Annotated in this window: 53 protein-coding genes and 1 riboswitch (1 of these 54 running past the window's edge); of the genes, 14 read left to right on the forward strand and 39 right to left on the reverse strand. The window is 37.8% G+C overall.

The genetic code is table 11. From position 1 onward, the window contains the following. Positions 1–19 precede the first annotated feature (19 nt). The 3 genes from ACTHN6_RS16900 to ACTHN6_RS16910 all read right to left on the reverse strand — a co-directional run bounded on the left by ACTHN6_RS16900 (position 20) and on the right by ACTHN6_RS16910 (position 2,081). A complete protein-coding gene (locus ACTHN6_RS16900; protein WP_440436956.1) occupies positions 20–364 on the reverse strand; it encodes a heavy-metal-associated domain-containing protein in 345 nt (114 codons plus the stop codon). Between the two features lie 73 nt (positions 365–437). Next, on the reverse strand, positions 438–953 hold the full coding sequence (locus tag ACTHN6_RS16905; RefSeq protein WP_440436957.1) for a DinB family protein: 516 nt from the start codon (positions 951–953) through the stop codon (positions 438–440). A gap of 135 nt (positions 954–1,088) precedes the next feature. Further along, positions 1,089–2,081, reverse strand: a complete 993-nt coding sequence (locus ACTHN6_RS16910; protein WP_440436958.1) for a PDZ domain-containing protein — start codon at positions 2,079–2,081, stop codon at positions 1,089–1,091. Positions 2,082–2,264: 183 nt separating this feature from the next. Between ACTHN6_RS16910 and ACTHN6_RS16915 the strand changes: the two genes are divergently transcribed. Beyond that, on the forward strand, positions 2,265–3,008 hold the full coding sequence (locus ACTHN6_RS16915) for an outer membrane beta-barrel protein (protein WP_440436959.1): 744 nt from the start codon (positions 2,265–2,267) through the stop codon (positions 3,006–3,008). Between the two features lie 113 nt (positions 3,009–3,121). On the opposite strand, the gene ACTHN6_RS16920 is transcribed toward ACTHN6_RS16915, so the two are convergent. From ACTHN6_RS16920 to radA, 3 genes are all read right to left on the reverse strand, one after another. Continuing rightward, on the reverse strand, positions 3,122–3,655 hold the full coding sequence (locus tag ACTHN6_RS16920) for a glutathione peroxidase (protein WP_440436960.1): 534 nt from the start codon (positions 3,653–3,655) through the stop codon (positions 3,122–3,124). A gap of 111 nt (positions 3,656–3,766) precedes the next feature. Beyond that, a complete protein-coding gene (locus tag ACTHN6_RS16925; RefSeq protein WP_440436961.1) occupies positions 3,767–4,465 on the reverse strand; it encodes a ComF family protein in 699 nt (232 codons plus the stop codon). Between the two features lie 9 nt (positions 4,466–4,474). Next, positions 4,475–5,845 (reverse strand): DNA repair protein RadA, encoded by a 1,371-nt coding sequence (gene radA / locus ACTHN6_RS16930; protein ID WP_440436962.1) that lies wholly within the window; start codon positions 5,843–5,845, stop codon positions 4,475–4,477. Between the two features lie 336 nt (positions 5,846–6,181). Between radA and ACTHN6_RS16935 the strand changes: the two genes are divergently transcribed. Next, complete coding sequence (locus ACTHN6_RS16935) at positions 6,182–6,868, forward strand: zinc metallopeptidase (protein ID WP_440436963.1); 687 nt, start codon at positions 6,182–6,184, stop codon at positions 6,866–6,868. On the opposite strand, the gene ACTHN6_RS16940 is transcribed toward ACTHN6_RS16935, so the two are convergent. Continuing rightward, a complete protein-coding gene (locus tag ACTHN6_RS16940) occupies positions 6,869–7,240 on the reverse strand; it encodes a co-chaperone GroES (protein ID WP_440436964.1) in 372 nt (123 codons plus the stop codon). It abuts the gene before it with no gap. Between the two features lie 146 nt (positions 7,241–7,386). Between ACTHN6_RS16940 and ACTHN6_RS16945 the strand changes: the two genes are divergently transcribed. Continuing rightward, positions 7,387–8,082: a response regulator transcription factor gene (locus tag ACTHN6_RS16945; protein WP_090663236.1), complete on the forward strand. Its 696-nt coding sequence runs from the start codon at positions 7,387–7,389 to the stop codon at positions 8,080–8,082. 82 nt (positions 8,083–8,164) lie between these two features. Here the strand turns inward: ACTHN6_RS16945 and rfbA are convergent, their stop codons facing one another. The 19 genes from rfbA to lpxD form a co-directional block, all read right to left on the reverse strand. Continuing rightward, positions 8,165–9,022 (reverse strand): glucose-1-phosphate thymidylyltransferase RfbA, encoded by an 858-nt coding sequence (gene rfbA, locus ACTHN6_RS16950; protein WP_440436965.1) that lies wholly within the window; start codon positions 9,020–9,022, stop codon positions 8,165–8,167. A 92-nt stretch (positions 9,023–9,114) separates the two neighbouring features. Continuing rightward, positions 9,115–9,666: a dTDP-4-dehydrorhamnose 3,5-epimerase gene (gene rfbC, locus ACTHN6_RS16955; RefSeq protein WP_440436966.1), complete on the reverse strand. Its 552-nt coding sequence runs from the start codon at positions 9,664–9,666 to the stop codon at positions 9,115–9,117. 3 nt (positions 9,667–9,669) lie between these two features. Beyond that, positions 9,670–10,725: a dTDP-glucose 4,6-dehydratase gene (rfbB, locus tag ACTHN6_RS16960; RefSeq protein ID WP_440436967.1), complete on the reverse strand. Its 1,056-nt coding sequence runs from the start codon at positions 10,723–10,725 to the stop codon at positions 9,670–9,672. A gap of 81 nt (positions 10,726–10,806) precedes the next feature. Further along, positions 10,807–11,640, reverse strand: a complete 834-nt coding sequence (locus tag ACTHN6_RS16965) for a glycosyltransferase family 2 protein (protein ID WP_440436968.1) — start codon at positions 11,638–11,640, stop codon at positions 10,807–10,809. A 45-nt stretch (positions 11,641–11,685) separates the two neighbouring features. Beyond that, complete coding sequence (locus ACTHN6_RS16970; protein ID WP_440436969.1) at positions 11,686–13,482, reverse strand: DUF5722 domain-containing protein; 1,797 nt, start codon at positions 13,480–13,482, stop codon at positions 11,686–11,688. Between the two features lie 224 nt (positions 13,483–13,706). Further along, complete coding sequence (locus ACTHN6_RS16975; protein WP_440436970.1) at positions 13,707–14,522, reverse strand: hypothetical protein; 816 nt, start codon at positions 14,520–14,522, stop codon at positions 13,707–13,709. A gap of 7 nt (positions 14,523–14,529) precedes the next feature. Next, positions 14,530–15,273: a glycosyltransferase family 2 protein gene (locus tag ACTHN6_RS16980; RefSeq protein WP_440436971.1), complete on the reverse strand. Its 744-nt coding sequence runs from the start codon at positions 15,271–15,273 to the stop codon at positions 14,530–14,532. A 40-nt stretch (positions 15,274–15,313) separates the two neighbouring features. Then, complete coding sequence (locus ACTHN6_RS16985) at positions 15,314–16,027, reverse strand: glycosyltransferase family 2 protein (protein ID WP_440436972.1); 714 nt, start codon at positions 16,025–16,027, stop codon at positions 15,314–15,316. Then, the gene (locus ACTHN6_RS16990; protein WP_440436973.1) at positions 16,027–17,217 is read right to left on the reverse strand and encodes an oligosaccharide repeat unit polymerase; all 1,191 of its coding nucleotides are present in this window, start codon (positions 17,215–17,217) and stop codon (positions 16,027–16,029) included. The genes ACTHN6_RS16985 and ACTHN6_RS16990 overlap by 1 nt, the downstream gene beginning before the upstream one ends. 9 nt (positions 17,218–17,226) lie before the next feature. Then, on the reverse strand, positions 17,227–18,411 hold the full coding sequence (locus ACTHN6_RS16995; RefSeq protein ID WP_440436974.1) for a glycosyltransferase family 4 protein: 1,185 nt from the start codon (positions 18,409–18,411) through the stop codon (positions 17,227–17,229). 56 nt (positions 18,412–18,467) lie between these two features. Then, positions 18,468–19,586: a glycosyltransferase family 4 protein gene (locus ACTHN6_RS17000; RefSeq protein WP_440436975.1), complete on the reverse strand. Its 1,119-nt coding sequence runs from the start codon at positions 19,584–19,586 to the stop codon at positions 18,468–18,470. 132 nt (positions 19,587–19,718) lie between these two features. After that, the gene (locus ACTHN6_RS17005) at positions 19,719–21,155 is read right to left on the reverse strand and encodes an oligosaccharide flippase family protein (protein WP_440436976.1); all 1,437 of its coding nucleotides are present in this window, start codon (positions 21,153–21,155) and stop codon (positions 19,719–19,721) included. A 115-nt stretch (positions 21,156–21,270) separates the two neighbouring features. Beyond that, entirely contained in the window at positions 21,271–22,314 is a 1,044-nt protein-coding gene (locus ACTHN6_RS17010; RefSeq protein ID WP_440436977.1) for a Wzz/FepE/Etk N-terminal domain-containing protein, read from the reverse strand. A gap of 38 nt (positions 22,315–22,352) precedes the next feature. After that, the gene (locus ACTHN6_RS17015) at positions 22,353–24,806 is read right to left on the reverse strand and encodes an SLBB domain-containing protein (protein ID WP_440436978.1); all 2,454 of its coding nucleotides are present in this window, start codon (positions 24,804–24,806) and stop codon (positions 22,353–22,355) included. A gap of 196 nt (positions 24,807–25,002) precedes the next feature. After that, positions 25,003–25,719, reverse strand: coding sequence for a nucleotidyltransferase family protein (locus ACTHN6_RS17020; RefSeq protein WP_440436979.1), 717 nt, complete (start codon positions 25,717–25,719; stop codon positions 25,003–25,005). Continuing rightward, positions 25,716–27,185, reverse strand: coding sequence for a RapZ C-terminal domain-containing protein (locus ACTHN6_RS17025; protein WP_440436980.1), 1,470 nt, complete (start codon positions 27,183–27,185; stop codon positions 25,716–25,718). The genes ACTHN6_RS17020 and ACTHN6_RS17025 overlap by 4 nt, the downstream gene beginning before the upstream one ends. 253 nt (positions 27,186–27,438) lie before the next feature. Then, a complete protein-coding gene (locus tag ACTHN6_RS17030) occupies positions 27,439–29,835 on the reverse strand; it encodes a TonB-dependent receptor (RefSeq protein WP_440436981.1) in 2,397 nt (798 codons plus the stop codon). A gap of 68 nt (positions 29,836–29,903) precedes the next feature. Next, positions 29,904–30,239 carry a hypothetical protein gene (locus ACTHN6_RS17035; RefSeq protein ID WP_440436982.1) on the reverse strand — a complete coding sequence of 112 codons (336 nt, stop codon included), beginning with the start codon at positions 30,237–30,239 and terminating at the stop codon, positions 29,904–29,906. A gap of 101 nt (positions 30,240–30,340) precedes the next feature. Then, a complete protein-coding gene (lpxD, locus tag ACTHN6_RS17040) occupies positions 30,341–31,300 on the reverse strand; it encodes a UDP-3-O-(3-hydroxymyristoyl)glucosamine N-acyltransferase (RefSeq protein WP_440436983.1) in 960 nt (319 codons plus the stop codon). Between the two features lie 292 nt (positions 31,301–31,592). On the opposite strand from lpxD, the gene ACTHN6_RS17045 reads away from it, so the two are divergent. Both ACTHN6_RS17045 and ACTHN6_RS17050 read left to right on the forward strand, forming a co-directional pair. Further along, positions 31,593–32,189, forward strand: a complete 597-nt coding sequence (locus ACTHN6_RS17045; RefSeq protein WP_440436984.1) for a pseudouridine synthase — start codon at positions 31,593–31,595, stop codon at positions 32,187–32,189. After that, positions 32,176–32,640 carry a GNAT family N-acetyltransferase gene (locus tag ACTHN6_RS17050; protein ID WP_440436985.1) on the forward strand — a complete coding sequence of 155 codons (465 nt, stop codon included), beginning with the start codon at positions 32,176–32,178 and terminating at the stop codon, positions 32,638–32,640. Before ACTHN6_RS17045 ends, ACTHN6_RS17050 begins: the two co-directional genes overlap by 14 nt. A 76-nt stretch (positions 32,641–32,716) precedes the next feature. Here ACTHN6_RS17050 and dnaA read toward each other — a convergent pair whose 3' ends face one another. Continuing rightward, entirely contained in the window at positions 32,717–34,147 is a 1,431-nt protein-coding gene (gene dnaA / locus ACTHN6_RS17055; protein WP_440436986.1) for a chromosomal replication initiator protein DnaA, read from the reverse strand. A gap of 471 nt (positions 34,148–34,618) precedes the next feature. On the opposite strand from dnaA, the gene ACTHN6_RS17060 reads away from it, so the two are divergent. Further along, positions 34,619–36,244, forward strand: a complete 1,626-nt coding sequence (locus tag ACTHN6_RS17060; RefSeq protein ID WP_440436987.1) for an energy transducer TonB — start codon at positions 34,619–34,621, stop codon at positions 36,242–36,244. 5 nt (positions 36,245–36,249) lie between these two features. On the opposite strand, the gene ACTHN6_RS17065 is transcribed toward ACTHN6_RS17060, so the two are convergent. The 5 genes from ACTHN6_RS17065 to ACTHN6_RS17085 form a co-directional block, all read right to left on the reverse strand. Further along, positions 36,250–37,527 carry a homoserine dehydrogenase gene (locus ACTHN6_RS17065; protein ID WP_440436988.1) on the reverse strand — a complete coding sequence of 426 codons (1,278 nt, stop codon included), beginning with the start codon at positions 37,525–37,527 and terminating at the stop codon, positions 36,250–36,252. Positions 37,528–37,566: 39 nt separating this feature from the next. Next, positions 37,567–38,613, reverse strand: a complete 1,047-nt coding sequence (locus ACTHN6_RS17070) for a homoserine O-acetyltransferase family protein (RefSeq protein ID WP_440436989.1) — start codon at positions 38,611–38,613, stop codon at positions 37,567–37,569. 123 nt (positions 38,614–38,736) lie between these two features. Next, a complete protein-coding gene (locus ACTHN6_RS17075; protein WP_440436990.1) occupies positions 38,737–40,044 on the reverse strand; it encodes an O-acetylhomoserine aminocarboxypropyltransferase/cysteine synthase family protein in 1,308 nt (435 codons plus the stop codon). A gap of 427 nt (positions 40,045–40,471) precedes the next feature. Then, a riboswitch (SAM riboswitch) is annotated at positions 40,472–40,585 on the reverse strand. 239 nt (positions 40,586–40,824) lie between these two features. Continuing rightward, the gene (gene ku, locus ACTHN6_RS17080; RefSeq protein WP_440436991.1) at positions 40,825–41,598 is read right to left on the reverse strand and encodes a non-homologous end joining protein Ku; all 774 of its coding nucleotides are present in this window, start codon (positions 41,596–41,598) and stop codon (positions 40,825–40,827) included. A 72-nt stretch (positions 41,599–41,670) separates the two neighbouring features. Beyond that, positions 41,671–42,135 (reverse strand): hypothetical protein, encoded by a 465-nt coding sequence (locus ACTHN6_RS17085; RefSeq protein WP_440436992.1) that lies wholly within the window; start codon positions 42,133–42,135, stop codon positions 41,671–41,673. A 140-nt stretch (positions 42,136–42,275) separates the two neighbouring features. Between ACTHN6_RS17085 and ACTHN6_RS17090 the strand changes: the two genes are divergently transcribed. The 6 genes from ACTHN6_RS17090 to ACTHN6_RS17115 all read left to right on the forward strand — a co-directional run bounded on the left by ACTHN6_RS17090 (position 42,276) and on the right by ACTHN6_RS17115 (position 47,870). Continuing rightward, positions 42,276–43,757 carry an alpha-amylase gene (locus ACTHN6_RS17090; protein ID WP_440436993.1) on the forward strand — a complete coding sequence of 494 codons (1,482 nt, stop codon included), beginning with the start codon at positions 42,276–42,278 and terminating at the stop codon, positions 43,755–43,757. A gap of 21 nt (positions 43,758–43,778) precedes the next feature. After that, positions 43,779–44,756 carry a Gfo/Idh/MocA family protein gene (locus ACTHN6_RS17095; protein WP_440436994.1) on the forward strand — a complete coding sequence of 326 codons (978 nt, stop codon included), beginning with the start codon at positions 43,779–43,781 and terminating at the stop codon, positions 44,754–44,756. A 158-nt stretch (positions 44,757–44,914) separates the two neighbouring features. Further along, on the forward strand, positions 44,915–45,178 hold the full coding sequence (locus tag ACTHN6_RS17100; protein WP_440436995.1) for an autorepressor SdpR family transcription factor: 264 nt from the start codon (positions 44,915–44,917) through the stop codon (positions 45,176–45,178). A gap of 4 nt (positions 45,179–45,182) precedes the next feature. Continuing rightward, positions 45,183–45,842 (forward strand): SdpI family protein, encoded by a 660-nt coding sequence (locus tag ACTHN6_RS17105; protein ID WP_440436996.1) that lies wholly within the window; start codon positions 45,183–45,185, stop codon positions 45,840–45,842. Between the two features lie 2 nt (positions 45,843–45,844). Next, the gene (locus ACTHN6_RS17110; protein ID WP_440436997.1) at positions 45,845–47,278 is read left to right on the forward strand and encodes an alpha/beta hydrolase family protein; all 1,434 of its coding nucleotides are present in this window, start codon (positions 45,845–45,847) and stop codon (positions 47,276–47,278) included. Position 47,279: 1 nt separating this feature from the next. Continuing rightward, positions 47,280–47,870 (forward strand): ACP phosphodiesterase, encoded by a 591-nt coding sequence (locus ACTHN6_RS17115; protein ID WP_440436998.1) that lies wholly within the window; start codon positions 47,280–47,282, stop codon positions 47,868–47,870. A 73-nt stretch (positions 47,871–47,943) separates the two neighbouring features. Here ACTHN6_RS17115 and ACTHN6_RS17120 read toward each other — a convergent pair whose 3' ends face one another. Beyond that, a complete protein-coding gene (locus ACTHN6_RS17120; RefSeq protein WP_440436999.1) occupies positions 47,944–48,408 on the reverse strand; it encodes a hypothetical protein in 465 nt (154 codons plus the stop codon). Between the two features lie 361 nt (positions 48,409–48,769). On the opposite strand from ACTHN6_RS17120, the gene ACTHN6_RS17125 reads away from it, so the two are divergent. Then, positions 48,770–49,933: a cystathionine gamma-synthase gene (locus ACTHN6_RS17125; protein WP_440437000.1), complete on the forward strand. Its 1,164-nt coding sequence runs from the start codon at positions 48,770–48,772 to the stop codon at positions 49,931–49,933. Between the two features lie 103 nt (positions 49,934–50,036). Continuing rightward, positions 50,037–50,966: an NAD-dependent epimerase/dehydratase family protein gene (locus ACTHN6_RS17130; protein WP_440437001.1), complete on the forward strand. Its 930-nt coding sequence runs from the start codon at positions 50,037–50,039 to the stop codon at positions 50,964–50,966. On the opposite strand, the gene proC is transcribed toward ACTHN6_RS17130, so the two are convergent. From proC to ACTHN6_RS17160, 6 genes are all read right to left on the reverse strand, one after another. After that, a complete protein-coding gene (proC, locus tag ACTHN6_RS17135) occupies positions 50,967–51,767 on the reverse strand; it encodes a pyrroline-5-carboxylate reductase (RefSeq protein WP_440437002.1) in 801 nt (266 codons plus the stop codon). It lies immediately after the preceding gene. A gap of 173 nt (positions 51,768–51,940) precedes the next feature. Then, positions 51,941–54,133 (reverse strand): glutamine synthetase III family protein, encoded by a 2,193-nt coding sequence (locus ACTHN6_RS17140; RefSeq protein ID WP_440437003.1) that lies wholly within the window; start codon positions 54,131–54,133, stop codon positions 51,941–51,943. Positions 54,134–54,282: 149 nt separating this feature from the next. Beyond that, on the reverse strand, positions 54,283–55,302 hold the full coding sequence (locus tag ACTHN6_RS17145; RefSeq protein WP_440437004.1) for a glutamine synthetase beta-grasp domain-containing protein: 1,020 nt from the start codon (positions 55,300–55,302) through the stop codon (positions 54,283–54,285). Positions 55,303–55,438: 136 nt separating this feature from the next. Then, positions 55,439–56,749: an aspartate kinase gene (locus tag ACTHN6_RS17150; protein WP_440437005.1), complete on the reverse strand. Its 1,311-nt coding sequence runs from the start codon at positions 56,747–56,749 to the stop codon at positions 55,439–55,441. Positions 56,750–56,836: 87 nt separating this feature from the next. Beyond that, positions 56,837–57,316: a ribonuclease HI gene (gene rnhA, locus ACTHN6_RS17155; protein WP_440437006.1), complete on the reverse strand. Its 480-nt coding sequence runs from the start codon at positions 57,314–57,316 to the stop codon at positions 56,837–56,839. A gap of 4 nt (positions 57,317–57,320) precedes the next feature. Beyond that, positions 57,321–57,671: the 3' end of a PhzF family phenazine biosynthesis protein gene (locus ACTHN6_RS17160; RefSeq protein WP_440437007.1), read on the reverse strand. 438 nt of this gene lie beyond the right edge of the window; the window shows 351 of its 789 coding nt (coding positions 439–789); its start codon lies off the right edge, out of view; it ends in the stop codon at positions 57,321–57,323.

Below are 57,671 nucleotides of genomic sequence, written 5' to 3' on the forward strand. Positions count from 1 at the left end.
AAAAATAAAATATTATTAATTAATCCGCTTTAGTTGCAGGTTTACGGTCGTATTGACAACATTTCGGCAGTTTTTTATAAGCGGCATCATCAGCTTTTACATCCTGTGTATCGTAACCAACGGCAGCAATAGCTTTTTCAATATCTAAAACTGATGTTTTTGTCTCATCGTAGTTTACGGCAAGTAAATAAGTTTCATCACTCCAGCTTGCAGTGGAAGCGCCCGCTTTTGCTGCCGCTTTTTCAATTTTGCTTTTACATTCATCACAATTGCCCCAAACCTTTACGGTATCTGTTTTTGTTTGGGCAAATAAGCTCGCTGAGCAAAAGCTCATCACACCCAAGAGAAAATATTTAAGTTTCATAATCGTATTTTTTTGCTTCGCAAATATAAAGTTTATTTCCCGTGTTATGGGATAGTACATTGCGGCGGGCATGTTATTGTCCTGGACCGCTGAAATTTTTATCGTCTGCCGAAGGGCCGTAAATACTCGGCACGGCAATATTATTCAGCCGCATATAAACTGTAAGCTGTCCGCGATGATGCACCCAATGATTCATGGTAGAACTTACATTATCTTTTTTAGGTGAGCTAAAAATAACCTGCCCGTTTGTTTTTAAGGAAAAAGTTTCATCCAATTGTTCGTTCGTTACATTTTGCAAAGATTCTTTTGCCATTTTAATATTTTCATCAAACTGTGCAAGCAAATCTTCAGTTGTTTTTGGAGTTGAATGTTTAAATGTTGCCAAATCAATTGCATCATCTTTCACCATAGTTGCAATCCAGCGCGGCATTTCAGCTACAAGCAAAGCCAGGTAACCAAGCTCCATTGATTTTTCATGCGGCTTCCAGCTAAACAATTTGCCGGGAATACGCTCCAGGCATTTGCGGCTTGCTTTAATTTCCGCTTCAAGTTCTTCCAGGTAAAGTTTACCAAGTGAAAATTCATTCATAAAAAGTATTTAGAAGTTAGCAATGCTGCAGATAAACAAGAATAACACCAATCTTTAAAAGCATAATCGTATTAACGTGCAATAAAAAACCGCTGTTAGAAAACAACGGTTTATTGCACATGAGAAAAATGAAAATTATAAGTCTATTGTTTTTAAATCTTTTGGAATTTTAACGTCAACGGTTTGCGTTTGATTGTTGCGTTTATAGGTTAATTTAACCGTATCACCCTTCTTAAGCTCTTTTATGCTTTCTCTTAAATCATCTGTAGAATTTACGGCTTTGCCGTTTACCTGGGTAATTATATCATCTTCCTTTAAGCCTGCTTTAGCTGCGGGAGAATCTTCATCATCCACATCAAGCACTTTTACACCATTGCCTTCTTCGGTATCCTGAACAGAAAGGCCGAGGCGGGGCTTATCATTCCAGGAAAAAGCGAAGCTGCGCGGGCCGCCAAAGTTTCTGAAAACATCCATATCTGTTTCGGGGGAATTCCATGAAAAAACGCGCATTTGATCAGACTTGCCAAGCGTTGTATTTGCAGTGGCCTGCTTGCTATCCCTCAAATAAGTAATGGTAACTTTTTCATCGGGCTTATGTTTGCCAACTGCTTTATACAGGTCATCCGGGCTGGTAATTTTATCGTCGCCAACTTTGGTTATAATGTCGTTTTCTTTCAGGCCGGCTTTTTCTGCAGCGCTGCCCTCGGTTACGTCTGTAATTTTTGCACCCTGATCATTTTTTTCCGTCATCACACCAAGAAAAGCGCTGTTTGATTTTACGTTGCGCATCATTTCTTTTTTCAGCTCAAGCATTTGCGGCGCAGGTGGGGCTAAAGCTGCAGCGCCGTAATGGCCATCTCCATACACGAAGAAATTACCATCTTTTATTTTTTGTTGAATAACATTTACATCATCGCTTTTAAAATCCTCAACGGGCTTGCCGTTTACAGTAACAGTATTGCCATCAATGACTACGGTAATTTTTTCTTTAGCTGAATCTTTTTTCTGAATGATGATATTTTGCCTGCCGGTATTAGCCATTCTATCTTTTGATGGGGGCTGGCCCTGGGCGGAAACAAAAAATGAAGTTGCGGCAAACAACATTATTAATCTTAATGTCTTAATCATAACCTGTAATTTTAATCTACGAAAATTTTAGTAGTTCAAATATATAGAGATTTGCCAATTACGAAAACCTTCGGAAATGTTAAAGCTATTATTTTACATTTTGCAAGCGCATATTATTATTAAAATGAAGAATTGATGCCTGTCAGCAAGTTCAAATGTCTTTTATTTGCACAAAATATGCTTATGAAGTATTGGCTATTAGCATTTGGAATTTTAATTTCCTCTGCTATTCAGGCACAATTTGGATTCTATGCGCAAGCAGGCGGTAATGCAACAAATCTTCATGTATCAAGAAACCCGGGTGGAACAGTTGATGGTACTTTCGGTTATGGCTGGCAGGCATCTGTAGGCACAGAATATCATACCCAGTTTGGCTTTCTTGTATTTATTGAAGCGGGTATTTCCCAACAGCGATATGGCCGCGATTCTTCAGGTGCCACGGCATCAAGGGCCATTGTATCAGAATATGCTTATAAACCAATGTTTCTTAATTTTCCTTTTGGAATAGGATACCAGTTCCCGCTTTCAAAACAACTGGCGTTAAGGGTTTATGGCGGTGCTACTACACAAATAGGCATTGGCGGCAAGGTTCGCCGGAAATCAACAATTTACGGAAAAGATTCAAGCGGCGCCCAGATAGTAGTAGGCACTGAAGATGACAGCCATAAAATTAATTTTGGAAGAAGCATTAACCTGCAAAGCGAATTCAGATCGGATATTGCCAATGCTGTTTGGGGCTTAAATGCGGGCGTAGGTTTAAGTGTATCGCAAAAGTTTGAAGTAACGGCTATATTTCAAAGTACGCTTACGAATATGCTGCCCGGAGGCGATGGCATACCTGAAATTGACAAGCTGCAATCTATAAACATTGGTCTTAAATACTTCTTCAGCCGCAGTTATTATCACGCCAAACCTTTATATCATTAATATTATTGAATAATATGGAATGTTCCCTCTCTTAAGAACACTCAATATTCTATAAATAATAATCCCCGCCTTACCAGACAAGGCGGGGATTATTATTTAAACAACAAGATTGATTATTGATTAATGTATTTCAAAAGCTCCGGACTGTCTGGTGTAACCTTGCTATCAAAATGCTGTAATAAATTTCCATTTTCGTCAATAATAAATTTATTGAAGTTCCAGGAAATAGTTGCGTCCAGCACACCATTTTCATCTTTGTGGCAGAGGTATTTAAAAACAGGCGTTGTGTTATCACCTTTTACATCAACCCTTGTGGTAAGCGGGAAAGTAACGCCGAAATTCTTTTTGCAAAAGCTGCTGATGGAATCGTCATTCTGAAATTCCTGTCCGCCAAAATTATCGGATGGAAAGCCTACAATAACCAGCTTGTCTTTATTTTCCTTATATAATTTTTCAAGTCCTTCGTACTGAGGTGTAAAACCACAATGAGAAGCGGTATTCACTACAAGTATTTTTTTGCCTTTAAACTTTGAAAAATCGATTGTGCTGCCATCAAGTGCTTTAATCTTAAAACTGTAAATAGATTTTACAGGTGTGTTGAATGAAGACATAACAAGTAAGGTTAACGATAGAAGAAGTATTTTCATGGTAACTAAATTTTTTGCTGACCAAAGGTATCGCTATTTGATAATAAAATTTCTGTTAAACCAGCGTATAAACATGATAATGGCTCTAATGGTTGCCTTCTGTTAGCAGCACTAAATAGTGCAGGCAACTGATGCGAGGCTTAGTGAAGTGCCGGGCATTTTTAATATGGCCTGCCCGCAGGCTTCAAAGGTGGCGCCGGTTGTCACTATATCATCCACAAGCAAAATATGTTTGCCTGCCAGCATTTCCGGCTGCGATACTTCAAAAACATTTTCCATGGTTTGCCACCGGTCAATGCGTGTTTTATGTGTTTGTGTTTCGGTAAATAAAATTCTTTCAACAGCATTTGTAATTACGGGTTTACTCCAAACCGAAACAATACCATCGGCAATAACTGCTGACTGATTATAACCACGTTTGAATAATTTTTTTTCATTCAAAGGCATTGGTATAATTATATCAATATCATCAAACCTGTTGCAGGCTGCTAATTGCCGGCCAAGCAGCTTTCCTAAAAATTTACCTGCAGCAATATTGTTTTTATATTTAAGCTGAATAATTATGTTTTGGATTACCGAATCTTTTGTAAAATAAAAAGCGCTGCCTGCTTTTTCTATTTTCATCCTTCCATAAAACATATTCTCAATGGGATTATTGCCATGCAGAAAAAATCCTGTTTCAGGTAAAGAGCTTAAACATTCAGCACATAAAATATCACCGGTATTAATTATATCAGTGCTGCATGCCGCGCAGTTATGCGGAAAGAAAAGATGCAGAAAGTCATCAATATAATTTTTTATTGAACTCATATTTATGCATTAAAACAGCAGCCGGTATAATTCATCTACTTTGCTTACGGCGATCACTTCAATTTTATAATGCGATTTATCAAGCCCTTTTTTATTAAAGGGTGAAATAAATATTTTTTCAAAGCCCAGCTTTTCGGCTTCGGCAATGCGCTGGTCAACACGGTTTACAGCTCTTATTTCTCCATTTAAACCTACTTCACCTGCAAAGCAAATATTGGGAGAAAGCGGGGCATCTTCATACGAAGAAAGCAGGGCGCAGATAATAGCAAGGTCTGTTGACGGATCTTCTATGCGTAAACCTCCGGCAATGTTTACAAACACATCTTTCACACCAAAATGAAAACCGCCGCGTTTCTCCAGCACAGCTAATAATAATTGTAAGCGTCTTGCATCCAGCCCACTCGATGTGCGTTGCGGCGTTCCATAAACGCTTTGCGTAACCAATGCCTGTGTTTCAATTAGTAAAGGTCTTAGGCCTTCCATGCCTGCAGCAATTGCACTGCCACTTAGTACTTCCTCCTTTTGATTAATAAGAATTTCCGAAGGGTTATTTACGGTGCGCATGCCATTGCCTGTCATTTCATAAATACCCAATTCTGATGTGCTGCCGAACCGGTTTTTCAATGTGCGCAAAATGCGATAGGCATAATGCTGATCACCTTCAAACTGCAGCACGGTATCAACCATGTGCTCAAGAATTTTCGGGCCTGCAATACTGCCGTCTTTTGTAATGTGCCCGATAATAAAAACAGGCGTGTGTGTTTCTTTTGCAAAGCGTTGTAGCGATGCTGCACATTCCCTCACCTGGGCTATACTGCCGGGCGTTGCATCTATATTATCAGATTGAAGCGTTTGAATGGAATCTACAATAACTAAAGAAGGTTGCAGCTTTTTTATTTCGGTGAAAATTACAGAAAGCGATGTTTCAGTTAGTATATAAAAATTTTCATTGCGTATGTTTAACCTGTTTGCACGCATTTTTATTTGCTGTTCGCTTTCTTCTCCGCTTACATATAAAATAACTGCGCTGTTAAGCTGCAATGCATCCTGTAATAATAGTGTGCTTTTGCCGATACCGGGTTCACCGGCCAATAACGTAATGCTGCCGGTAACAATACCACCGCCTAGTGCACGGTTCAATTCAGCATCATCCGTAATAATTCTTTCTTCTTTTAAACTTTCAACAGCATCCAGCAATTTTGCTTTGGATGTTTGCCGTTCGCCTGTTACATCTTTCCAGAAATTTTTTTCTTTTTGATTTCGTTCAATTACTTCTTCAATAAATGTATTCCATTGACTGCATGCAGGACATTTACCTAACCATTTTGTGCTTTCATATCCGCAGTTAGAACAAAAAAAAGCAGTTTTTACCTTCGCCATTGTATAAAGATAGTATGGCTTTTAGTTTCATAAGCATGAAAGTAGTGTGAAGACAGGCAACAAAAAGGGCCGGTAGATAACCGACCCTTTTTTACTTACTAACCCATTAAATTCAGGCACTAAATTACAATAATGGGTTACATAACAAAATAAATTTTTTGTGTTGTTGAAAACTTTTTGAATTTACTTCCGGCTTCTCAGGCAGGCATTTTGGCACATTTTTTCTACTGAAGAAATAAAATCGGCCGATTTGGCACCAGTTAGGTTGCCGGGCTGCAATTGCAACACTGATTTTGAAGTGGTTATAAATTTGCAGGTTTAGCTGTAAAAAAATTAATGAATTCGATTTTCTTGGTTTCCCTAATCTTTTTAGGCATCAGTTTCCTGGTTTCTTCCACATTAAAAGGAAAATTCTTAAAATACGGGCAAATGCCCCTGGCTAAAGGATTGAGTGGCAAAGAGATAGCAGAAAAAATGCTGCGGGATAATGGTATATATGATGTACAGGTAACATCTGTAAATGGCTTTTTATCAGACCATTACGATCCTTTTAAGAAAACGGTAAACTTAAGCCCGGAAGTTTATAATGGTCAAAGCATTGCTTCGGCGGCTGTGGCTGCCCACGAATGCGGACATGCGGTGCAGCATGCAACAGCTTACTCCTGGCTTATGCTTAGAAGCAGGCTGGTACCTTTTGTACAATTCAGTAGTAATATTGTTCAATGGGTTTTATTGGCAGGCATCATACTAATCAATATTTTTCCCGGCTTATTATTGGCAGGTATTATTTTATTTGCGCTCACCACAATCTTTTCGCTCGTAACGCTTCCTGTTGAATATGATGCGAGCAACCGTGCACTTGCCTGGCTTGAAAGAAGCAACGTAACACTGCCGCAGGAACATGGAAAGGCAAAAGATGCATTGCATTGGGCAGCACTTACTTATGTGGTTGCAGCCCTGGCTTCAGTTGCCACTTTATTGCAGTATATTCTTATTTTTTCTAATAGCAGGGACAGGCGGTAATTAAAGCTCTTCGTCGCGCTCAAGCATTAAGATAGCGCTTTGGGGCACAATAAAATATTTCTCGCCTTCATACATAACTTCTGTTGCCCCGCTCAGTAAAAATATGGCAAGGTCTCCTTCCTTCGCCTGCAACGGAATGTATTTTACCTGTTCTTCCTCGCTTTGCCAGGGTTCGTTTTCCACCGGTAAAGGAATGGCATAACCCGGACCGGTTTTTATAATATAACCTTGTTGCACTTTTTCTTTTTCTTGCACACCCGGAGGAAGGTATAAGCCGCTTGAAGTGCGTTCGTTTGGTTTGGAAAGCCTTATTAAAATCCTGTCGCCGATAATAATTAGTTTCTTAAGTTTATTATCCTGACCTAATAGCATAAACACATTTTTTCAGGTTGTAAAAATATAAACATCCGTTAAACTCAATTCACATATTAAATTTCTTTTAATCATCCTTATCTTTAAACAACAAATATTATTTAAGGCATTTTAATTGATATATTTATTCTTTAAAACAAAAATCTATGGAAGGGAAAAAATATAAAATTTTACTGTGTGAAGATGATACGAATCTTGGAATGGTGCTGAAGAATTACCTCGAATTAAATGATTATGATGTTACGCTTGAAAGAGATGGCAGGCTGGGGCTTGCTGCATTTCAACGTGAGAAATTTGATATTTGCCTGCTTGATGTGATGATGCCGAATATGGATGGATTTACATTGGCAGAGGAAATCCGCGATATTGATCCTGAAATACCGCTTTTTTTCTTAAGCGCTAAAACAATGAAGGAAGATATTATCCAGGGATATAAGCTTGGCGCCGATGATTATATTACCAAGCCTTTTGACAGTGAAGTATTGTTGCTTAAAATAAAAGCTATTCTCAAACGAAATGAAGAACTGAATAAAGAAAGTGAAAACATTGAGTTTGATTTAGGCCGTTATCATTTTAACCCCAAACTGCGTGAACTGGCGCATGATGGAAAAACGCAAACGCTTTCTCCAAAAGAAAATGAATTATTGAAAATGCTGGCAGAACATAAAAATGATTTGCTGCCACGTGAAAGAGCGTTGAAAAAAATATGGGGCAGCGATACTTATTTCAATGGCCGCAGTATGGATGTTTATATTGCCAAACTGCGCAAATATTTAAAAGACGACGAAAACATTGAGATCGTAAATATTCATGGCAACGGCTTCAGGCTGGTAGCGCCATAATAGTTGAATACTACAACATTAATAACAACATTCAACTTCCTATAATTATTTATAAGCTTCTGAATTTTCAGGAGCTTTTTATTTATTTCAGCCTTTTCAAATATTCCCCATAGCCGCTTTTGGAGTAATAGTCAGCGAGCTTTAGGAGTTGGGTGCGGTTGATAAAGCCCATGCGGTAAGCCACCTCTTCAATACAACCTACTTTGCGGCTCTGGCGTTTCTCAATCACCCTTACAAATTCGCAGGCATCGCTTAAAGAATCAAAAGTGCCGGTATCCAGCCAGGCCACACCGCGGTCCATCACGCCCACATTCAGTTTGCCCTGTTCGAGATAGACTTTGTTCACATCGGTGATTTCATATTCCCCACGCGGGGAAGGCTGTATATGTTTTGCAATGTTGACAACACTGTTATCATAAAAATATAAACCCGGCACTGCATAGTTTGATTTTGGCTTCGCCGGTTTCTCTTCAATGGATAAGGCTTTAAAGTTTTCATCAAACTCCACCACACCATAGCGTTCAGGGTCATTCACTTCATAGGCAAAGATAGCAGCGCCTTCCACATCATTAAATGATTGCACCAGCCTGCTGAAGCCTGAGCCATAAAAAATATTATCGCCCAATATCAAAGCCACTTTATCATCGCCGATAAATTCTTCACCAATCACAAAAGCCTGCGCCAGGCCATTGGGTTTTTCCTGCACCGCATAAGAAAAACTGCAGCCGAGCTCTTCACCTGTGCCCAGTAACCGCTGAAACTGTACCGAGTCATCCGGCGTTGTGATAATCAAAACTTCTTTTATACCTGCCAGCATTAAAACAGAGAGCGGGTAATAGATCATGGGTTTATCATACACCGGCATTATCTGTTTGCTGATACCTTTTGTGATAGGATAGAGCCTTGTGCCGGAACCACCGGCGAGTATAATTCCTTTCATCTGTGTAAAATCTGTTTTTTAATTGTCAGAGGAATGCCTGCAGCACATTTTTGCTATAAATATACGCTGGCATTTCACCAGTTTTTTATTGATTATAAACGATGGATAATATCTGCCAGGTAAGCATTCTGCATATCCTTATCTGAGAGTATTAATTCTGCTTTAGGCAGTTGCCAGTCAATATTCAGGTCGGGGTCATCATACATAATACCCATTTCTGAGGCCTTGTTATAAAAGTTATCACATTTATAAAAGAAAACGGCTGTATCGCTTAACACCACAAAGCCATGTGCAAAGCCACGGGGAATATATAATTGCTTATGGTTGTCACCGGTAAGCTCAATGGAAAATGCCTTACCAAAAGAGAGAGAATATTTTCTAAGATCAACCGCCACATCCAATACTTTACCGGCGAGCACCCGTACCAGTTTAGATTGTGCATGCTCGCCTGTTTGCGCATGCAAACCGCGCAATACACCACGTGTGGAAGATGATTGGTTATCCTGCACAAACGGTGTGGTTACACCCGTTAATTCCTCAAACTTTTTAGCATTGAAGCTTTCAAAAAAATAGCCACGGCTATCTGCAAAGACCGTGTCGTGAATAATGTAGCAGTCCTGCAGCGGGGTTTTTTCAATCTTCATTTATTACCTGTTACTGTATTGTTCTGTATAATAGTTTTGATAAGCGCCGCTGGTAACATGTTTCAACCATTCTTCGTTTTGCAAATACCAGTCAATGGTTTTGCTTAAGCCTTCTTCAAAAGTTACGGAAGGCTTCCAGCCTAATTCTTTGTTGATTTTTGAGGCATCAATGGCATAGCGCAGGTCATGGCCCGGCCTGTCTTTTACATACGTAATGAGTTTTTCACTTTCACCAGCCTTACGGCCCAGCTTCTCATCCATCAACTTACAAAGCAGTTTTACCAGGTCAATATTCTTCCATTCATTAAATCCGCCCACATTATAATGCTCACCGGTTTTTCCTTCATGGAAAACAAGATCAATGGCCCTTGCATGATCAATGACATATAACCAGTCCCTTGTATTCTCACCCTTGCCATAAACCGGCAATGGTTTTTTATTGATGATATTATTAATGAATAAAGGGATTAATTTTTCAGGAAAATGATTAGGCCCATAATTGTTGGAGCAGTTGGTTACCACAAACGGTATGTGGAATGTTTCGCCATAAGCCCGCACAAAATGATCGGAAGAAGCTTTGCTGGCCGAATAAGGTGAGTTGGGCGCATAAGCTGTCTCTTCTGTAAAGAAGCCCGTTTCCCCTAAAGTGCCATACACTTCATCGGTGGATACATGATGAAAGCGGTGCTTGCTTAAATCTTCTTTCCAGTAATTTTTAGCAGCCGTTAAAAGATTAACCGTGCCCACAATATTGGTATAAATAAAATCCATCGGCGACAAAATAGAACGGTCAACGTGACTTTCTGCCGCCAGGTGAATGACATCGGTAATATCGTGTTGTTCAAAAATTCTTTGCAGTGTTTCCGGCTCTAATATATTGGCATGTTCAAAAACATAATTGGGTGCATGCTCTATATCTTTCAGATTTTCGAGGTTACCTGCATACGTAAGTGCATCGAGGTTTACAATTTTGTAATCCGGATACTTATTGACAAATAACCGTACTACATGCGAGCCGATGAACCCGGCTCCGCCGGTGATGAGAATGTGTTTAGACATAAGCAAACGTATAGTTTTTATGGGATTGAATAATCCGGAATAAAAAAAAATGGCTTTTGGACAAAAATGATATTTATCCGTTTAATTGTAAAGATCTTGAGCATTAGCCAAATCATCAAAAAGCTGCTTATTGAATTCATCCCTTTCCTTATCGAATATCCATCCCCATTTATTAAAGTATTTAATTGCTGATTTGATATGATGCTTCAAAAGCGTTTTATTTGAATAAGATTCTTTTTCGAAACCATGAATAATGCTCGCTTCCGGATAATACATTGTTTTAGAAACCGCATGTATCCTTCTGCAAAGGTCAACATCTTCCATATACATAAAATAGCGCTCATCAAAGAAACCAATTCGTTTCAATGTATCACAACGCAAAAACATAAAGCACCCGGACAGGTTCGGTACGTTTAAGCAATGATCGTAATTAAACCCTTTCAACTCATAATCATCGTTAATTCTTCTTGCCCAATTAGTATTTAAAAAAAAACGACGACTGATTGGGTTAATTGGTTTGGGTAACGGGTTGCAAAGCTTTTGTAATTCGCCGTTTTTGTAAAACACTTTTGGCATTAATAGCCCAACGTCAGGATGGGTTTGCATATAAGCAATAATACTTTCAAGTGTGCCGGGCGCAAATTTAATGTCAGGATTTAAAACAAGGTGATATGAAGAAAGGTTGATTGATTGATTTAAAGCAATGTTATGTGCTTTACCATAACCAATATTTTGATTATTGAAAATGTATTCAACATTAGGATTATATGCTAAATATTTAAGGCTATCTGTTTCAGAATTATCAATTAAAAACAGTTTAGTCTTAAGATTGGTTTGTAACGCACTATTAATCGCATTCTGTATAACTAATGGGTCATTATTATATATAACTATTGAGCTAACTAGCTGATACATAAACGATTTAATTCTCTTGTGATTAACTTCGATTCATTGAAAGGTTTATTGGATATTAACAGTTATAACCTGATTTTTCATTATTGAAATGTTATTGCTTGAGAAAACAATTTTATCATTAATTTTTATTAAATAATTCCTCTTTACACCTATTGCAGCCACATCATAAAATATAGCAATCCCATTTATAGTTTTATGCATTTCTTCATTAAAGTAGATTGAAGCATTATTTATCAAATTTCCATTTTTTATTACCTTAAATGTTACAATGCACGGCATGGCATCATTAGACAGTTTGTTAAAAGCCTGCTGCCAATTATTTATGCCAATAACCGGAAAGGCAAATGCAAAAGTGCTGTCTTCTTCCTTCGTTCCTGCTTTTTGATAAACATACCAAGCTGGTTTTTTTTCATCTGGAGTATCATTTGTACCAGATTTAACCGTCCATAAACCTACCTTTAGACCATTTTCGTGAATATTATCTACCAAGCCATGATAATCAAAAGCTTCAAGAGATGGTAGCCTGTTAATTTTCTTCCACATATATGCAACACCAGCTGCCTGAATAATAAGATCATCCTTGTTGTATGAATTTGAGTGAATACCTTGTTCGGTAAACATTAATGTTCTTAACTTAAGACCATTATACAAATGAGAAGCCGTTCGTACCCATGTGTCAATTAATTCGATATTTTTTGGTGTAATGAAGCTTGTGTTATGAATATTAAGCCCTGCATCTTTATCAAGCCATGTTTTAGGCCCTCGTAAACTTTGCGGATAAGGGTGATAAGCAATTCCCCATTCATAATCACCTTGTTCTTTACTTAGCAGGTTGATCATGTCAAGCATATCTTTTGGTGCATAACTTTTTGCATCGGCTGGTTTAGCCCAAAAATGTGTAAAGCATATAAGTACTTTACCTGCGGGATTGTATTGGCGTATAGTGTAATAAGCAGTGCGCATTGATCGATCATACAATTCGGTATAAGCTGGCATTTCAGCCTGTCCTGCATTTGTCCAATAATAACCATTATCTACTTCATTATGAATAACCCAGTTTGTTATTCTGCCATATTTCTTATCAGGCCTGCTATATCGTTCAGCCAGAAACCCAACTATAGCAGCATAAAAATTCATTCCAGTAACTGATGTGATATTAGCCATGCTATGAACGCCTTCATTTGAATTGGGGTAAACAAAATAAGGTTTTATTTTCTCAGGTAAATTGCGTGGTATAAGCACAAGTGCAGTTACAAAAATATTATTGTCGGTACAAAATTTTATTGTAGCGTCAAAGTTATTTACATAAGTGGGGTTAAAATAATATGTATGGCCGTTGAAGCTATAAGCATATCCTGCAGATTTAAATGTTAAGAAATTAGGTAGAATAGCGTTTACTGTAACCTGGCCGATGTTGAGATCCAATATATCTTGCTTATTATTTGGCGCTAAAGCATATCCGGCCAGCCCCTTTTTATTACTGGATTTTTCTTCAGGTAAATATTGTTTAGCTATTTCATTAATATCATTTGCATAATGGGCAAATGATTGCAGCTGGTAATTACTCCCCTTCTTTGATACTATTACCCATCTTGAATATAACCTGTCGTATCCAGTATCGTTTACGGTTGTAAAACGTTTAACCTGAATTGAAAAGGTTTTGTGTTTTGAATTTAACGGTGTAATAAAAGTGAAAGTATTTTCGACTAATTTTGTTTCATCAAACATTCTCCACTCTCCGAGGTAAAAATTTTCAGAGTTGTCTGTTATTTTTCCTTCTATGTTAATGGTGTTTTTGTTTACAGTTACATTAGTAATTTTATTTGAGAAATTACTATGCATATATTGAATAATGTTGCTGTTTATCTTACCCGTAAGGCTCTGTGCGTATGATATGTTGTAACATAAAATAGAGAGAAAAAAGGTTATAGAAAGTTCAGTAATGCAACGAGTAGCGCGTACAATAATCTTAGTTTTTATTATTAATGCAAACCGTACCATAAGTTTTCTATTGCATTATCATAAATGATATGCCAAACTTTAAATCGTGAGTCTAACTGGGTATATCAGGAGAAAAATTTTAATGACCTATATTTTAAAGCGTTTTTTACAGAAGACATAAAATTGTACACGCTAATCAAACACACTTGTTTAAAAGTAAGTGAGAATACAATTTTATTAGCTTTTTTTATTTTACTAAAAACTTCTACTTTCTTTTTTAAATCGCTATTATCATAGAAGCTGTATCCATGTTCAAAAACAGTTTTCATTATAAAAAAAATTGCATGTTTGCTATTCGCCAAATTCATAATGTAATTATCAGTGCCATAGCTCAGCAGCCTTGAATCGTACCTGAAATTATTTTTACTAATAAAAGCTTTTGATATTGCCATTCCGCTATTAACTGCTAATAGTTTGCCTTTATAAATGCCGTTTTTTATCGTTTTAAAATAAATTCCTTTTACAAAAAAAAGTTTTGCAGGGCTTATCACCATGCCATTATTTTTTGCTACAGGTAGAATTATATCAGGGTTATTATCCGAATTGGTTATATTTTGAAGTTCGTAAAAATATTCAGGCGATATTTTTGAATCGTCATCTAATATAACAAAATATTTATACTCTTCTGAAGCCATAAATTGTTCAATGGCTTCATTATAAACAAATGAAAGTGGTTTGTTAGCAGGACAATGATGATATTGAAAAAGAAATTTTTGGTTTAATAAATTTTTGTCATGGTCACTTAATGCAACAGGGCTATTATCCCATAGAAATATCAGAGCGCCCATATTTTTAAGTAAAGAAGATGCTTCAGCCAATCCTCTTAAGGTATCTGCATTTTGTAACGGCTTATTATATAATACTATTAAAATATACAACATTTACTTATTATTTCTGTTCTAGAGTACTAAGTTTCCCCGGGAAATATTTTCGTTTTAATAGTAACGGTAGGTATTTTAACACCTGGAATCTGAATGTAAGTTTTTGATAAAAATTATATTCAGATTTATTAGTGCTTGTAGATGCATTTGTATGATGCCGCCTGTGTAATAAAAGTTTTTCGGGAATAAAGCAAGTTGAAAAAAACAATTCTGCCACAAAACCTATCCATATATCATGCATGGGAATATTGTTAGGAAAGGGTAATGACAAGTTTAATACTTCTTTTTTAAAAGCCATGCTGCAGCCTTGGTATGTATTGCTGATAACATTTTTAAGAAACCCATTCCCGGCATTTTTGATGACGTAAAAAGATTCATGTAACACATTCAAATTTTCATCAACTATCCTACTGTCAGCCATAATAAGATCGTACTTTCTTAAATACTCTTTTACTATTTGTACTTTATTATCAAGCCATACATCATCCTGGTCTGCAAGAAATATTATATCACCGCTTACTCGGTTCAATGCATTTTCAAAATTATGAACGGAGCCTTTTTGTAAGCAATGCAAAATGGTTATTCTTCTATCATTAAAACTGTTTATTATTTCTATTGTTCTATCTGTAGAGCCATTATCGGAAATAATTACTTCGCTATCCTCATCAAGTTGTTTAATGATAGAACTCAGCTGATCATTTATAAATTTTTCGCCGTTGTAAGTTGCTATCACAACTGAAAGCCTACTCATTTAAATTACTTTAATTTGCATAAGTTGTACCTTGTAAAAACTAATGATGTTTGTATCTAATCGGATAATATATCTTTTGAAAGAAGTAATAAAGTTTTGCAATTGCGACCCAAAAACTTCCATAATTTTTTTTTACAATTTGAAGAGCTTCCGTTCGCCTGAAATCTTTACTTATACCATCTTTCATGGCAAACGATAGAAAACCTTTATCTTTAATAAACTTCCTTCCTTCTTTAAGCAACCTTTGGTTAAAATCAAAGTCGGCATAAATCGGATAGTCAAGTGAGAACGGCGGTTGGGGGTAAATGCTTTTTTTTATCAAAAGGGCTTGGTGATGAATAGTGTTTCCAAGGCGAAGACGAATATCTGCAGATGCTGGAAATATTCTTTCATCATCAACTTGCACATTTCCATATATAATATCAGGATTAGAATTGCTGATTATGCCCGGTAATTTTATTATTTTATCGCCGGCACCAAGAAATAATATATAGCTGTTGCTAGATGCTTTGTTCCATCCTTTATTCATCGCATCGTAAATACCTTTGTCGGGCCCGCTAGTCCAATAAGCAATCCTGGTTTCATATTTTTTTATTATATCAACCGTTCCATCTGTAGAGCCCCCGTCAACAATAATATATTCTATGTTTTTGTATGGCAAGTTAATTACAGACATTATTGTGCTTTCAATAGCCGAAACGGCATTATATACTACTGTTATTATAGAAATTGCAGGAAGGTTATTAGTTTGCATTAACTAATAGATTTTTTTGAAGAGAATCGCACTTTAGAAAAAAGCCCAAAAACTACAGGGTAAAATAATTGTAATGAAAGGCCACTAAATACAAACATGTTATCAAAAATGCTAAAGAGCATTATGCAATTAAGAATTGCAATACCTGTTACAAAAAAAGCAGAACTTTTATTCAGGCAGATAATTATTAAAAAATTAAAAACCATTATAAAAAAGAACATACTGATTACCCCCCACCATCGCAAATATGCGAACCCTCTTCCATAAACCGTTCCTACTGTAAATGATGCTGAAATTTGATGTACATGCTCATACGGAGTGGTAAAATATGTATTCCTTTTTGAGATAAAATCCGGTATAAATTCGCGGTTTATAAATGTTCCTAATCTATGTCCAGTAAAATATACCGTCTGGGTTTCATTAATTGTTTGTTGAAAATTAGCTAACGGTGAAGTTATATAGAGAAATGCCCAAAAGAATTCTTTTGGAATAGCAGACGCACGAAACTCATCAGTAGCCTGTCCTAATGAAAGAATTACATTGTTGGCTGTTTGTCCCCGCGTTGACCTTATATTCCCGGCAACTCCAAATAAAAACAACAGTGCAATAACAATAACAGCAACTTTGATTAATAATTTTTTTAAATTCTTTGAAGACATAAATAAAATAAAAAAGCTACTACCTAAATTGGTTAAAAACATTGCTCTGTTAAAAATTAAAATTGCCGGAAAGAGGCAAAGAAGAAAGCAAAAAAATAAACCCATTTTCTTTTGAGCGATAAAGTTATGAAACACGAAAACTGTCCAAAATGAGCCGAAGGTTACAAGTACAACATGAAATGTAGGGATGCCGAAACTTGTATAATCGTAATAGATAGAACTATTGAACATGGCCAATAAAGGAATCACTCCAATGTAAGCACATTCAAATAAGTAACCTATAAAAACCAATATGCTTACCGTCCAAAGTATAAATGAATTATAACTTACATCTTTGTACGAAAGATAATTAATGGAATGAAAGAAAATTCCCGCAATGAAACTTAGGATAATAGTGCCAATAATAAAAAAGAAAAGCTGTGTCGATAAAGTTGGATATAAGCCGGACCAATGAAGAAAATATAAAACTGTTGTAAACAGAAAGGCGAGTGAATAAACAATATAAGGGTTTGCTATAAGTTTTGCTTTCATCAAAACCAGTTATTTGTTCTTTATTATCTGGCTATAAATATTATTAATTTCAGTAGCATATTTATCAATGGTAAATACATCTTCGACAGTTTTAAATGCATTTTTGGAGAGCTTATTTACCAGGATTTTATCGTTTGTCAATTTTTCCATCATAAAGCTCAATTCCTCTGCACCATTTTTATAAAGCAATCCATTATAGTTATGCACTATAATTTCCTGGGTGCCGCCAGCGTTATATCCAATAACCGGAATTCCCAAACTCATTGCTTCAATTGTTACCCTTCCTAGGCCTTCATTTTTTGAGCACATTAACAGGCAATTAATTTGTTTATAAAACTCAAACGGTTTTTCAACATAGCCAGAAAATTGTAAACTTTCCTGCAATCCATATTCACTGCTCTTTTTAGAAAGAAACTGTAAATAATTTTCCTTGCCTTTACCTGCAATAAACAAAATTGTATTTCTATGTTTTTTATGAAGTAAATTAAAGGCTTTAATTGCTTCGAACTGGCCTTTCTCTTCGTTTATTAAACCAATTATTCCAAAAGCATATTTTTTATCTGTTTCAATGCTTTCACGAATTTCAAAATGCAACTTCTTCTTATTTACCTCATTTAAAAAAATCACTCCATTATAAATCACTTTTTTTATAGGAACAGAGCAGTTTTTCAGGCGTGTTTCATAAATAGCATTGCTAATGGCAACCGCCGCAGAAGCCTTACTTAACCAATAATTAAAATATCGCTTACCAAAGTTGTATTTAAACTTATAATCCTCCCATCCAAACTCTCTTAAATGCCATACATGCGGTAAACGCAACCAATACGAAAAGTATGCCCCTATAAAAGTTGCTGAAGAATTTGTATGAATAATTGTCTTCTTATTACTTTTTAAACTCTTTTTATGACGAAGAACTAAACCCCAGTTGTATAAAAACTTTGCAGCACTTTTAAACAAATTGTTTTTTTCTGCGGGATATTGAATTTCTGTTTTGAATGGAATAATGTGAAATGGTATACTTCTTTGTTTAAGTGCTTCAATTATTTTGCCATAAAAAGGTACTATTACAACCATGTCATTTATTCCACTGGCACAAAGCCCATCTATAAGATCAAGAAGCGACCTGTTAGCACCATACAATTCAACATAGTGTGTAACAAAAATGATTTTAAATTTTTCTGAAATTTTATACATGGATACGCCTATGAACTTATGAATTAAGTTTATGGATTATCTGAAAAAAGTAGAAATCATAGCTGATGTTGGCTGCATGTGTTATTAATTATTTGCTCAAGTTTTGATATGTGTTTTTTGAGGGAAAAATTTTGCTTAATGTTTTCCCTACCGGCTTTACCCATTTCTTTTGCAAGCATTTTATCTTTAAGAATTCTTATCATATTATTGGCCATGCCATCGACATCATGTTCTTGTACGAGCAAGCCAGTTTTTTCTTGTATAATTACATCAGTAATGCCGGTATGCTTTGTTGCAATAACAGGTAAAGCAGCAGCACTTGCTTCTAATATTGCAACGGGGGTACCTTCAGAATCGCCATCACTTGCTGTAACAGAATGTTGTACAAATGCAAGGGATTCTGAAAGCAAAATTCTAATCTTTTCAGGGTTCAACACACCAATTAATTCAATACTATTTGAAAGATTCAGTTTGTGAATAAGTTTCTCACAGGTTGTAAATAAAGGCCCATCACCTACCATTTTTAAATGAGCATCAGGAAAAATTGCCTTCACCTTTTTAAAGGCCTCAATTGTTTTTTGCGGGGCTTTCTTTTCTACAAATCTTCCCACAGCCAAAAAGGTATTTGACTGGTAATTGTTTTTTATATAAAAGAAGTCGTCAGCAGGTCCATAGGGGTTAAGTTCTATTTTTTCAGCAGGGCATCCCAATAAAATCAATTGTTGCACCATGTGGTTAGATACGGCAATCACTTTAAAAGCTTGCTTAAACATTAGGATATACAAGTCCTTATATTGTTCCAATAGTTTGATGTGATATGCATCAAGACCATGAAAATGAATAATTAAAGGTATATGTAAATGTTTGCAAATGTTCATCATTTCAGCGCCAGTCATTCCATATTCTGCCAAAACAACCTGTACCCCTTCCTGCTTAAAATATTGTATAAGCTTACGTTCATGAAAACTTAAATTATTTTTAAATAGCCTGTGTAATTTTCTTCTTACCCTGTTTATAAACGAATACTTTAAAAAAAATTTGCCATCTTCAGATTGTGTTGGTATCGTGCCACCAAACAGAAATTTAATATTGGCGTTGATTTTATTTTTGTGATTTTGAATAAATGTTTCTGAATAAACATTTTTGTTAGGAGATATAAGTGCTACTGTTATCATTATTTTAATGCTATAACTTTAATGCTGGTTGATTCCCAGGGGTTAATAAGGTTAGCAGGGAAGGTAATAGATGTTTTCAAAGGCTTCTAAGGCCTATCAGTATAAAAAAAATAATTCGTATAGGATATTGCTTTAAGTTCCAGTTTTAAATTTCCTATTTAAGTAAAGTACTTTTAAGTGCTGCATTAACTTAGTTAATTCGGGACGCGTTTCTATTATAATGATTAAAAGCCAAAATATTAATCCACCAAAAAGCATGTAGGCAAGAGAATTGTAAATGCCAATCCATATTACAATTGATAATATTAATTTAGATAACCAAAAAATTAAAAAACCTGATTTGAATTTCATTTTATATTTAAAAACATATAAAATATATAAAGGTAATGTTAAGCAAATGAAGGCTAATGCATAAAACGCAGCAATAGCGGTTAAAGATATAGTAGCCCCATATATTATGCCTGCTATAATAAATCCTGAACTTAGCCAACCTGCAAACATTAAAAGTCTTTCCATTTTTTCCATTACCATGATACTCCCTACAGTAGATAATAATGTTTGGGTTAATATGAGTAGCCCGAAATAGGGGAGCAACTGTGAAACTTCATTCCAATTATTTCCCCATAAAATTGAAACAAACCCTTTGGGAAATAGTATTAATATCAATGCAATAGGAAAGGCTATGATGGAAATCACTTTTAAAATAATATAATACTCTTGTTGTACGTCTCCGCCTTCCTTTTTAAATTTTACAAGGCTTGGAAATAAAACCGAATTAAAGAGACCCGTTACCAAATTAAGCGGTAATTGTAGCATTAGGTATGCTCTGTTATAAACACCAAGTTCATTTGTTCCATAAAACTTTCCAACAATAAGATTGTCGGTATTTCTCGCCCAATAATTAACAGCATTAAAACCCATCAAACTACCAATTAGTTTTCGTGCCAGATAAAAGGATTTAAAGAGAACAGGCTTTTTAATCAATGAAATTTTAATATTAGTTTTATGGTAAACCAAACCAATTACAATAAAGATGTTTACATATTGGGACCATATTAAAGACCAATATGTAAATCCTACATAGGCTAAACAAATGGTGCTGAGCGTAGCAACAACTGTACTATAGAACACGGTTTTTCCAATAAAGGCAAATTGCAGTTGTTTCTGAAGCACCGCTAGCGGCACTATACTTAGAGATCGAAAAATGAATAAAAACGCAATAGCTATGCCAGGCAATATTAATTGCGAAGAGTTATAAAATAATGAAATAGGATAAATTAATAAAAGTGTAATTATGCACAATAGTAATCCTGTGGCGATAGATACAGCATTCAAACCTCTATAAAATGTATCTCTATAGTCAGAACGTATTATCGCCATTGAAATACCGCTATCAGAAAATACTGTTATAAAACCGGAGAATACTGTAATCAATCCTACTAAACCGAAGTCTGACGGAAGTAATAAACGGGAAGTAATAAAACTCGCAAAAAAACTAATTATTTGACTTAAGTAACTATATCCCCCCGTTATAAGGATATTTTTAAAAAAGAGTTTTCTAAAGGACATTAATATTGTAGCAGGATAAGTATTGTTTTAATTAAACTGTTAAGCAGTTTTTAGCATCCTGCTTGTTCCTATTGAAACCATTTGTTCAAAAATTTTTACAACAATAGAGATAAATTTAATGCTGTAAGTAATTAAATGTTTTTTTCAAAATAAGAAAAACAACCGTAAAAAATGCGCCGATAAGCCCACCAATTATAATTGAGGATAGTCGTCCGGGTTTATTTGCTTCTAAAGGTAAAGTAGGCTCATCAATTACCTGGTAAAGAGGAGTTTCTTTTTGCAGTGTAATTTTTGCCAGTTCAAGGTTCTGCAGCACCTGCCCATAAGCTTGCCCCAAAGCGGCAGCTTTTGCTTGATTTTGTTGAGCGCCTGCCCTTCGCACCTGATAAGCCGGATTTAAATTAAAGGCTTGGTCAGTTTCTGCTCCAACAGCTGTAATTGCACTACCTAAAACATCCCTTAAACTATCTGCTTCTTTTTTTAGCATGTTTAAATTTTCTTTGGCTATGCTGGTTTTGGTATCAATATAAAAAGCTGAAGTTACTGCTACAAGATATTTAGTAAGGTAAAAAGAGAATTCCGGGTTTTTCGAGGTGGTTGTAACTGCATAAATGCTTTGGGCTTTATCAGGTTTTGAGACGTCAAGCATTTCATTTTGTACAATGTTATAAATAGTCCTGAATAAACTATCTTGTATTAAAGTCATTCGTAAAGGATCATCTGGAAACGGATACGCTTTTCTTAATTTTTCATCTTTTTGCCAGGCTTCATTCAGTTTATTATTCCTGATTAAAATGTTTAAAAGGATTTCATTACTCTCAATTGGTTTTGAGAATAAAGCCTGCTGCACCATTCGTCTTGACTTCATCAATGTAATAATATTGTCGCCTGAGAAAACATCATTATTGTCATTTCCAAAGCTAATTCCAAACTGGTTAGCAAGCCCCATCAAATTTCCCCCAGATGACGAATTTGTTGAAAGAACAAAATTAATTCTTGCTTTATATTCTGATTCTGCAATTGATGCGTATATCAATCCGATCAGCCCACTTAAAACTCCAACTATTGCAATAATTAGCCATTTCGAAAAAAGAAATCGAACAATTTTTTTTATTTGTTTAAAAATATCTTTTACAGTAACCTCTTCGTTATTTTCCATTACTATTGCTCAATTAAGCGCTATTCGTTTATTAATTATCAATTCCTCAATATCGCTATCACCACTCCCGCCAATGAAGCCAAAGCACTTGCAATGCCTATAAACTCACCCGGTGATAATCTTCGTTTTTCTTCCTTCATCGGCACAATTACCTCCGCCCCTGGCCTAACTTCCGGTGTACTTTTAAAAAACAAGAACCCTCTCTTTGCAGCAGCTTTGCCATTGGCATATACCACATAAGTCCTGCTCTTTTTGCCGTTTTCAGAAACACCACCGGCAGCAGCTACATAATCATTTACGTTGTACCTTTTATTATACGGTATTTGTGTGGGGAATAATACACTGCCGCTTATCCTTACCTGTGCATTATATTTAGGAATAATTAATTCATCCCCGGCCATTAGCACCACATCTTCCGGAGAACCGGGATGAGACAATATTTCTTTTATATCCAGGGGCAATTGGTCCGATTGTTTTTGGGCAACTTGCTGCTGTTGTAAAATCGTTGAATCATCCAGCTGTTGCTGAATGTTGGAAATGACTTGTTGTTTAGCTTGTGCCGTTTGATCACTAAAGTTATACCGCTTTATATAAGCGCCGTCAAGATAAGCCTCTGGTGTAAAGCCGCCAGCGCGTTTTATAAGATCGCTCACACGCTCTTCCCGTTTTTCCAAAACATAAGGTCCCGGATATTGCAACTGACCGGAAACCTTAACCGATTGAAATGCAATAAAACCTGGCTTACGCTTGATGGTTACAATATCGGATGGCTGCAGAAACACATTATTATTGGCTGCAGAAATATCATCTATATTATTTACTTCTATAATAGTGCTCGCCCTCACATCCTGCGCCGTTAGTGAATCCCTTCTTATCAACCGTGCCACTTCTATACGTTGCGGGAAAGCAGCATCGGTGAAACCGCCGGCCTGAAGGATAACATCTTTTAAAGAAAGGCTGTCGCGAAAATCATAATAACCAGGATTTCTTACTTCACCCAAAACAGATACAAAATACTGGTCCCTTAAATCGAAGATGGAATTGATAACAACCGAGTCTTCACGCTTTAATAAGATAGCCTTTTCAGCCAGCGTATCAGATGGATTGAAGGAAAGCAGCTCTTTTGTAAAATCCGGCTTTAAACGGAATATCTGGGCACGCTGTGTAAATGCATCTTCACGTAATCCATCCGCTTTATTAATTAAATCCCTTAATGTCATCCCATCTGTCAGCTCATAAATTCCTTCCCGGAAAACAGCGCCTGTGAGCGAAATCCGGTTACCATACCTGTTTAATATTCTGCTTACAATTACGCTGTCGCCGCCCTGCATCTGGTAGGAATTAAAGTTGGCTGCGCTCACATCTTTTACGCCGAGTTCCCTTCCGGTAAACTGAACAATTTTTACAGATGCCTTATAAGCACTGTCCGTAAAACCGGAAGCATAGGTAAGCAGATCGCTCATTGTTTCGCCAGGCAGCATTTCAAAAATACCGGGACGTTTTACATAGCCATCAATAATCACCCTTGTTTTATAAGTTGGGATTCTTATTACATCATTATTTTGCAGCGTTATATTATCGCTTGCATCGCCATTAACAAGAAATCGATAGAGGTCTATCGTTCTATACAACTTATTACTCCTGATCAATTCAATACTCCTGAAACTGCCAAATTCTGCCGGGCCACCTGCCACGAACAATGCATTAAAAGCTGTGGCCAATGAAGGCACTGTATAATTACCTGGCTTATTGCTGCCAATTACCGTTATGCTTATACTTTTTATCTGGCCTACAGTTATACTAAGTTTTGAGCCTCCGGAGCGCAACGTTGAGTAAGCCGTACGGCCCATTAAGCTGCTTATTTTTTGTGTGGCATTTTCTATGCTTAAACCTGCTACCTGCACCTGGCCAACATTTGGAATGAGAATATTCCCTTCAGGAGAAACATTTAATTGCATGCTTGCTTCCTGAACGCCGTACACATTAACATTAAGCTGATCGTTAGGCCCAATAATATAATTAACCGGGGTTGCAACAGGTATATTAGGTTGAAAGTTTAATGTTGGATTATTAAAAAGCTCTGCGCCAAAAATGCGTGGGTCAATTAATGGCTTATGTTCAGTTGTATCGTAATATTGATTTATGGTTGTATCCTGAAGGTTTTGCGTAAGCTGGGTGTCAGGCTGATTTCTTTGAATATTATTATTCTGACTTGGATTTGTTGTATTTAGCTGCAACAGGCGTGACCGCAATTTCTGAACTTCACTTACCGGCATTCCCTTGGAAATGGCCAGTTGTTCCGCCTGCTGTTGCGTTAAGCCTGAGGTTTCTAGCTGCTTTTTCAGTTTTAAAATGTCAGCATCAGACAGCTTATCTACTTTAACCGTACTTAAGTCCGTGCCCCGTAATAAATCCTGGCTTTGTGCTGTAAATGTGAGACATAAAAAAAATAAAGCCAGGCTTAACAGCCGGAGTATTGATTTTTTATACATTATACTATAATGTTCTGATGTAAATATATGGCTTCGCCCCCTGAGTCACACTAAAATAAAAAAACCTTCAAGCTTAAGAAGGTTCTATTTTAAAAATTGAGGGCTCATTAATAATTCAAAAAATATGGCGGCAAATATAACAATTTTAGAGCTGTTTGTTGCCCAGTTAAAATCTTTAACTAATTTGAAATTATACTTAGAAGAGAACCTGGGCTTTCTGCAGGCTTTCGGGCCTGCCCACATCTATAAATTTTGAGCCGGAATGGTTATAGGAAAGGATTGAATGGCTGGCGCATAATGATAAATACACATCAACCATGGAAAACTTTATTTCAGGTGGTTGCATTAACGGAAATATTTTTGTGCTGATGATATGTAAGCCGCTAAAAGCCTCCGATATTAAATTATTTTCATGCCGCATGACTTTTTCTTCGCCGGTCTTTATGTTTTTCCAGCCGCACAAAATACCTGCTTCATTAAATAAAAAGTACCGCGACGTTTCACGGTTGGTGGTTGCTAGTGTTGCCAGCGGTTTATTTTTTTTATGAAAGGCTATCATTTCATCCAAATGTAAATCTGTAAGCACGTCAACATTCATCAGTACAAAATCTTCTTCATCTTTAAAAAACCATGCTGCCCTTCTTAAACCACCGCCGGTTTCGAGTATGGCGTCTGTTTCATCTGAAACGCTTACGCGGCTTCCCCAGCCATCATTATTTTTTATAGCCTGGATAATTTGTTCGGCAAAATGATGCACGTTTACCACCACATCATATATACCAAACTGCCGCAGGTATTCAATATTGTGTTGCAATAAAGATTTGCCGTTTACTTCCGCCAGCGCTTTTGGATGATGTTCTGTAAATGGTTTTAGTCTTGTACCGAAACCGGCTGCGAGCAACATTGCCTTCATGCAATTTCCGTTTGTTTGGTTGAAATTTCTTTTACCCAGTTACATTCATTCAAATGTGTTACCCGCACTTTTACCTTGTATTTTGCAACAAGATGTTTGGCAGTTTGTTCGGCAGCATACACGCTGCGGTGCTGGCCGCCGGTGCAGCCGAAATTTATCATAAGGTTACTGAACCCACGCTTAATAAAATCCTCCACCGAAATATCAACCACATCATATATGCCGTTTAAAAACTCGTTCATGCGTGTTCTTTGTTCAAGAAAATCGGTAACTTTTTTATGCTGGCCCGTAAGCGTTTTATATTCTTCAAATCGGCCCGGGTTCAGCAGGCCACGGCAATCAAATACAAAACCGCCGCCGTTGCCGCTTTCATCCTGCGGAATTCCTTTTTTATAAGAGAAGCTATTAATAGTTACAACAAGCGGCGTATGCTGGTCTGCCTGGAATGGTTCAAAATTGGTTATAATTTCCGGCGATGTGATCGCATCAAGCATGCGGGTTAATTCGGAAGTACTAATGCCCACATGACTGTTTTGCAAAAAGTTCTTAAGGTTTTTTAAAGCTATGGGAATGCTGGTTAGAAAATGCGCTTTGCGTTCAAACAAGCCCCTGAAACCGTAAGCGCCCAGCACCTGCAGCATGCGTATCAAAACATAGCCATTATATTGACCAACAAAAACCTGCCGGTCAATAGGCCTGGAAAGCAATTCATCAATAACGTTAAGATAATATTTCAGCAGCTGTTCTTTCCATTCATCGCTGAGGTTGGCTTTTGCCTGCCATAATAAACTTGCAACATCATACTGGAGAGCGCCTTTCATGCCGCCCTGGAAATCTATGAAATGAACCTCGTCATTATTAATAATAATATTACGGCTTTGAAAATCGCGGAACATAAAATATTTATATTCCGTTTTAGTAAGATATGTTGCCAATGCGTCAAAATCATCCAGCATTGCCTGCTTATCATATGGCAACTGAAGGGTATCGAGAAAATAATATTTAAAATATAACAGGTCGCTTAAAATAGCCTGCCGGCCAAATTCTTTTGCTGTTAAGCATAAATCATAATCCATGTCTTTATCGCCTGCAATCTGCACATGGGCCAGTTGTTTCAGGCTTTCTTTGTATAAACGAAAAGTATAGTCGGTGTAGCCATGCTTTTCCAACATATCAAGCAGGCAAACTGTGCCAAGGTCTTCCTGTATATAAGTTGTCTGCTCATCATTTACAAAATAAATTTCGGGCACAGGCAGTTGCTTGTCTCTGAAATGTTTGCTGAAAGCTATAAAGGTTTTGTTTTCTTTTATATTAAGATTATAGGTGGCGATATAGGTTTTATCGCTAAAAAAGATACGGAAATAAATCCTGTCGCTGCCGCTGCGTGGTAGTTGTTCAATGTGTTCCGGAGCCTGCTTAAGATAAGCTTCACACAATTCCCATATTTTATCGATTAGTATTTTCATTGGTGCAAGTCTGTTTTTTCAATGGTTTCATGTAACGTCCTGTTGTACATTCCCCTGCTTGAAAAATATATTCTACATGGGCGTTTCATTGGCAGGTACTTTTATTTTTTTAGGGCGGTAAATGTAATCTTAAAATTGTTAAGAAAATGAAGTTATGAATTTGGAAAATGTATTGCTTTTTTGTTGAAAAAAGGCCGGCAAGAATAGATCATAGCACGGCCTGGAACTAAATCATAAAAGAACGAATTGCTTATTAAAAGCTCAGTGGCACATTTAATTTTATACCAAAATTCCTGCCCATATTGAACACTCCTTGCCTGCCTGTAACATTATTAACAGCGAGATACTTAAAGCGGCTTAAATTATTCTGATAGGCAATGTCCCCAAGGTTTTCACCTGTAATGCTAAGGGTGCAAATAGTTTTGCCTTTACGGGCAATATCTGCTGAAACATGTGCACCCATTAGCCAGTAACCGGGTGTTGCAGTTTCTGTGTTATAACCGGTGAAAGGATCGTTCTGTGCAAAATTATAATCGCTTTCAATTCCTGCAGTAATGTTACGGATGAAATTGCCCTTGCGTAAAACATCCACGGCAAGTGAAGTGATTAAGCGCGCCGATGGTACAAAAGGAATATTATCTGATCCATCAATAGCTTTTGAAAACTGCCCGCGGGCATAAGAAAATGTATTCTTGAAATGCAGCCAGTCCAAAGGATGCGGATGTATGTCGAGGCTGAATTCAGCACCGTATAAATGAGCCGTTTGCTGCGCAAATTTAAATACCTGCAGTTCATCGCCGCTTTCGGGATCAACAATTAAAGAATCGCCGCCTGAAGCATTTTGCATGCGTTCATAGAAAATAAAATTATGAATGTGATTGTAGAACAAACTTGCATCGAGTGAAACGTGTTCCGTGGTCAATTCAATACCTGCATCCCCCTGCAAACTCGTTTCGGATTTTAAATCAGGATTACCCACTTCATAACGGTTGGTGCCCTCGTGTGCGCCATTGCTCGAAAGCTCTGCAAAATTCGGCGCCCTGAAGCCACGTGCAATATTGGCTTTAAAAGCAAGCGTTTTTGATATTTCATAACTCAGGCCTGCGCTGCCTGAAATGTTTGAATAATTTTTATGAAAGGCCACGAATTTAGTTTCGCCATTTTCCTGCATGGCATCTCCAACGGCATGCCTTGTATCGTATCTTAGGCCGCCGCTTACTGTTAGTTTGTCTTTTGTATATTGTGTGAAAGCAAAACCGCCAATATCAAACAAATTATAATCGGGAATTAAAACCTCTTCTGCTTTATTTTCATTGGTTTGATACATGCCTGTTACGCCAAAGCTCGTGCGCCAGTTATTATTATACGGCAAATGCCAGCGCACAGCATAATTAACGGTTTGAAGATTGAACCATGCATTAGGTGTTGATGCATCATCAGGATTGCCAAACTCCTGGCGCTGGTTATGCTGGTACCCAACAACAACATCCACATTACTTGCACCAACCTTAAAGTTATTATCACCTGTAACTTTAAAATGGCGAATGTGTTGAAAAGGAATTTCCATTGATGTTGTTTTAAAATCATCATTCGTTGCAATAGCTTCTGCACCGCCGGGCAATGTTTTTACAAACTGCCCCGTAGCTTCATCGCGGTCGCCTTCAACCATACCAATATGCTGATCGAAATTGCTCACAAGCAAATGGCTGTAGCCCCAATTGCCGCGATAACCAATCATGCCGCCAAAATTCTTGTTATAAAATTTTGAATTGAAGACATAACCATCATATTTATTCTTATAATCCTGTGCGCCTTTGTAAGAACCGTAAGCATTCCAGCTAAAACCATTTTTTGTACCGGCGATGTTGCCATAAAAACCACGTAATGCATTATTGGTTTGATATTCACTTAAAAAGTTTGCCTTGATTGTTCCTTCCGGTACAGGCACCTGTGACTGTATATTAATCACACCAGCCAATGCATCGCTTCCATACATTAAAGAAGCAGGCCCTTTTAATACTTCCACGCGCTGAACACTGTAATCATCAATTTCAATTCCATGTTCATCGCCCCATTGCTGGCCTTCCTGCGGAATGTTATCATTTATAGTGAGCACCCTATTATAGCCCAGGCCGCGTATAAACGGTTTTGAAATGGCCGGCCCGGTTGTAACAGCGTTTACACCCGGTACTAATTTAGTTAGTACATCAATAGCATTGGTAGCGGTGGTATTTACAAGGTCCTGTCGCTTCACAACACTTACCGGCTGCGGATTTTGTTTAATTAATGTGGCTGATGAAACACCGGTTACCGTTACGGTTTCATTTTCTACTGCTGTTTCATTTAATATAAAATCTTTTTGAACGGAACTTCTTAAATCAATCATCTGGGCATTGGTAGAAAAACCAATGTAAGAAACTTCCACCAGGTACTTACCAGGCGGAATATTATTTACCTGGTAGGTGCCATCCTGTTTGGAAATAACACCTTTATTTATATCATGAATAAGGATAGATGCACCTGGCAAAGCGGCGCCGGTTTTGGAATCGGTAATTTTCCCGGAAAGCGAAGTTGTTTTTTGTGCGTTGCAAAAGGAGAAGGCACTTAATATTAATATTGTATATAGTAACCCGTATTTTAAATAAGACATTGCTTAAGTTTTAAAGATTGATTTAATGCATCAATCCTGATAATTAAAATTGTTAATCAAAAAAACACTTAAGCAAAAGATGGAGGATCTGTTCCGGATGAACTTTCAACAATGGAACTATATGCAGGTAATAAATAGTAATAAAAAGCAGTAATACGGTGTTCAGGTGTTATAATTTCAATCTTGCTTACAACAGCATCGTTGTCTTGTGTAAGATGGAAGTCGCATATGCTGCAGGAGAAGTCTGCTTTTACATCAGCATCGCTGTTATCGGGCTGATGATGATGGCAGGCTAAAGAAATTTCATGTGTATGTAATGCCTTTACAGCATGCACCAGCACAAACAGCGTAAGAAAAAGAATTGCGCTTGTTTTTTTGAAATATGATGCATGTAATAAATTCATCGCAGGCAAAAGTAAAACAACTTATAAATTACAACAATGTTGCAAATTTTAATTATGGTTAAATTTCTTTAACAGCATTATACTTATAAATATTAACGGTCTCATTTATCTGCTGTAAGCTCTTTCAATTTTTCCCACATTTCAGGAATGCGCTTTATCCATACAAGTTCTTTCCGCTTGGTTTGCGCATCAATAGCAGGCGTTCCAAAATAGGTTTTATCACCATCAAGTGAAGAAGGAACGCCGCTTTGTGCAAACACCACCGCATTAGCACCAATGTTTAATGTTTTACTTACACCAACCTGTCCCCACAGCACAACGCCATCTTCAATAACGGAGGCGCCTGCAATGCCCACCTGCGCAGCGAATAAACAATTGCGGCCAACATTTGTATCATGGCCAATATGCACAAGGTTATCCATCTTTGTTCCTTTGCCTATGCGGGTTGAAGCGGTAACACCTCTGTCTATCGTGCAGTTAGCGCCAATCTCAACATTATCTTCGATAATAACATTACCACAACTCTGCATTTTCTTATACCACACCTCGCGTTCCTTTTTTGTATTATAATAAAAAGCATCGCTGCCTATTACTGTTCCGGACTGAATAATAGCGTTATTGCCAATCTCTGTATAATCCATTAAAGTAACATTGGGATAAATAACACAGTTACTACCAATCTTTACATCTTTACCAATAAATACATTTGGCATTATAACTGTGCCTTCGCCTATAACTGCGTTTTCGTTTTGCAATTTTTTTGCGGGATTGAGTGGCCGGAAATGATTTACAATTTTTAAATAGGCTTCGAATGGTTCCTGGGTAACAAGCAAATTTTTTCCGGCTGGTACGGTTACATCTTTTGTATTGATGATGATATGCGTTGCCGCGCTGTTTAAGCTTGCCTCATAATATTTTGGATGATCAACGAAACACAAATCGCCCTCTTCTACTTTATGAATTTCATTAATACCATAAGCCTGTGATGCAGCGTCGCCAACTATTTCAGCGTTTATCAGCTCTGCAATCTCATTTAAAGAAACAGGTTGGGGAAACTTCATTGATTAAATATTTTATGCAGCAAAGTTAAGTTGTAGTATATGGCTTACTGCATGTTTATAAGTTTTATAAATTCATTTTAAGCTATGAAAATTTACTTTTTGATTTTTGATTTTTGTTTTTTATTTAAAGCAATTCACATCAATAAAAAAAATTGTGCATAAAATTGTTTGAAAATTTTTTTGTGCAAGTAAAAACTATATCTAATATTGTGTCGGGAAATTTATTTCCCAGTTACTTACTAACCCATATATATACAAGGTCCCCCGATAAGTCGGGGGATTTTTTATTGTTATGTTTCGCTACTTTATCATATATAAGCCATATAAAACTTTATCTCAATTCACTTCATCAATTGATAATAAAAAAACATTAGCTGATTATTTTACTGTTCCAAAAAGCGTTTATCCTGTTGGCAGGTTAGATGAAGACAGTGAAGGTTTATTGATATTAACCAACGATACAAAGCTTAATCACCGGTTATTGAATCCGGCATTTGAACATGAAAGGGAATACTGGGTTCAGCTTGACGGAGAAATTACAGATGAAGCTATAACACAGATGCAGCAAGGATTGCAGCTCAATATAAAATCTTCATTGCATCAAACAAAAACAAGCGGTGTAATTATATTTGATGAGGCGCCTGCAGTTGCTGAACGTGTACCGCCCGTTCGCTATCGTGCAAACATCCCAACATCATGGATAAAAATAATTTTACGCGAAGGCAAGAACAGGCAGGTAAGAAAAATGACGGCGAAAGTTGGTTTTCCAACACTGCGTTTAATCCGTTATCGAATTGAAGACATTACTTTAAATGATATGAAGCCGGGTACGATAATAGAGCTTTCTAAAAAATCAATTTATAAAAAACTGTTTCATGGAAGTATATGAAGTGCGGGATGAAATGTATTCGATCACAACAGATGTTTCCAAACTTGATGTTAACGTTATACATCAGTTTCTTTCAAAAGAATCTTATTGGGCGCAAAGTGTTCCCATGCATATAATTGAGAAAGCAATTAAAAATTCTTTATGCTTTGGATTGTTTTATAAGGATGTGCAAATTGGCTTTGCAAGATTAATAACAGATAAAGCCACGTTTGCCTATCTGGCCGATGTGTTTATTATTAATGAATTTAGAGGCAAAGGATTATCCAAGTGGCTGATGAAAGCAATTCACGCGCATCCTGAATTGCAGAATTTAAGAAGATGGCTGCTTACCACAAACGATGCGCATGGTTTATATGAGCAGTTTGGGTGGACTAAAGTGCCTGATGATTATGTTTATCGTTTTATGATGCGGCATAATCCCGATGTTTATAAGAATATGGAGAATGCATAAACGAAAAGGCGTCCTGAATTTTTAAATCCGGACGCTCTTGCTTTGCTTTAGCTGTCATAAGAATTATTTCTGGAGCTTACATGGCAGCAAGCTGTACCTTTTGTGTAAGCTCTACTACGTTTTCGCGGAACAAGCTATCTGTATCCATAAGGTCTTTTACAGTCTGGCAACTGTGTATAACAGTTGTGTGGTCTCTGCCACCAAAATGTTCGCCAATAGTTTTTAAGGAGTTTTTAGTGAAGGCTTTTGCAAGGTACATGGTTATTTGTCTTGCCTGTACAATTTCGCGTTTGCGAGTTTTCTGCAGCAGCTTATCATAAGGTACTGCAAAGAATTCACAAACCATTTTCTGAATGGCGTCAATCGTAATTTCCTTGCTGCTGGTCCGTATAAAATTACGCAGTACTTTCTTGGCCAGGTCGAGATCTATTTCCCTTTTATTAAGTGAAGACTGGGCCAGCAAAGAAATCATGGCGCCCTCCAGTTCGCGTACATTATTACTGATATTATACGCCACGTATTTTACAACATCCTTTGGTAATTCAAGGCCATCATTCTTCATTTTACGCTCAAGGATTTCAATGCGTGTTTCATAATCAGGCACCTGCAGATCAGCACTTAAACCCCAGCGGAAACGGCTTAATAAACGCTCCTGCATGCCATCAAGGTCCTTGGGCGGCTTATCAGATGTAAGCACCAGTTGTTTACCGCTTTGATGCAAATGATTAAAGATGGCAAAAAGTGCGTCCTGCGATTTTTCAGCTTTGGCAAAGAACTGCACATCATCAATAATTAAAACATCTATTAACTGATAAAAATGAATAAAATCGTTGATGGCATTATTGCGGCTGTGATCCTGGAACTGGTTAATAAATTTTTCACTGCTTACATATAAAACAATCTTGTGCGGGTGCAGGCGCTTTACTTCATTGCCTATTGACTGGCCAAGGTGTGTTTTACCCAAGCCCACACCGCCGTATATAACCAACGGATTAAATGAACTTGCGCCGGGTTTTTCAGCAACAGTTTTGCCTGCACGGCGCGCCACACGGTTACAATCACCCTCAATGAATGAATCGAAAACATAAGCAGAATTGAGCTGCGGGTCAATCTGCATTTTCTTTATGCCCGGAATGACGAAAGGGTTTTTAACCTCATCATTTATTACAAGAGGAAAGCTCATTTCGTTATTGTTATAAAATTTTATATTACCGGCAGGCACATCCATGCTGCCGTTCTTTCCTTTACTGCCACTGTCAACTAAAATGCGGTATTCAAGCCTTGCAGTTTTACCAAGCTCACGTTTAAGTGTTTTTGCAAGAAGTGTTACATAATGCTCTTCAAGGTACTCAAAAAAGAATTGACTTGGAACTTCAATTAATAAAACATTGCCATTTAATTCAAGAGGGTTGATTGGTTCAAACCATGTTTTAAAATGCTGCCACTCTACTATATCTTTTATAATCTTTAAACAATTTTCCCATACTTTTTCTGCGGTTTTATTCATAGCAATTTCAAACATTATTTGAGTTAGTAGATTCTGTTCAACTGATAAAAAATCCCAAAAAAAATTTCATGATTTTCATAACGAAATTTCTTTGGGGACAGGAGGACGAATATCAAGACTAATATGTTGAAAAAAAAATTTTTTTAAGCGCATTTTTTTTACTTGAGCCTCGCTAAAAATAATTTTGGAAGCGCAAATATTTATAAATGAATAACATCAGCACGTTGATGTTTTTTAAATGCGATTTAAAAAAAATTTCCCTTTGTTTTTTTGATAAAAAAAGTGTAATAAAAAAGAAATTTTAAATATAAAAAGGGCTCATGTTTTTTTATGCATGAACCTTTTTTCTGAAAGCCTTATACAGCTTATGTTTGATGAAAATTATGTTGATAAATTATTTATGGAACAAAGTTTTGAAGTTATCAGGGATTTAAAATTTTTCACGAATTTCAATTTTTAATACCTGCATTCATGTTTATAAAACGCAAACCCTTGCTCTTATTTATAATATCGCTTTTGTATTGCTGCACTGCACTCTCTCAGGAAAAAAAGGATACGATTTATTTTGATCAGAATTGGTCAATATGTGAAAAACCTGTTGCGGAATATTACCGGGTATGTACATTAAACAAGGAGAAATCAATTTTTTATAAAGGCGACGTGGAAGATTATTTTATAAATGGGAAATTAGAAATGAAAGGACATTATAGTAATGATGGTAAGAAAAACGGGGCTTTTATTTTTTATAATAAAAACGGGGAACTGGTTAAAAATGGATTATACAAAGACAATGAGATGAAGGGGGATTGGTTGTATTATGATAACCTTGGAAGAATGGTGGTGCACTATATATGCAACAGCTCAACAGATTTTACCCCGGAACTTATTATAAATAACAATGGCGATACTTTATTGAAAGATGGTAACGGAAGATTTTCTTTTGACGTCCAAAAGGATTTGCCAAATATTTTCCCGGTTTCGGCAACATACATAGTAGAAGGTGAAGTAAAAAATCACATGAAAAACGGAACTTTTAAATATTCAAGTTTTACGTCCACGAAATATGAAGCCGTTTATACAGAAATATTCAAAGATGGCAGGTTTATCAGAGCAAATGAAAGAAATATGGTTTTAAATTATCATGTGCTGAACAAACCGTTAACGCTGCTAAACCTTACGGACAGAAATCTTGATAAAGTTGATAAATTCTATCATTTAAGCATTGTTTTTGGGTTTGACAGGAACTCCGATGATAAGCTGATAAACTTTTTACTCAATAATGAAACACCTTTCATTCAATTTAAAGCACAGCAGCCTTCTGATAATGATAAAGCCTTTTTTTATATAATAAAAAACGTTATACTTAATAGTTCATTTAAACAATTTTACATTGGAAATATGCTTGCCCCCCTTAATAATAATACTGCGCAAATTTATTTGCATCGTGTTTTTCTAAATTCGAAGGAAACGGTCTTTCCAAAAATAGAAGGTGATATCGTTTTAACTGTTGATACGTTTGGTTATGTTATACACGCTGCCTTCAGTTCAGGTCTTCCAAAAAAAGAAGTTAATTATATGCATTACTATTTTTCACGGTTGGCAGACCTGGCACCTTATGAAGACAGGGGTGAAAAAGTGATGAAAAATGTAGCCTTTAAATTGGCTATGCTTATTGACACTCTTAAAAGCGATTCAATCCGCGTAAATTATGTTGTATATAAAGCTGATTCAATAAAGGCAAATGAGCTTCGTAACTATCTTGCGGAACAGATGCTGGACACCGAAGTCCAAATACTGGCGAAGTTTCCTGGCGGTAACAACGCATGGCTGCGTTACCTGGAGAGAAATCTCAATGTACGAGTAGCTAAACAGCATGGGGTTCCAAACGGCCATTATACTGTTACAATTAGTTTCCTGGTTAATGCTGACGGCAGCATTTCAGATGTGCATGCAGAAAATGATCCAGGTTACGGAACAGCAGAAGAAGCTGTACGGGTTATGAAAAGAATGCCCAGGTGGATACCTGCCATCAGAGATGGAAAAAATGTAAAATACCGCCAAAAACAAAATATTGTTTTCGTGGTTTCCGGTGGGTAGAAACTTTAAATCCCTGCCAGTTCCAAACTCTTCTTTTTTAATCTTCTTATTTCCACATCTTCAATAACCGGTTCGGGTGATAAGATAAGCGAAGTATTATTTTCCCTCCACCAGTTATTATTTTTTAATTCAGTGAAAGGCAAAACGCCAACGAGATATTTACGTTCTGCCTCAGCATGCCATTCTTCAATCCATTCAAATTTTTCCTTGGGAATATATTGCCAGTCATCGAAGCTTACATAAGCTTTTATATAAAAATCTTCGCTTAGTTCAGGAACAATATGGTGATATAGTTTTTTATATTCATATCTGTAATTATAACGCAATGCAGATATATCGCTCAGCACAGCAGAAGCCGTGGGAAAGCTGCCCGCACCCTTGCCATAAAAGAATTGTTTATCAGCAAAAGAGCTTTCAAGAACAACGCCATTGTATTCATTTTTTACAAACGATAAATGATCATCCGCTTTTACAAACTGTGGTAAAACAAAGGCAGCTACTTTTCCATTTAATAACTTCTTTGCCTGGGCTACGAGTTTAATGTCGTAATGTTTTTCTTTGGCTACCAGCGCATCGCCTGATTGTATGTTTTGAATACCGCTGAAAACAATATTATCCGGATGTTCAACTATGCCATACGCGTGTGCCAATAAGATAGACCATTTATTAACGGCATCCCATCCATCCACATCTAACGTAGGATCGCTTTCCGCAAAACCTAATTGTTGTGCCAGCAATAATGCATCTTTAAAGCTCAGGCTCTCTTCAAACATTTTTGTAAGAATAAAATTGGTGGAGCCGTTTACAATTGCTTTTAATGAATGCAGTAGATCATTATCATAATATTCTTCCAGGTTTCTTATAACGGGAATGGAAGCGCAGGCTGCGGCTTCACATAAAAAGGATTTACCAGTTTGTTTTTGCAGTTCCAATAACTTGGGAAGATGTTCCGCTATCATTTTTTTACTGGCGCTTACGACATGTTTACCGTTTAATAAAGCTGTTGAAACAATTTCAAAAGCCGGTTCGCTTTCATTTATCACTTCAACAATTACATTTATTTCTTCATCGTTCAGCAATTCATCTTTATCTGTTGTAAACAATTCTTCCGGCGCATTTCTTTTTTTGCCGGGATGTTTAATACAAACCTTTTTTATTGTTGCATTTAAAGAAGATGTTTGCTGAAGCGCTTTATATAAACCTTCGCCTACCACACCAAAACCAAATAAACCTATCGTTAGCTTCTTATGATATTTTCCATTGTTGTTAATTGCCTTGCCCATATATATAGTTATTGATTGTTTAAATCGTTTATTCATTGCTTATACTGTTACCAATGCTTCTTCTTCCACTTTATTATATAAGAATGTTTTAATGGCTTCTTCTATTTGCTCATATTCTAATAAAAATCCGTCATGCCCGTAAGGTGAATGTATTTCCCTGAACTCAGCATAAGGAATATGTGCCGCAATAAATTCCTGTTCCGTTGGCGGAAAAAGCAAATCGCTTGAAATGCCGATAACCAATGCCTTTGCTTTAATCTGTTCCAGTGCTTTAACTGCACTTTCACGGCCGCGCCCAACATTATGGCTATCCATCCCCTTGCTTAAAAAATAATAGCTAAATGCATTAAAGCGTTTAGCTAATTTTTCGCCCTGGTATTGCTGGTAACTTTCTGAACTGCGTTCCCTGCTGTACAAATCATCTGATGTTATTTTTTGTGTGAGTTTATAGGTATCATAACTCCTGTAAGAAAGCAGAGCAATTGAACGCGCTGTTTTCATGCCTTCCAATCCTGCGTCAACATGCTGTTCTTTCCAGGTAACATCATTTTCAATTGCAAAACGCTGCGATGCATTAAATGCTACACCCCATGCAGAATGAAATGCATTAGTAGCAATAGGAATAATATATTGAAACAATTCCGGTTCTTCTATGCTCCATTCCAGCAATTGCTGGCCGCCCATACTGCCGCCAATGCCGATATGGATTTTAGAAATACCCAAATGATTTTTTAAGTGTTGATAAGCACGCACCATGTCCCTCGTGGTAAACCAGGGAAATGTATGATACCATGAATTATTGGTTGCAGGGTTTATATCAAATGCATTGATGCTGCCATAGCAACTGCCCGGCATATTTACACAAACAATAAAATATTTTTTTGGGTCGAAGAACTTATCGTTGCCCACAAGACCGCCCCACCATTCAGCAGGATCGCTGTTGGCGGTTAATGCATGAAATATCCAAACCACATTACTCTTGTCTGCATTCATTTTTCCATGCGTGGTATAGGCAAGATGAAAGCCGTTTAATACAACACCGCTTTCCAGCTTAAATGGTTTGTTACAGGTAAACGTTTTTGACACTTTCTCTTTTTTTTGATTAAGTATTCACGACGCTCACAAGTTCACAGGTTAATAAAGCGCTGCAAACTTGTGAACATTTTAAGCCGTGAATATTTAAGTCTTCATATAAAAATTACAACACAACTATTTTGAAAAAACAGCTTTGAACGCCTGTTCAAAATCTGCTTTAATATCATCAATATGTTCTATGCCCACACTTATGCGTACCAGGTTTGGTAAAACGCCCGCAGATGTTCTTTCTTCTTCTGTTAACTGTTCATGCGTGGTAGATGCCGGGTGAATGGCCAGTGTTTTAGCATCGCCCATATTTGCAAGATGGCTGACGAGTTTTAATGAATCAATAAACTTGCTGCCATTTTCAATACCGCCTTTTATACCAAATTGAAGAACGCCGCCGGCGCCTTTTGGCAGGTATTTTTTTGCCAGCGTGTGATAAGGACTACTTTCCAAACCGGGGTACCAAACAAATTCTACATTCGGATGCTGTTCAAGCCACTGCGCCAATGCCAGTGCATTTTCAACAGTACGTTCTACACGCAGGCTTAAAGTTTCTACACCCTGTAAAAACAAAAACGAATTAAACGGGCTGAGTGCCGGACCAAAATCCCTTAAACCTTCAACCCTTGCGCGTATAGCGAAAGCAATATTGGGTAACCCGAGCGGATTGCCTTTACCAAAAGTTTCCCAGAAGTTTAAACCATGATAGCCTTCGCTTGGTTCTGAGAACTGAGGGAACTTCCCATTGCCCCAGTTATAATTGCCGCCGTCAACAATTACACCGCCAATGCTGGTGCCATGGCCGCCAATCCATTTGGTTGCCGCAGCTACCACTACGTTTGCCCCATGCTCAATCGGCCTGAATAAATAACCGGCAGCGCCGAATGTATTGTCAACCACCAAAGGCAGATCATATTCTTTTGCTATGGCGGCAAATTTTTCAAAGTCAGGCACATTCAAACGTGGATTGCCTACAGTTTCCAGGTAAATAGCTTTTGTGTTTTTATCAATATGCTTTTTAAAGTTTTCCGGGTCATCACTATCAGCAAAGCGGGCATCAATACCCAGTCTTTTAAATGATACCTTAAACTGGTTGTAAGTGCCGCCATATAAATAAGAGGTCGAAACAAAATTGTCGCCTGCCTGTAAAATATTATTGAGCGCAATAAATTGTGATGCCTGGCCTGAGGCAACTGCAAGGCCTGCTGTACCGCCTTCCAATGCAGCAATACGCTGTTCCAGCACATCCGTGGTAGGGTTCATGATACGCGTATAAATATTGCCGAATTGTTTTAAACCAAAAAGATTGGCAGCATGTTCGGTGTTGTCAAATCCAAAAGAAGTAGTTTGATAAATAGGCACAGCGCGTGATTTTGTAGTGGGATCAATTTGCTGGCCGGCATGTAATTGAAGTGTTTCAAAACGATAGCTCATAAAAAGTTTTTTGTATAAGGAATTAATAAATGCTTAAGCTTTTGCTTGTTTGTAAGAGAGGAATTTTCAATAAAAAACGGGCGAAGCCCGGCGAGGGGATTATATAGTTATGCCTTGCGGCATACAACAGCAAATACAACAAATACACATGGTAGCCTGTGTAGTAATGATGGTATTAATATTTTGCTGTTTTTGTAACATGCTGTGTAAAAATGCACTGCAAATGTACTTGAGATTTTTATTTGTCACTTAAAAAATTTTTAAATTCATTGTTAAGCTAATTAACCCACGGTTTTACATTATGCGTTTTCGCAAACGTTGTATTATAGAATTCTTTGTAACTACAGGTGCAATAAACAGAAAAGCGCCCCTGACCAGTCAGAAGCGCTTTGAATATTGTTGAAGATATTTTACGAGCATTAATCCTGACTTATCTCTCCCAATTTTAAATTGGAGTTGGAGTTGGCACCTTTTTCCGGCATCAGCCGGAGTGGTTGCCAAGGCTTCATCGGGCCATTCCCTCTGCCTTTCTTGATAAGTTATAAAGAACCGGGTGCAAATGTATAAAGCTTTGGAAAGACCGGTATAATTTATTTTGTTATGAAAGTGTTGGAAATACTAATTCTTTTTTAAGAAGCTGGTTAAATTATTTAACTGAGATTGATTGTGAATAACGGTCAGACGCTTCAGGAAATCGCTTAATCCATTTTACCACTTGAACAAGCGTCAGACCGATAGTTGGCGACGATATTTTTTATTAACTCAAATACTTATCGTTCCTTATGATGCCTTGCGTTTTGTATGCGAAAGGCTGGCTTTCAATTCAGACATGAGGTCTTTTGAACCGGAATGCACTACACGCATTTTGGGTGTCGTGAATTTTTTACCTTTTGCCTTGGCTTTTATAAACTTCAGCAAAGTCTCCGTGTAAGTATCTTTAAAATCCGATATATCAAATTTGCTGCTAAGCTGGTCAATGAGTTTTATAGCCATGTTTATCTCGGCGGTACTCACTTTTGAAGCAGGTACTTTTATATCCTCCGTACTTCTTATCTCTTCTGCAAAACGGATTTTATGCAATACCAATATATTGTCTGAGGGTGATATAAGGCAGAGATTTTCTTTATTGCGCAAAACAAAACTGCCTATTGCTGCCTTTTTTGCTTTTACAAGTGAATCGCGTAATAATACATAAGCTTTAGCACCATTTTTTTCAGGCTCTATATAATAGGCTGAATCATAATAAATGGGTGAAACTTCTTCCGTTTTTACAAATTCCGTTATGTCAATTGTTTTTGTTTTTTCGGGGCTGGCTTTTTTAAAATCCTCATCAGTTAGTATCACATACTGGTTATCTACTTTGTAACCTTTCACGATGTTATCCCAGCCAACTTCCTTTCCTGTTTTCTCATTCACTCTTTTAAACTGGATGTTGGAATGATCTTTTTTGTCAAGCATATCAAGGTCAAGGCTGCCAGATTGTATGGCACTATATAATTTAATGGGAATATTTACAAGCCCAAAACTTATTGAGCCGCTCCATAAAGATCTCATATTTATTTTTTCGAAAACGGTGAAAATATTGTGCCTGATATTTGAAATGGGGAAGTCTTCCCCCAATAAAATTTAATAAGACATCGTTTTTACATCGTTAAACAAACGCATTTGCATAAGGCTTGCCGTAAATTGTTGCAGATGGTTTCGTATGAGGCTTTTAAGCGATGCCCCGAACTTTTTATCTCTCAATAATTTCCTGTATGATTTTAAATACACTTCTTCAAAGAAATCGCAAACACTTTCAACGCTGGAAAGTTTCTTCACGGGCATCAGTTTTTTATTTTCAACATGGTGTTCGTCTTCATTGTCATTGCATATCATAGAATCAATGTGAGAGCGGATTTCATTTTCACACTGCAACGACTCTGATGTAAGCATATACATGCATTTGGCAAACGATTTATCAAAGCTGGCATTGGCTGTAGCTTCAAGGGTTTTGCGCGCTTCGCACATTTTATTTACCATGTTTTTTAAACGCATGCAGATGTAAGAATAATGCGCTGCTTCATTTGGGGTAACCGTCACAAATAGCATAACAATCGTTTTTAATTGTTTAAGAAATGCCGCAAATTATATGCCCTTACTAGTGGTATGATTTTAGCAAATGATTAAATTCTCAGAACTTTTTCCAAACTGCCGAAGGGAACTAAAATTACTTAATTTATTTCAATTATATGCGTAAAACAATTTTTCAGTTTTTTCATTGGTATTACCCAAAAGGAAGGCTGTGGAAGGAGGTGATGCAACAGGCGCGTCACCTTGAATGGCTCGGGATTTCAGATGTATGGCTTCCGCCTCCCTATAAATCCTCTGCCGGTGCAGACGGCGTGGGTTACGACGTTTACGATCTTTTTGATCTTGGTGAATTTGATCAGAAAGGCTCGGTGAAAACCAGGTATGGAACTAAAAAACAATTTATCAATGCGGTAAAAACTTTACACAAACATAACCTGAGCGTCATGGGCGATATTGTACTTAATCATAAAAATGGCGCCGATGAAACCGAAAAAGTGAATGTTATAAAGGTTGACTACCAGGATCGTAATAAAGTTATTTCAGAACCCTTTGAGAAAGACATTAATACAAAATATTATTTCCCCGGGCGTAATAAAAAGTATTCTGAATTTGTTTGGGATTTCCATGCCTTCACCGGCGTAGATGAATGTTCCAGTGACAATGAAAAATGTATTTACAAAATCATTAATGGTTATGGTGATTTATGGGATGATGTGGTTGGCGATGAATTTGGCAATTTTGATTACCTGCTTGGCGCTGATATAGAATTCAGAAATCCTAATGTTACCGCTGAACTGAAATACTGGGGCAAATGGTTTATTGAAACCTGCTATATAGATAGCCTGCGCCTTGATGCAGTAAAACATATTTCGCCTGTTTTTTATAAAGAATGGCTCGATTATCTTAAAGAAACATTTCAAAAAGATTTTTTTACGGTTGCGGAATTCTGGAGCAACGATCTTAAATACCTGCATGAATACCTTGATGTAATGGAAAACCGGGTGCAGCTTTTTGATGTGCCTTTGCACCGTAACTTCTTCGATGCGTCCCGGCAGGGCAAAGATTTTAACCTGCCTGATATATTTAACGATACCTTGTTGCAAACACGTTCGCAAAGCGCTGTAACGTTTGTTGATAACCACGATACGCAGCCGGCACAGTCATTGGAATCTTTTGTTGATTTCTGGTTTAAGCCGCATGCCAATGCCCTGATATTATTGAGGCAGGAAGGCATTCCCTGTGTGTTTTATCCAAGTTACTATGGTGCCTCCTATAATGTAGATGGCAACGATATACATCTTGCACCCGTTCCGAATCTGTATAAAATGCTGATGATACGAAAGAATTTATTTGAAGGCGAACAGCATGATTATTTCGATCATCCCAATTGTATAAGCTGGTTTGTTTCGGGCACAGAGCAAAACCGGAATGCAGGTTTTGTAGTGGTGCTATCAAACGGGGATGATGGATTTAAAGAAATGAATTTAAGTGGCCTGAATGCGAACAGGAAATTTATTGATATAACGGAAAGCTTTGCAGATGCCGTTGTTACAAACAACGATGGCATAGGTATTTTCCCGGTTAAATCACGAAACGTAAGTATATGGATTAAAGAAGAAGCGCTTGAATCCATAAAATAAATATCAATTGAAATATAATCTATGAAATGGGGAATAATCGGCCCTGGAAATATTGCCAGGGAATTTGTAAACGATCTGCAATATGTTAAAGGCGAGCCATGCGAAGTGGGCGCCGTACTTGGCCATACATACGCAGATGCAAAAGCATTTGCAGATAAACACGGTGGCTTTGCAATAAAAGATATAAATGATTTACTAACGCAAAGGCCGCATGCCGTTTATATTGCAACGCCACATCCAATGCATTACGACCAGGCACTGTTTTGCCTTGAAAATAAAATACCGGTTTTATGCGAGAAGCCGCTTGCTATAAATGAGAAACAGGTAAGCGGGCTTATTGAAGCATCAAAAAAGCATAACACATTTTTAATGGAAGGTTTGTGGACACGTTTTCTGCCAAGCTTTCAATTTCTTTTTGATATTATTCAATCAAAAGCGATAGGTGAAATACTGCATTTACATGCAGATATGAGTTTTATAGCAGAGAAAGATAAAACCAACCGCTTTTTCAATCCCGAGCTTGGCGGCGGTTCTTTGCTTGATGTGGGTGTTTATACAATTTATCTAAGTTATCTTTTGCTGGGCAATCCTGATAAAATTTTTGCCTGCGGAAAAGTAAACGAATCACATATTGATGAAACCTGTGGTATTACACTGCAATATAATGACGGGAAATATGCTATGCTTGAATCTTCCATCATTACGCAAACGCAAAACAATGCATGGATTTATGGAAGCAAGGGAACGTTGCGTGTAAAAAGGCCCTGGACCGAACATCCCGAACGAATTGATGTTCGCATTCTTAATGCCCCGGCCCGGGAACACTATCCGTCATGGGAGGGGAGGGGTTTTCAGTTTGAAATAGAAAATGTAATTAAATGTTTAGGCAGCAATAAAATTGAAAGCAGTATTATTCCCCATAAAGCTAGCCTTGACGTTGTGAAAATTATGGACGAAGTGCGTTCACAGCTTAATATTATTTACCCGCATGATCAATAATAAATTTCCTGATTTTTATTTGAGGCACTCAAAACCCGCTTAAGCCAATACTTATAGTTAAGAAGCTTCAGCCGGAGTAATTTCCATAAAAATAATCCTGGCACGAAGCTTTTTATCAGTTATTATTTAGATATTTGTCTAAATATACAAACGTTTAAATGAATATTGTATTCAAGGCCTTGAATGATGCCACCCGCCGGCAGATACTGGAACTGCTGCAGAAAACCGATCTCACGGCGGGCGAAATAGCAGAGAATTTCAATATTTCATTTCCCAGCATTTCGCATCATCTTGATTTGCTGAAGCAGGCGAAACTGGTAACCACTAAAAAAGAAGGCCAGTTTATTTATTATTCATTAAACACAACCGTAATGGATGAAATTGTAAAATGGCTTTTGCAGTTTAAACCTAAAAAGAAATAATAATATGAAAACACTGTTACTTAATCTTATCTGGCTGGTATTGCTTGCGCCGGCTGTTTACCTTGCTACGGTATGGGACCAAATTCCGGCTACCGTTCCAACGCATTTTGATTTACATGGCAATGCAGATGGTTACAATAGCCGTGAAAGCTTTCAGCGTATTATTATTGCATTCATTATTATTAATGCCGGCGTGTATTTAATTGTGAGTAATATTTACAGGATTGATCCGAAGAAAACCGCATCGCTGAACAAAGACCGCATGCAAAGAATGGGTTTGTACGTGTGTGCTTATCTTTCAGCCATTGCCATGATGATTATTTATGCAAGCTTGCACAATGATCCTGCATTAATAATGAAATTTGTTTTTATTGCAATGGGTTTATTATTTGCATTAATTGGAAGCAATATGTATAATATAAAACCTAATTATTTTGCCGGCATTCGCCTGCCATGGACGCTGGAAAGTGAAGATAACTGGCGCCGCACCCACAGGTTTGCCGGAAAGCTTTGGTTCTTTGGTGGCTTATGTATAGCCCTTATTGCTTTTGTATTCACCGGCGATCCTGCATTATATGCAAGTGCGGTCATTACAGCTGCGGTAGTTATTATTCCCATAATTTATTCTTACAGTATTTATAAAGATCAAACAAACAAATTATAGATATGAAACTAAAGCTTTTAATAATCGCTATAAGTTTTTTTGCAATTAACAGGCTAAGGGCCCAGGCAAACTTTTCAGGCATGTGGAGCGCCACGCTTAAAGTGGCAGGAGACATCAGGCTTATACTACATGTAAACCTGCAGCCCGATGGAACTTATACGGCCACATTTGACAGTCCGGATCAAAAGGCTATTGGCATTAAATGCGATACCGTTTTAATAGCCAAAGACGCTTCTGGAAATGAGCTGCTTACTTTCATTATCAGTAAATATAAGGTGAGTTACACAGGTATGTTGCTGAATGATACGACGCTTTCCGGCACTTTTACACAGGTGGCCAATGTTCCGCTTGATTTTCACAGGGGCGTAGTGCCGCCGCCACCGGTGGTGCTCCGCCCGCAAACACCAAAGCCGCCATTTCCATACAGGAGCGAAGAAGTGGTTTACACTAAAAATGGTTTGCAATATGGAGGAACCATTACTATTCCTCAAAACGGCAGAAAATTTCCTGCTATTATTTTAATTACAGGTTCCGGGCAGCAGGACCGCGATGAAACTATATTCAGCCATAAACCTTTTGCTGTATTGGCTGATGCGCTTACGCGGGACGGTTTCGTGGTGCTGCGGGTTGATGACCGTGGTATAGGCAACAGCACCGGCAATTTTGCGGCATCCACCTCAGCAGATTTTGCAAAAGATGTAAACGCTTCGCTTGATTATTTAAGATCAAGGCCTGAAGTAAATGATAAAAACATTGGCCTGCTTGGCCACAGCGAAGGCGGTATGATTGCGCCAATGGTAGCATCTGCAAGAAAAGATGTAAAATTTATGATTTTGCTTGCAGCGCCCGGCGTAAAAATTATTGATTTAATGGCAGAGCAGAATGCAGCCATTATGCGGTCTGCAGGAATGAATGCGTCATTTTCAGAAAACTTCAGATCACTTTATAAGCAATTAATACCTGCTATAATAAACGCTGCTGATACAACCGCAGCATTAAATAATGCTTTGCCGATATTAATTAACTGGCAGGCGAAAATTGATACAGTGGATCTTCGTAAGCTTGGTTTTAAAACACCCGATGATAACAGGCAATATATTAAAGAACAAATAGCACTGGCATCTACACCCTGGTTTAAATATTTTATACAATTTGATCCGCAGCCTTATCTTACCAAATTAAAAAAAGTGAAGGTGCTTGCATTAAACGGCAGTAAAGACATACAGGTTGTGTCAAGCCAGAATTTGCCTGGCATACAAAGTGCACTGGTCCGTGGCAAAACAAAAAAATTCCAGGTAAAAGAATTGCCCGGCCTTAATCATTTATTTCAAACCTGCAAAACCTGCACTGTTGCTGAATATGGAAAACTGGAAGAAACAATTGCACCTGTGGCGTTACAAACAATTACAACATGGCTTAATCAAAATGTAAAGTAGAATGAATTATCTCGCCCATGCCTGGCTTTCATTCCATCAACCTGAAATATTGGTGGGCAATATGATAAGTGATTTTGTGAAAGGGAAGAAGCGGTTTGAGTTTAATGAAGCAGTTCAGAAAGGGATAATGCTGCACCGGCATATTGACACATTCACAGATGACCACCCGGTAACAAAAGCAGCAAAGCAATTCTTTAAACCTGCAGTTGGTTTATATGCGGGTGCTTTTGTTGATATTGTGTACGATCATTTTCTTGCAAAAGATAGCGGAGAGTTTAAAAACGAGGACCTCTTGCAGTTTTCGCAGTTTGTTTATACAATTCTTGAAGAAAACATTCATATCCTGCCGGAAAAATTTGCCCGTATTTTTCCTTATATGAAAAGCGATAACTGGTTATATAACTATCAAACTTTATATGGAATAAAGCAGAGCTTTGGTGGGCTGGCGCGCCGTGCAAAATATCTTGATAACAGCGCTGAGGTCTTTACAGCTTTTGAAACAAATTATAAACAATTGCAGCAATGTTATAGTGAGTTTTTCCCCGCTGTTAAAGAGTTTGCATATAAAGAACTGGAAAAATTATCGGGGTAACTATTATGTTCATACTATAAAGCAAAATGATTGCACTATTATGTGCAACCATTTTATTATTCATTAGTATTCATCAGTTCCCGGCTGTATTTGCCGCTTCATTTACATTGGCATCAATAAACTCTTCAGCTTTAATTACTGTTCCGTTTGCAGCAATATTTAAGCAATATAATTTATCGTTTTTTCCCACTTTTATTTCATAAGAAGTGTTGTTGCCGCTGGTGATTTCTGTAACACCTTTTATAGTGCCTGCATTTACTTTTTTATTCAATGCCATTACAATGTTGGTTGGCAAATCTTTACCATCGGAATATTTCCACGAACGCACAAAAGCTCCTTTTTTATTGTATAATATTTTTTCGAAATCACCATTCTCATAAAAGCTAACAAAGTAGCCGCCTTCTGCCTCATTCCATTTTACATTCACTGCATTGGGAAATGTTTTTTTAAATTGTTCAACAATTTTCGAATCCGGTGCTGCTGCCACTGACAGTGCTAATAATAATACGCTTGCACAGGAAACCAAGATCTTTTTCATAGTATTTAGTTTTATTTTTTTGAAACTTTATTTTGATTTTGATAAACCGAATGTAGGTGCAGTAATGAGCGCTGGCAAAGCATTATACACCACTGGTTTGTTAAAGACAGTTAAAGATCATTCAGTCATTCATGTTACATTCTCCAAATAAAAAAACAAGCAACTAAAGCCGGATTTTTAACCACTGAAGTAAAGAGAATCATATAGGCCTGCAGCAATGCGTTTTTGTTAAGTAGTGTTAAAGCAATGATGAACGGTTAAAGGCAAGCTCAATATGAACCGGTTTTTGTAATCTTTGCAAATAGTAGAGAACAGTTTTAAAGCAAAAGATCGATTATAAACAATTCAATAAAAAGATTTTATGAGTAATGAAGCAAAATCATATAAAGGGCTGGGTACAAAATTTATACACGCAGGTGTTGAACCCGATCCTTCCACCGGCGCTATTATGACGCCCGTTTATCAAACATCCACTTATGTTCAGTCTGCACCGGACACACATAAAGGTTATGACTATTCACGTGCCGGCAACCCCACGAGAACGGCATTGGAAAATGCTTGTGCACAAATCGAAAATGGTAAATATGGGTTGGCTTTCAGCAGCGGCGTTTCGGCAACAGATGCTGTAATACGATTATTAAATCCGGGTGATGAAGTAATTGCTTCTAACGATATGTATGGCGGCACTTACCGTCTTTTCTCGAAGCTGTTTGAAAAATTCGGGATTAAATTTTTGTATATTAATCAGCAGGATATTAAAAACGTCAGCGATGCTATAACAACCAATACAAAACTCATCTGGATAGAAACGCCCACCAACCCGTTGATGAATATTGTTGACATTGCTGCCGTTACCCAACTGGCAAAGCAGCGTAAAATATTGGTTTGTGTTGATAATACTTTCGCTTCTCCTTATTTGCAAAATCCGCTGGATCTTGGTGCAGATATCGTAATGCATTCATCAACAAAATACCTCGGTGGCCACAGTGATGTTGTGCAGGGATGTTTGGTTATGAATGATAAACAATTGCGCGATGACCTGTATTTTATTCAGAAAAGCAGCGGTGCCGTGCCCGGCCCACAGGATTGCTTTCTTGTTTTACGCGGTATAAAAACTTTGCATGTGCGCATGCAGCGGCATTGCGAGAACGGGGAAAAAATTGCCAGGTATTTGCGTAACCATCCAAAAGTGGCAAAGGTTTACTGGCCTGGTTTTGAAGATCATCCAAACCATGCAATTGCAAAAAAACAAATGCGTGGTTTTGGCGGTATGATAAGTTTTGAGCTGAAAGATGAAAGCGCTGAAGAATTAAAACGTGTTGTTACTTCCACCAAAATTATTGCGTTGGCAGAAAGCCTTGGAGGGGTTGAAAGTTTAATCAATCATCCGGCAACAATGACGCATGCTTCCATACCAAGGGAAGAAAGAATAAAGAATGGCTTGAAAGATTCACTTATCCGTTTAAGCATTGGTATTGAAGATGCAGATGATTTGATAGAAGATTTGAAACAGGCTATCGGTTAATAAACTTATTATAAGAAATCAGCGGCTTCGCAGCGCTGTTAAATAATGCCTTGTTAGTATTAATCTGACAAGGCATTTGTATTTTTAAAAAAATAACAGGAATATGTTACACACTATACTTGGGGCAAACGGCAGCATTGCCAGTGAATTACTACCAATACTGTTACAACATAATGAAAACGTAAGGTTGGTATCGAGAAATCCAAAACCTGTTGATGGCGTTGAAACCGTAGCTGCTGACGCTACAAATTATGAACAGGTTTTAAAAGCAGTTGAAGGTTCCGGCATCGTTTATCTGTTAATTGGCCTTGAATATAAAATTGAAGTGTGGCGTGAACAATGGCCAAAGATTATGCAGTATGTTATTAATGCCTGTAAAGCAACCAATGCAAAGCTTATATTTTTTGATAATGTTTATATGTATGGAAAAGTAAGCGGGCCTATGACGGAAGAAACGCCATTTAAGCCTGTAAGTAAAAAAGGCCAGGTTCGGGCGGCCATTGCAACCATGCTTTTAAATGAAATGAAGGCGGGCAACATTAAAGCGCTCATTGCACGGGCCGCAGATTTTTATGGTCCGGGAGCAGGTGCAAAAAGTGTTATAGGCGTTTTGGCATTTGATAAATTACTCCATAATAAAACGCCGCAGGTAATGGCTTCGGCAAAACCGCTGCATTCTTATACTTACACGAAAGATGCAGCGGAAGCTTTATATATTTTATCGCAGCATGAAGAAGCTTTTGGAGAAACCTGGCATTTACCAACAGCCTCACCTGCATTATCATCAATAGATTTTATAAATATGATTGCAGAAGAAACAGGCATGTTACCTAAAATACAAACTATACCCAAATTTGTTATTTCAATTACAGCTTTATTTAATTCGTTGATGCGTGAACTGAAAGAGATGCTGTACCAGAATGAATATGACTATGTTTTTGATTCATCCAAATTTGAGAAGACGTTTAATTATATACCTACGCCTTACAGGAAAGGAATAAAAGAAACGCTTGAGTGGATGAGAAATCAATAGTTACATATCGTTCACAATCTTTTTATAGCTTGTAACCACACCTTTAATTAAAGATGAACTGAAACCCTGGTGCTCCATTTCATTCAAACCCGCAATGGTACAGCCTTTGGGCGTTGTAACCTTGTCAATTTCCTGTTCGGGATGCGTGTGTTGCGTGAGTAATAATTCGGCTGCGCCCTTCACCGTTTGTGCGGCAATCAATGATGCGGTTTTAGCGTCAAAGCCGATTTCAATACCGCCTTGTATATTAGCGCGTATGTACCGCATTGCATAGGCCGTGCCACAGGCGCCAAGCACGGTGGCGGCATCCATTAATTTTTCTTCAATAAAAACAACCTTGCCCAACTGGCTGAATAATTCTCCCATAAATTGCGATTGTTCTTCATTTGCACCATGACTGCATATACAGGTTATGCTCTGCCTGATGGCAATGGCTGTATTGGGCATGGCGCGAAAAACCGTAAACTCCGTGCCTAATATTTCCTGTATATCTTTAATCCATACACCTGTCATTACACTTACAATCTGGTGCTTAAGCGGGTCAAGGTCATCCTTCAACTGTTCAAGTATATCTTTTACCTGGAAAGGCTTTACTGCAAGGATGATCCATTTAGCGTAACGCGCCGCATCTTTATTGTTGCTGCTTACCATTACACCGCGTTCTTCCAGTGAACGCAATGTATCAATATTCCTTTTTGTAAGAATAATATGCTGCGGTTTTGCAAACCTGCTGCTTATCAGCCCTTCGGCAACGGCGGAGCCAAGGTTGCCTCCGCCTATAATTGCAATCTTGTCTTTCATACACTATAATTATGTAAGTACTTATATAATTTGGGCATCAGCAAAAATCGTTATAACATCCCAATTATCTTGCCCCATTGCAGAAGTTGAACCACTTCAGCGATGGTAATGCTGTTCAGCCCCTGTACTAAAATTAAAGCCGCTTCATTTTTTTGAGCGGCTTTAATTAAATGCTATCTCAAAAATAACAATTCCCTATACTTCGGTAACGTCCAGTTATCGTCGTTTACCAATGTTTCAAGTTTGTCAGCATGATAACGGATGCCATCAAAAAACTTCTCCTTCACATCGCTGCAATAAGCAATAGCTTTTGTACGTGTATCTGTCATGTTGTTCGCTATCTTTCTATGCTCAATCAGGTCTTTCACTTTTGTATATACTTCCTGCAAATGACCGGATATGCGCTTTAATATTTCCAACTGGCTGGCATAAGCAGATTCAGGTAAACCGGCCTCTTTCAAACCACGAATATTTTCAATTAATACATTCTGGTATTCCACAACGGAAGGGATGATATGGTTTAGAGCCAGATCGCCCATAACCCTTGCTTCAATCTGTACCTTCTTTATATACTTTTCCAGTTCGATTTCATGGCGGGCTTCAATTTCAGAATGCGTGTAAACTTTATTGCTTTCGAATAATTCTTTTGCTTTATCGCTCACCATTGCATCAAGTGCCAATGGTGTTGTGGGGGTATTTGATAAACCGCGGCGTTCTGCTTCATGATGCCATTCCTGGCTGTAATTATCACCTTCAAACAAAATGCTTTTGCTTTCTGCAATATATTTTTGAATGATATGCATAATAGCGATTTCTTTTTTATCGCCTTTATCCATCAGCGCATCCACGTCTTTCTTAAACTGTTTCAATGTTTCAGCCATAATTGTGTTTAGGGCAATCATTGCGTTTGCACAGTTGGCAGAAGAACCTACAGCACGAAACTCAAATTTATTTCCGGTAAATGCAAAGGGCGATGTACGGTTACGGTCGGTATTGTCCAGCATCAGTTCAGGAATGCTGCGGTGCAGGTCTAATTTTAAAATGGCTTCATCCTGCTCATCAAATTTTTCGCCCACCCTTGTTTCAATATCATTCAAAACATTGGTAAGATATTCACCAATAAACACCGAAAGAATGGCAGGCGGCGCCTCGTTGGCACCAAGCCTGTGATCGTTAGATGCCGAAGCAATGGCTGCACGTAAAATATCGGCATAATCATGCACCGCTTTAATGGTATTCACAAAAAATGTAAGGAACATAAGGTTGGTTTTTGGCGTTTTGCCTGGTGCTAATAAATTAACGCCGGTATCGGTTGCCATGCTCCAGTTATTATGCTTGCCGCTGCCATTTATGCCTGCAAAAGGTTTTTCGTGCAATAATACACGCAGGTTATGCCTGCGTGCCACGCGGTCCAAAACATCCATTAAAAGCGTATTATGGTCAACAGCAAGGTTCACATCTTCAAATATCGGGGCGCATTCGTATTGTGAAGGCGCCACCTCGTTATGTCTTGCGCGTAATGGAATGCCTAGTTTATAAGCTTCCATTTCATAGTCACGCATAAAGGCGTAAACTCTTTCCGGTATAGAACCAAAATAATGATCTTCCAGTTGCTGGCCTTTTGCGGGTGAAGCGCCGAAAACTGTTCTGCCGGTTAAAATAATATCCGGGCGGGCATTGGCGAGGCCTTCATCAATTACAAAATATTCCTGTTCCCAGCCAAGCGTAGCCGTAACGTGGGAAATATTTTTATCGAAGAAATTGCAAACATCAACGGCGGATTTATTTAAGGCTTCAAGTGCTTTAAGCAAAGGCGCCTTGTAGTCAAGCGATTCACCCGTATAGGAAACAAATATGGTAGGAATACAAAGCGTTTTGCCATGGCCAATCTCCATTACAAAAGCCGGGGATGAAGGATCCCAGGCCGTATAACCGCGGGCTTCAAAAGTTGCCCTTAAACCCCCGCTTGGAAACGAGGATGCATCGGGTTCCTGCTGAATAAGCGCGGCGCTGTCGAATTCCTCAATAGGCATTCCATCACTTTTCAATGTGAAAAAGGAATCATGTTTTTCGGCGGTTGTGCCGCTTAAAGGTTGAAACCAGTGCGTAAAATGTGTTACGCCTTTGCTTTCGGCCCAGGCGCGCATGCCTGTTGCAATCTGATTGGCAACAGAACGGTCTATTCTTTTTGAATCTTTTATGCTGGAAGAAAGGCTTTTATAAGCTTCATTGCTTAAGAATTCGCGGGCCGTTTTAAGCGTAAAAACGTTTTCGCCAAATATGGCGCTTATTTTACCGGAGCTATGCACTGAAACATGCTCTGCATCCCCGCTGAGCTTATTAACAGCTTCGAATCGTAAAGACATATTGATATTTTTTTAAGTTTTAAACAAAAAAACTGAAATTTTCTGTAAGAAGGGGGCTTTCTTACACATATTATATTTAGTTTCTATTTTCTGAAATTAAAAAACCCGGTCTAAGCCGGGTTTTAAGTATTGTGAATTAACGGAGTTTCTTATAAACCAGCTTCTGCAGCTTTAACCGTTTTAATGATACGCGCTGCTACTTTATATGGATCGGCGGCAGAGTTTGGACGACGATCTTCCAAATAACCTTTCCATCCTTTTGCAGGCACCATTACAGGAATGCGGATAGATGCGCCGCGATCAGAAACGCCGTAGCTAAAATCGTGGATGCTGGCTGTTTCGTGTTTACCGGTTAAACGTAAATGGTTATCGGCGCCATATACTTCAATATGCTCTTTAACCACACCGCGGAAACCTTCACAAATTTTGTCGAATATTTCTTTGCTGCCGGCATTCCTCAATGTACTGTTAGAGAAATTAGCATGCATGCCTGAGCCATTCCAGTCTAATGCGCCAAGCGGTTTACAATGCCAGTTAACAGCAACGCCGTATTTTTCACCGATTCTTTCCAACAGGTAGCGGCCAATCCAAATTTGATCACCGGCTTCTTTAGCGCCTTTTGCAAAAATCTGGAACTCCCACTGCCCGGCAGCAACTTCTGAGTTGATGCCTTCCACATTTAAACCTGCTTCCAGGCACGCATCGAGGTGTTCTTCAACAATTTCACGACCGTATGCATTGGCTGCTCCAACAGAGCAATAATATGGGCCCTGCGGGCGGGGATAGCCGCTTGCAGGGAAGCCAAGTGGTTTGCTGGTTTCGGGGTTCCACAGGAAGTATTCCTGTTCAAAACCAAACCAGAAATCATTGTCATCATCTTCTATGGTAGCGCGTCCGTTAGATTCGTGAGGAGTGCCATCTGCGTTAAGTACCTCGCACATAACAAGATAGGCGTCTTTTCGCTGCGGGTCTTTCACAAAAAAGACCGGTTTCAATAAACAGTCAGAAGAACCACCCGGAGCCTGTTCTGTAGAAGAACCATCAAAGCTCCATATTGGTAAATCTTCAAGTTTACCGCTGAAATCCTTTTCAATTTTTGTTTTGCTGCGCAGGCTTTGGGTGGGCTTGTAACCATCAAGCCAGATGTACTCGAGTTTTGTTGCTGCCATAAATAGTAAATTTTTGCAAAAGAAAAGAAATAAAATAAAAAAATATTTATTTCTTTAAATTTTATGAAAAATCAATTAAAAAATAAAACATTTAATTTTTAATCATATGTAGACAGCAATCGTTAGTTTTTGAATATTATAGCCCAAAAACGCCTGCATTTATTGATTGCAGAGCTTGTTTCTTGTAGTCTGACGCAATAAGTAATGAAATATTATGATGGCTTCCCCCATAACTTACCATTCTTACCGGTATTGCATCAAGCGAATTAAATAATTTTTTTAATATATCTTCAGACTGGGCAATTTCGTTTCCAACAATTGATATAATGGTCTGATCTGTATCAGTTTCAACTGTTCCCAACGGCTCGAGCTCTTTTATAATATGCTGAAGGTTAGTGGGATCGTCAATGGTAACAGAAACCGCCACTTCTGAAGTGGTGATCATATCAATAGATGTCTTGTATTTTTCGAATACTTCGAAAATCCTTCTTAAAAAACCATAAGCCAGCAGCATGCGGCTGCTCTTGATTTTAATAGCAATTATACCGTCTTTAGCCGCAACAGCTTTAACGCCTACGCTCATGGCATCCTGGTTAATGGTTGTTCCCGCAGCTTGCGGCTCCATCGTATTCAATAATTTAACCGGTATATTGTAAGAACGTGCGGGCCATATACAAGCCGGGTGCAGGATTTTCGCCCCGAAATAAGCCAGTTCGGCTGCTTCGTCAAAACTCAGGTATTCCACTGCAACGGTTTTGTCCACAATACGCGGATCATTATTATGCAAGCCGCTGATGTCAGTCCATATTTCGCAAACTTCTGCATTCAAAGCCGCGGCAATAAGAGATGCCGTATAATCGCTGCCGCCACGTTTCAAATTATCAACTTCACCTCTTGAATTGCGGCAGATGTAGCCTTGAGTTACGAATAGCTTTGTTTTGGGGTAATGCTGCAGCAACTGGCTAAGCTTTACCTTAATGCTGCCAATTTGTGGCTCACCCTGCGCATCTATACTCATAAATTCAAGCGCAGGCAGCAATATGTGATCTTCCTTTATCTCTTCAAGATAAACGCTGAATAATTTGGTACTGAGCAATTCGCCCTGTGCAAGAATATCCTTGTTTAAGGCTTCGCTGAATGATATTTTAAGAATGATATTTAAAAACTCGAAATGCTCGGAAACAATAGCGTTCGCTTTTTTCTTTCCTTCTTCCGTAGAAACCAGCGTATCCACAAACTTTCGGTAATGCGCTTCCAGCTCTTCAATTTTTTTGGCTGCTTCGCCACGATAGCCTTCCGCAATAGCGTTACTGATATTTACCAGGGCATTTGTTGTTCCGCTTAAAGCGCTCAGTACAACTATTTTAGGTTTATCATCAGCCGTAATAAGCTGGAGCACCTGGTTCATACGCTGTGGCGTACCTACGCTGGTACCGCCGAATTTCATAATTTTCATAACATCTCCTGAACCTGATAGTAAGGTTCATTTTTTATAAACTGGTTTTAAAAGTGCGCAAAATTAATGGGTAAACTGTTACAGAAGTTTGTTTTGCAGTTGTTCATAACCTTCGTCAATGAGTAGATTGCTGCCATCGGCGGCGGCAGTAGCTAATTCATCGCAACGATTATTATGTATATTATCAGCATGACCTTTTACCCAAACGAATTTTATTGAATGCTTTTTGGCGAGGTGATAATATTGCATCCAGAGATCTTTATTTTTTTTACCGCCTTTAAAATCAGTCCTGATCCATCCATCGAGCCATTTTTTCTCAACAGAATTTAAAACATACTGGCTGTCGGTATAAATAAGAATATCCAGTCCTTCCTTCGTTAAGGCCTTTAAGGCAACAATAACAGCCATCAATTCCATGCGGTTATTAGTGGTAAGCCTGTAGCCGGCAGACAACTCTTTTTGTTTATTACCCCACATTAGAATAGCGCCGTAGCCACCCCGCCCCGGATTGCCCCGGGCGGCGCCATCGGTATAAATAATCAATTGTTTTTCGGGCATAAAATCAAATGGTGTATTCTCCTTTAAGATAGGTGATGGCCTGCCCGCTCATTAACACACGGTTTTCTTTCAATTCACATTCAAGAAAACCTTTTCGCTTTGAAAGCTGGGCGGCGGATAATGTTGTTTTGCCCAATTCTTTTGCCCAATAAGGAACCATAATAGTATGTGCAGAACCGGTAACGGGATCTTCATTAATACCACTTTGCGGGTAAAAACACCTCGATACAAAATCCACATCATGGCCTCTGGCTGTTGTAACAACGCCCCTGGCTTTTACTTTGGCAAGGCTAGCAAAATCGGGTTGCAGGTTTTCTATGCTGCGCTGATCCGGCATTAAAACCATATAATCAAA

Source organism: Parafilimonas sp. (assembly GCF_051953455.1).
Classification (GTDB): domain Bacteria; phylum Bacteroidota; class Bacteroidia; order Chitinophagales; family Chitinophagaceae; genus Parafilimonas.

Coding starts and splice junctions, on each gene's coding strand:
- ACTHN6_RS16900 (WP_440436956.1), bottom strand. CDS start 364: ATGAAACTTAAATATTTTCTCTTGGGTGTGATGAGCTTTTGCTCAGCG.
- ACTHN6_RS16905 (WP_440436957.1), bottom strand. CDS start 953: ATGAATGAATTTTCACTTGGTAAACTTTACCTGGAAGAACTTGAAGCG.
- ACTHN6_RS16910 (WP_440436958.1), bottom strand. CDS start 2,081: ATGATTAAGACATTAAGATTAATAATGTTGTTTGCCGCAACTTCATTT.
- ACTHN6_RS16915 (WP_440436959.1), top strand. CDS start 2,265: ATGAAGTATTGGCTATTAGCATTTGGAATTTTAATTTCCTCTGCTATT.
- ACTHN6_RS16920 (WP_440436960.1), bottom strand. CDS start 3,655: ATGAAAATACTTCTTCTATCGTTAACCTTACTTGTTATGTCTTCATTC.
- ACTHN6_RS16925 (WP_440436961.1), bottom strand. CDS start 4,465: ATGAGTTCAATAAAAAATTATATTGATGACTTTCTGCATCTTTTCTTT.
- radA (WP_440436962.1), bottom strand. CDS start 5,845: ATGGCGAAGGTAAAAACTGCTTTTTTTTGTTCTAACTGCGGATATGAA.
- ACTHN6_RS16935 (WP_440436963.1), top strand. CDS start 6,182: ATGAATTCGATTTTCTTGGTTTCCCTAATCTTTTTAGGCATCAGTTTC.
- ACTHN6_RS16940 (WP_440436964.1), bottom strand. CDS start 7,240: ATGCTATTAGGTCAGGATAATAAACTTAAGAAACTAATTATTATCGGC.
- ACTHN6_RS16945 (WP_090663236.1), top strand. CDS start 7,387: ATGGAAGGGAAAAAATATAAAATTTTACTGTGTGAAGATGATACGAAT.
- rfbA (WP_440436965.1), bottom strand. CDS start 9,022: ATGAAAGGAATTATACTCGCCGGTGGTTCCGGCACAAGGCTCTATCCT.
- rfbC (WP_440436966.1), bottom strand. CDS start 9,666: ATGAAGATTGAAAAAACCCCGCTGCAGGACTGCTACATTATTCACGAC.
- rfbB (WP_440436967.1), bottom strand. CDS start 10,725: ATGTCTAAACACATTCTCATCACCGGCGGAGCCGGGTTCATCGGCTCG.
- ACTHN6_RS16965 (WP_440436968.1), bottom strand. CDS start 11,640: ATGTATCAGCTAGTTAGCTCAATAGTTATATATAATAATGACCCATTA.
- ACTHN6_RS16970 (WP_440436969.1), bottom strand. CDS start 13,482: ATGCATAGTAATTTCTCAAATAAAATTACTAATGTAACTGTAAACAAA.
- ACTHN6_RS16975 (WP_440436970.1), bottom strand. CDS start 14,522: ATGTTGTATATTTTAATAGTATTATATAATAAGCCGTTACAAAATGCA.
- ACTHN6_RS16980 (WP_440436971.1), bottom strand. CDS start 15,273: ATGAGTAGGCTTTCAGTTGTGATAGCAACTTACAACGGCGAAAAATTT.
- ACTHN6_RS16985 (WP_440436972.1), bottom strand. CDS start 16,027: ATGCAAACTAATAACCTTCCTGCAATTTCTATAATAACAGTAGTATAT.
- ACTHN6_RS16990 (WP_440436973.1), bottom strand. CDS start 17,217: ATGAAAGCAAAACTTATAGCAAACCCTTATATTGTTTATTCACTCGCC.
- ACTHN6_RS16995 (WP_440436974.1), bottom strand. CDS start 18,411: ATGTATAAAATTTCAGAAAAATTTAAAATCATTTTTGTTACACACTAT.
- ACTHN6_RS17000 (WP_440436975.1), bottom strand. CDS start 19,586: ATGATAACAGTAGCACTTATATCTCCTAACAAAAATGTTTATTCAGAA.
- ACTHN6_RS17005 (WP_440436976.1), bottom strand. CDS start 21,155: ATGTCCTTTAGAAAACTCTTTTTTAAAAATATCCTTATAACGGGGGGA.
- ACTHN6_RS17010 (WP_440436977.1), bottom strand. CDS start 22,314: ATGGAAAATAACGAAGAGGTTACTGTAAAAGATATTTTTAAACAAATA.
- ACTHN6_RS17015 (WP_440436978.1), bottom strand. CDS start 24,806: ATGTATAAAAAATCAATACTCCGGCTGTTAAGCCTGGCTTTATTTTTT.
- ACTHN6_RS17020 (WP_440436979.1), bottom strand. CDS start 25,719: ATGAAGGCAATGTTGCTCGCAGCCGGTTTCGGTACAAGACTAAAACCA.
- ACTHN6_RS17025 (WP_440436980.1), bottom strand. CDS start 27,185: ATGAAAATACTAATCGATAAAATATGGGAATTGTGTGAAGCTTATCTT.
- ACTHN6_RS17030 (WP_440436981.1), bottom strand. CDS start 29,835: ATGTCTTATTTAAAATACGGGTTACTATATACAATATTAATATTAAGT.
- ACTHN6_RS17035 (WP_440436982.1), bottom strand. CDS start 30,239: ATGAATTTATTACATGCATCATATTTCAAAAAAACAAGCGCAATTCTT.
- lpxD (WP_440436983.1), bottom strand. CDS start 31,300: ATGAAGTTTCCCCAACCTGTTTCTTTAAATGAGATTGCAGAGCTGATA.
- ACTHN6_RS17045 (WP_440436984.1), top strand. CDS start 31,593: ATGTTTCGCTACTTTATCATATATAAGCCATATAAAACTTTATCTCAA.
- ACTHN6_RS17050 (WP_440436985.1), top strand. CDS start 32,176: ATGGAAGTATATGAAGTGCGGGATGAAATGTATTCGATCACAACAGAT.
- dnaA (WP_440436986.1), bottom strand. CDS start 34,147: ATGAATAAAACCGCAGAAAAAGTATGGGAAAATTGTTTAAAGATTATA.
- ACTHN6_RS17060 (WP_440436987.1), top strand. CDS start 34,619: ATGTTTATAAAACGCAAACCCTTGCTCTTATTTATAATATCGCTTTTG.
- ACTHN6_RS17065 (WP_440436988.1), bottom strand. CDS start 37,527: ATGGGCAAGGCAATTAACAACAATGGAAAATATCATAAGAAGCTAACG.
- ACTHN6_RS17075 (WP_440436990.1), bottom strand. CDS start 40,044: ATGAGCTATCGTTTTGAAACACTTCAATTACATGCCGGCCAGCAAATT.
- ku (WP_440436991.1), bottom strand. CDS start 41,598: ATGAGATCTTTATGGAGCGGCTCAATAAGTTTTGGGCTTGTAAATATT.
- ACTHN6_RS17085 (WP_440436992.1), bottom strand. CDS start 42,135: ATGCTATTTGTGACGGTTACCCCAAATGAAGCAGCGCATTATTCTTAC.
- ACTHN6_RS17090 (WP_440436993.1), top strand. CDS start 42,276: ATGCGTAAAACAATTTTTCAGTTTTTTCATTGGTATTACCCAAAAGGA.
- ACTHN6_RS17095 (WP_440436994.1), top strand. CDS start 43,779: ATGAAATGGGGAATAATCGGCCCTGGAAATATTGCCAGGGAATTTGTA.
- ACTHN6_RS17100 (WP_440436995.1), top strand. CDS start 44,915: ATGAATATTGTATTCAAGGCCTTGAATGATGCCACCCGCCGGCAGATA.
- ACTHN6_RS17105 (WP_440436996.1), top strand. CDS start 45,183: ATGAAAACACTGTTACTTAATCTTATCTGGCTGGTATTGCTTGCGCCG.
- ACTHN6_RS17110 (WP_440436997.1), top strand. CDS start 45,845: ATGAAACTAAAGCTTTTAATAATCGCTATAAGTTTTTTTGCAATTAAC.
- ACTHN6_RS17115 (WP_440436998.1), top strand. CDS start 47,280: ATGAATTATCTCGCCCATGCCTGGCTTTCATTCCATCAACCTGAAATA.
- ACTHN6_RS17120 (WP_440436999.1), bottom strand. CDS start 48,408: ATGAAAAAGATCTTGGTTTCCTGTGCAAGCGTATTATTATTAGCACTG.
- ACTHN6_RS17125 (WP_440437000.1), top strand. CDS start 48,770: ATGAGTAATGAAGCAAAATCATATAAAGGGCTGGGTACAAAATTTATA.
- ACTHN6_RS17130 (WP_440437001.1), top strand. CDS start 50,037: ATGTTACACACTATACTTGGGGCAAACGGCAGCATTGCCAGTGAATTA.
- proC (WP_440437002.1), bottom strand. CDS start 51,767: ATGAAAGACAAGATTGCAATTATAGGCGGAGGCAACCTTGGCTCCGCC.
- ACTHN6_RS17140 (WP_440437003.1), bottom strand. CDS start 54,133: ATGTCTTTACGATTCGAAGCTGTTAATAAGCTCAGCGGGGATGCAGAG.
- ACTHN6_RS17145 (WP_440437004.1), bottom strand. CDS start 55,302: ATGGCAGCAACAAAACTCGAGTACATCTGGCTTGATGGTTACAAGCCC.
- ACTHN6_RS17150 (WP_440437005.1), bottom strand. CDS start 56,749: ATGAAATTCGGCGGTACCAGCGTAGGTACGCCACAGCGTATGAACCAG.
- rnhA (WP_440437006.1), bottom strand. CDS start 57,316: ATGCCCGAAAAACAATTGATTATTTATACCGATGGCGCCGCCCGGGGC.